We start from the raw sequence: 57,671 nt of genomic DNA, 5'->3' as shown, positions 1-57,671 counted from the left end.
TCGGCGACCGAGATCCGCTGGTGGATCGAGGCCACCAGCGGATCTGCAAGCCCCTCGCCGGTAATATGTTCAACCCCGATCCGGCCATAGGCGGCCTGGGTTGCGACAGCAAAGCCCAGCGAATACTGCGCCTGGCTGGTGGTCGACGGGATGCCCGGATAAAGGCAGGCGCTTTCGTGAAAGGTGTTGATGCGGATCCTGGCGAGCTGTTCATGGGTCAGGCCGTGCTCCAGCATTACCTGGCGCAGCGCGTCGATCGGCGCATGGGCCCAGCGGCAGATCGGGTAGGGCTTCACGTACTGATGCTCCATCTGCCAGAAGCTGCCAAGGTCCTGCCAGTATTCCGCAACCCGGTCTTCCTCGAGGGTGATCGCGGGCGCGCCGGTAAAACCCTTCTCGGCCAGGATCGCCGAAGACATGCCGACCATCGCGCCCCAGCCCGAGCCGTCATGCAGCATCGAAGGGTTGGCGATTTCGCGCATCATCTGGCTGCGCGGGCCGTGGAATTCGGCAATCCCCAGCGCCTCGCGCAGCTGGGTGCGGCTGAGGCCGCGCATCCGGGCTGCCATTGCGGCAACCCCCAGGGCGTTCCAGGCACCCGAGGTGTGATAGTCGCTGACGGTATTGTGCAGCGACAGCGCCGCGCGGCCCGCCAGTTCATAGCCCAGAGTGGTGATCGCCAGCGCCTCCGGCCCCGAAAAATCGGGCACGGTTTCCGCCAGCGCCGCAATTGCCGGGATCACCACCACACCGATATGGCCCTTAGTCGGGTAATAGCCGTCATGGCCGTCCAGGTTATCGGTGGCGGTGGCGGCGGCATAGGCGGCACCTGCGACGCTTACCCTGCGGCCGTCGAACAACATGCGCGCAGCCAATCCAGGCTCGCCGGAGCCATAAAGCGCCACGGCGGTTTCGCGGGCGATGCGGCCGGCCTCCATCGGGGTGGCGCCGATGGTGATGCCCAAGGTGTCGAGGAACATCAGTGCTGCCGCCTCGCGGGTGCTGTCCGGCAAGGCGGCGGGGGTGAGGCCGAAGGTGAAGTCGGCGGCGCGGTCGAAAGTGGCGGTCATGGCGGATCTCTCGCAGGGGCGGTTTCCGCGTCAGGCTAGGGTGTCCTGGGTCCGGTGACCCGCAAATAAACCGGGGTCATAGGGATGGGTTATTTCGTGAAATGCGTGCTAGACGTCGTTTTTTGACCATTTCGGGCCGCTAACCCTTGGGAATTGCGGCGCATTCCAAAGCATGTGAACATGGTCCCGAAACCGCCAGCGGACCGCCTGATGAAGAATCTCCCCCACCTGACTTTCCTGCGTTCGTTTGAGGCCGCCGCCCGCTACCTTAGCTTCACTTCGGCGGCGGATGAGCTGAACTGCACCCAGTCGGCGGTGTCGAACCATGTGCGCAGCCTGGAGGAATTCATCGGCCGGCCGCTGTTCGTGCGGCATCCGCGGTCCTTGTCGCTGACGGATGTGGGCGAGGCCTATTTGCCCTCGGTCCGCCACGCGCTGCAGGAGATTGATTCCGCCACCCAGCTGCTGATTTCGCAAAGCCACAAGCGGGAAGTGGTGATTTCCTGCCCGGTCAGCCTGGCAGAGAAATGGCTGATCGACGTCATCGGGGATTTCACCAAGGTGCATCCTGATATCGACCTGACCATTCACAGCACCATCTGGGTGGATGTGGAGACCAACGTTTCGGATATTTCGATCACCATCAACCATGTCGATGATGTGATGGGGCCGGCGGTCAAACTGTGGGATGAAAAACTGGCGCTTGTCTGCTCGCCGGATTTCCGGGTCGGCGGCGCAGCGCTGAGCAGGCCGGAGCAGCTGATGGAGGCCAAGCTGATCCACATTCTGGGCCGCCCGATCTATTGGGAGAAAATCGCCAAGCATTATGGGCTGTCCGGGATTGAACTGAGGGGCGGCTTGCAGACCAACTCCTCCAATATGGGGCTGGAGTTTGCGGTCAACGCGCTGGGTTGCGTGGTGCTGCCGAAATCCCTGGTGCGCTCGCATGTGGAGGCCGGGCGGCTGGTGGCGCCTTTCGCCTTTGATCTCGACTGCCCCTGGACCTATTTCGCCACCTTCAAGGACAAGGCGGCGACGCCTTCGGTCAAGCATTTCAAGACCTGGTTGCTGAAGGCCGCGGCAGGGATGGAGCTGTAGCTTTAGCGCTGTCTGCAGGTGGCATTGAAATTTGGCGGCATCCGCCGTATATACGGGTATATATACGCGAGGCCTGCCAATGATTGAGACCAAGATCAGAAAAGTCGGAAACTCTGCCGTCCTCACGCTGACGACGGAGATGCTGACGATGCTGGACGCCAAGGAAGGCGACACGCTGTTTGTGGTGCGCGGCGATGATGGCAGCCTGCGGGTGATGGCGCATGATCCCTCGGTGGCCGAGGCACTGGCCGCGGCTGAAATCGTGATGGACGAGAACCGGGATCTGCTTCAGGCCCTGGCGTGAGCAGATACAAATGGGTGCCGCTGGCGGCAGTTGTTGTTTTCCATGACCGGCAGATCGCCCGCCATGGCGGCGCTGCGGGGATGCGCGACAAGGCACTGCTGGAGATGGGCTGTGCGCGGGCGATGAACCTCGCGGCCTATTCGGACGCGGGAATGGCCGAGGTTGCCGCGGCCTATGCGTTCGGGATTGCCAAGGCGCATGCCTTTGTCGATGGCAACAAGCGCACGGCCTTTGTGACCGCCGTTACCTTTCTGCGCCTCAATGGCTACCAGTTCCGCCCGGACCCGGTTGAGGGTGTGCGGATGATGGAGGACCTCGCCACGGGGGATGTGGATGAGGCTGCATTTGCAGAGTGGCTGACGGCTGGGATGCAGCCGATTTAGCTGAACTCTAGTTAGTTTTGCGGGTTCCTTGCAACAATGTCCCGCCCGGCTGGAAGCCGGGCAGCGCCCGTCCGCCCCCATGGGCGGGCGCTTCGCTTCCGCCCGCGGACAGGCACTGCCCTTCTCGATTCATTTCGGGCCGCCATTTTAGGCGGCCCGCTCCCTTATTGGGTTGACCTTAGGCCCGCAGGCGTGCGCCGGAGGGATCGAAGGCTGCCGCTTCCAGAATGCGCGCCTTGTGCGGCTTGCCCAGGATGAAGACTTCGACCTCGTCACCGGGTTTGGCAACTGCCGGATTGGCATATCCCAGCGCCAGCGACTTGCCGACCGAATAGCCATAGGCGCCCGAGGTCACCCGGCCCACCGGTTTGCCTTCGGGCGTGAAGATGGGCTCGCCGCCGGAGGCGTCAGCATCGTTCACCGCGTCGATCTCGAACCCGACCAGCATTTCGCGCGGGGCGTTGTCCTTGATCTTCAGATAGGCGTCCTTGTGCAGGAAGTCCTTGTCCAGCTTGACGAGACCTGCCAGGCCAACCTCTTGCGGCCAGTATTCCTGGCTGTATTCGCGACCCCAGGAACCATAACCCTTTTCGATCCGCAAGCTGCCAAGCGCACGGCCGCCAACCGGTCCGCCGCCGAACTCTGCGGCGGCTGCCAGCAGAGCGGAGTACAGCTTGACCTGATCCGTCTCCGAGCAGTGTAGTTCCCAACCCAGATCGCCGGTGAAGGAGACACGGATTGCCAGGCATTCCACGCCGGCCACGTCGATGGTGCGCGAGCGCATGAAGCGGAAGTTTTCGTTCGACAGATCCGCATTGGTCATCCGCTGCAGCATGTCGCGCGATTTCGGACCGGCCACATTGAAGCCCGCGATGCGGTTGGTGGCGACCTCAAATGTGGTGCCTTCCGGCAGCTCGACCATGTTGAAGAAGCGCTGGTGATAGCGTTCCGCCATGCCGGAGCCGACCATCATGTATTCGTCGTCCGACACCTTGGTGATGGTGAAGTCGCCGGCCACGCCGCCGCGGACCGAGATCAGCGGGGTCAGGCAGGAACGGCCCACCTCGGTAGGGACCTTGTTGGCGACAAGCTTGTCCAGCCAGTCAAACGCGCCCGGGCCCTTGATCACGTAATTGGCGAAGTTCGAGATGTCGATCACGCCGACGTTTTCGCGCAGCATGTTCACTTCGCGGCCCACCGGCTCCCACCAGTTCTGGCGGTTGAAGCTGTTGGTGTCCTGGGTGCCGGGGGTGCCGGAAAACCACAGCGGATGCTCCCAGCCGCAGTTGAGGCCAAAGACGCAGCCCATTTCCTTTTGCAGCTCATATGCCGGGCGCACCCGGGCCGGGCGGCCGGCGCTGCGTTCCTCGTTCGGGAAGTGGATGGCGAACCGGTGCGCGTATTGATCCTCGACGCGGGCCTTGGTGAATTTCTTGTCGGCCCAGTCGCCAAAGCGCGCCAGATCCCAGGCGAACATGTCGTACTGCGGCTCGCCCTCGATCATCCACTGGGCGGCCAGCAGGCCGAGGCCGCCGGACTGCGAGAAGCCGGGGATGATGCCGGTGCAGCAGAAGTAGTTTTTCAGTTCCGGCACCGGGCCCCAGATGGCGTTGCTGTCCGGCGACCAGATCATCGGACCGTTGATCACGCGCTTGACCCCTGCGGTTTCGGCGCAGGGCACCCGTTCGGTGGCGCGGATGACGTTTTCCATGATCCGGTCCAGATCGTCCGGGAACAGCTCGTGGGCAAAGTCCAGAGGCGTGCCGTTTTCGGCCCAGAAGCGCATGTCCTTCTCATAGGCGCCGATCAGGAAGCCGTTGCCCTCCTGGCGGAAATAGTATTCGCCGTCGCGGTCGGCGATCGAGGGCAGGCGGCGGCCCATGTTTGCCACTTCGTCAATGGACTCGGTCACAAAATACTGGTGCTCGGTCGGCTGCAGCGGCAGGGTGAGGCCCGCCATCGCCGCCACCTCGCGGCCCCAAAGACCGCCAGCGTTCACTACCCATTGGGTATGGATGTCGCCCTTTTCGGTCTTCACGATCCAGCTGCCGTCGGGCTGCTGTTCGGTGCCGATCACCGGGCAGAACCGTTCGATCTGCGCCCCCATGGCGCGGGCGCCGGCGGCATAGGCCATGGTCACGCCCGAGGGATCCACGTTGCCGCCATCGGGTTCGAACATGATGCAGCGGATGTCGTCAAACTGCGCCAGCGGGTGCAGTTCCTTGGCCTGTTCGCGGCTGACCTCGTGGAAGTTCAGGCCATAGTATTTCGCCTTGGCTTCCTGCAGGCGCAGCTGGTGCTCGCGCTGTTCGGTCTTGGCCAGGTACAGCGAGCCGGGCTGAAACACGCCGCAGCCCTGGCCGGTTTCCTTCTCCAGTTCCTTATACAGGTTCATCGTGTAATGCTGGACCCGGGTCACGTTGTTGTTGTCGTGCAGCCCGTGGATATTGGCCGCCGCGTGCCAGGTGGAGCCGGCGGTCAGCTCGTCGCGCTCCAGCAGCACCACGTCGGTCCAGCCAAGTTTCGCCAGGTGGTAGAGGATTGAGCAGCCGACGAGCCCGCCGCCGATAACAACTGCCTGTGCATGGGTTTTCATGCGTCTGTTTCCCTTGCCTGCATGTGGGATGCGGCACGCCCTGCAGGCCCGGGAGTGCAGCCAATTCCTTAACCGCGACCCTAGCTGCGGGGGGCTGGGATGACCCGTGAAGAATTCAGACCCAATGCCCCCGGATTTCTTTGGTCATTGGTGGGTGGCTGACGCTTGAAGTTAAGCACGTCCTGTTGACTGATGTCGGACCCACGAAATAACTGCCATTGATGGGGGTTTTCTGCCATTCCGACACGAGGTTAATTGCCATCGGCCGATCTTCGGCCGGTGGTTTTGTTTTAAAACAATGACTTATGTGATCTCTGCCTTCTGCATGTTGAAGGGATCCGTTTCCCCTCCGCAGATCAGCGCCACCTGTTGACTGAAATGGCCGTATTGAGCAGGACTGAAGCTCAAACCTGGCCAGGTTCTTTCCATCATTTCCCCGAACGCACCGTGTGCAATCGGGGGCCAGACGGCGCGGCGCGCCGGGAAAGGGCCAGCTATGTCCAAGATCAAGTTCATCGAAGCAGAGTTCCACAATGCCGATAAAGACCGGCGGGCAATACGGCAGCGCCTGGAACGGTTCCTGAAAACGCGCCGCGCGCTCGAACGCGGTATCGTGCCTCCGGACCCTGAGGATCGTGATGACCGCCTTCGGTGGGAAACCGAATTGATGCAGATCGGTCTCGGGCGCGAAGGCCAGGACCGCGTCGACCGCCGGGTGGGCAGGCTGGTGGAACGGCGGGCTGCGGCCGCAGGTCTCTCCCACCTCAAACTCGACGACCGGAGAGCCTTGGAGGTTCTGCGCAACGGTGTGGAACTGATCCGGATCCGGACAGAACATCAGGCGGATGAAATCGCGGCTGGGATCCATTCCGGCATGCCCTGGATGGCACCTGCGACAGATCTCCTTTGGAAATTGATGCGGCGCTCGGTCCGCAATGGTGACGCGGGCTTCCGCCTGCCTCCGGTCCTTCTCGACGGTCCTCCGGGGATCGGAAAAAGCATATGGGCCCGTCAGCTGGGCACCGCACTCGGCGTGCCCCGCTGTGGCGTGGAGGCGACGGCGGAGCAGGCGTCGTTCGGTATCGTGGGCACTCAAGGCGGCTGGTCCAACGCGCAGCCGGGGCGCCCGTTGTTGACGATCCTGAAACACCTGATTGCGAACCCGGTGGTCGTTGTGAATGAAGCGGCAGAGGCCGGGGTCGCGACCTCGACCAAAGGGAACTGTTTCGGCCTGACCGAGGGACTATTGTCTCTCCTGGAGCCATCTTCCGCGGCTTCGTGGCAGTGCCACTACTACTAGGTGGGTTTCGACATGTCCTGGATCAGCTGGGTGCTGACCTCCAACACCTTGGTCACTTTGCCGGCCCCGTTGCTAAACCGCCTGGAGGTCATCCGCCTCCCGCCAGTTTCAGTATCCGAACTAGCCGCTTTTGCCCGCCGGGAGGGGCGTAGCCGTGGACTGACGCAGGCGTCTGTCGAGGCCGTGGCCGAGGCGTTGGAAATTGCCGGACGAGGTGCGGAGCTGAACTTGCGGCATGTCATCCGGATGCTGACCAGGGGTAAAGTGATGGAGGCAGCCGGGATTCATCATTGAGCACACAGTTTTTTTCATCCGCTCAACCCACAGGAAAGGAGCCGCATTTGCCGTGCCAAGACCATTACATCACCGATGAGGCTTTGCGCATCATGGATGCGGTTCCCTGAGGTGTACGCGCGTCCACCCTGGAGCATCAAGAAGACAAGTCTGGCGTGGGGGTTCAGGCCTTGATGAGCGTGCCATCGACCGAGAAGTGGTCGTCCGACAGGAGTGGCGCGACTTCTTGATGCGCCAGAATGGCCGCCATTACCTTGCGCGACATATCGGCTGTCAGCAGCCGGTCGCGGTTTTTGGTAAACACCGTGGGAACCCAAACAGGGTCATCGATCCCGAGGCCGCCAAGCCAGCGGAACAGCAGATTATACTGCATCTGTTCCATCAGTTGCCGCTCGGAGCGGACCGAAAACAGGATTTGCAGCAGGCTGGCCCGGCTCTCGGGACATTGCTACGCAATGCCCTGACGGTGACAGATCAGCCGTTCCGGCGGGATCGAGGGGCGGCCGAAACCAGTGTAAAGTGCCTCGAAATCGGCATCCAGGCTGGCCAGCGAGTCACTCACGACCTGCCTGATCTGGCGGAGCGGGTGCCGCGCAGGGATGCGCTCTTCCAGATCGACATAGCTGAAAAGCGATCCGCTCGCTTCATCCGTCCCGCGCATCATCACCCCCGCCAAGTTGTGCTGAGGGTGAAACATGTCTCTCAGGCCGCGTCGAGCCCCGACTTCTTCAGCAGCCTGTTAAGGATTGGCACGCCGTTTTGCGAAGAGGCGAAATTCGCCTTCTCCGCCGTGCGCAGGCCGACCTCGAGGGTGGCATCTGCTTCTTCGCTGGCGATATCGAAGGACATGTTTTGAAGCTCTGATCGAATCTGCGTCCAGGTTGATGTTACACAGAGGCGCGCCACTTCTAATTGAGCGGCGTCCAAAATTCTAGCGGCTCGGTTTCCGGGTTGCCAGCAGTGAAACCCCGGTTGCGCCCCAAACTGAACAACTTGCGAGGCCCATCTGCTGCCTGCAACCCGTGACTGATTTGAATTTTGTGAATGTGTTGAATGGGGCGATGCAAGTTCTTGTTTCCTGACGCTCGTTTTCTGTCCGTTTGGGGAGTTCAATGCACCTTAAATGTTTGTTTATGAGTGGTTCTGGGGAACCTTGCCGTGCGGTGAGCTCTGAATGACCGTAGCGCTGGCTGCTCTTGGGGAGCTTTCAGAATGTTACTTGTAAGGTTGAGTGCGTTTGGGTAGCGTGCCGGGCAATGAGCTAAACTAGCAGTAGCGCAGAATGCCGAACTCCCATGCCGCGGTCACCTACCGGGTGGCGACCAGCGAAGATGATATCCCTGCCATAATCACCCTTGCTCGCGAGGCGCATGAAGAGAGCCGGTACAGGCACATCCCCTTCAGCGAGGAGAAGGTGCGCAAGCTGGCCATGAGTGCCTTTGAGGAAGGCGCGCCGCATATCGTGCTGTTGGCCTTCAAGGCGCGCGCTCCTGTAGGGATGGCCGCCTGTTCGGTCGGAGAATACCACATCGGCACCGACGTGCGGATCGCCAGCATTCAATACATCAGCGTGCCCGGAAAACTTGGCAATCCACGGACTGCGAATGCGTGGTGCCGAAATATCAGCAATGATCCCGATGTTGCGGCAGAGTGAAACACCTGCAGTAAATTTAGCAACAAATGATCTTCAGTATTGGGAAACTACGAGAATGCGATATTGCAGGGCATATAAGGAGAAAGGTGATTGAAGATGGCGATACGATTGATACTTTTGGCTGTTGTTCTTGTTTTCTCCGGGGGAGTGGGGCTTGCAAAAGAATCAGAAAATGAGTTCAAGCCGCTTTATTGTACCCTTCTGATATCCTTGCAAAGCGAATTCCCAATATCCATCGGCTGCAGCGCGACCTCTTACTCCCGAATCGACCTCTCAGGCGGTGATGTGACCATGAATAAGCTGAACAAGCTCGGCACCCCAATCTTTGGTGAGGCTTGGATTGGCAGTTTGAAGGTGCAAAATGAACTGCCTTCCAGCTTTCAGCAGTTTTCTGCCGCGTTGATGGAGTGCGCCAATGAATCTGGTTGTGACGTGTACAACGCTTCGTTGAAGGATCTGCAGTTTGCAGCTGAACTGATTGGCAATTTTGGTGTAACGAGTGCGACTTTAAAAAGAAGAGAAAATTTTGGAATAGCGAGTGCAAGCCGCATTGATATTGTGGTAGTTTCGAGCCCGAATGGCAAGCTGATTGCCTGGACGAAAAGAGTTAATGGGATCTCCTCTCGGCGCTTGATTGATTATAATTTTTCTATTTATAGGAATTAATAAATTGCCGACCATATCATATGATTCGATCACTGGACTTCCTTCAGTTGAAATTGACTTTGAGAGTGGCGACGGCCTTTCGCAACTGGGATTTCAATTTGACCAACCCTCTATTCCGGATAATTCAACTGATGGACTCCCAAGTTTCTCAGCGCATGATGTTATTTCAAGCATAGAGAAGGGCATCGCCAATTTCTCTAAGGGGCTGAAGGCGCAAGCGGATATTGTAGGGTTTGCAGCTGGAGTTATTGAGTTTAATTCTCAAGTGGGGTATAATAATCTGCAGGCAAAGATAGATTTCATCGGCCCCCTTGAGGAACCTTACCAAAGAATAGAGAGACTTGTAATAGAAAGAATTGATCAGCTAGTAGCCAGTCGCAACGAGGCATTGATTTCAAAACTTTCGGAGTTAACACAGCAGTTTCCTGTGGAGAGTAAGGCTTATCTTGCTGCATACAGCGAAGTTTATGAAAGTTATCGGTCTGAATTACTTCAAGATACTAGCGAATACAGTACTTTTTTACGTGGCGCCTACCTTTCCAGCCTCGTTTCTTCAGAAAACAAGAGTATTAATTTTTATGATGATGGAGCAAATAAGTCTTTTGAGCAGGCGTTGGAGGAGGCGGGATTTCCGGTAAACCTAATTGATCACATTCCTTCTGATCAATTAGAGGCTATTAGTTTTATTTCCCATGCTTTGGTCGCAAGAGAAATAGGTCACATAAATCGCGAGAACGGTTCCGTTGGATTTTGGTCGAATGAGCAAGGTCAGGTTGGTATAACAAACGAGAACAGCCACTACTCTAAGGATTTTTTGGATAACTACGGCAGGGTCCAAGGCCCGGCGACTTCAGCGTCGTTTAGTGCTCATGCTAGAGCTTTTGCCGATTTAATTGGTCTGGATGGCAAGTTTGGTATTCAGGGCACTTACAGCCGCGATGGAGAAGGTAAGGACGGGTTAGGCTACGATGGCCCGGATGATCGAAATCATATTGGGAACTACCTTTCTGATCGCGACAAAGATCTCGTTCCCAACATTGTTGACTTCGACGACCGAGTTGGATGGGCAGATAGAAACAGAAGCCGCGAAAAGTCGAACTCACCTGCGAGTAGTAGCGATGGCAACAGCGGCAGTTCTGGTGGACGCGGCCATGAAGGCGCCTACGGCGGCCGTGGTGAACCAGCCGGGCAATCCAAACCAATCATCCTCGCGCTTGAAACCAAAAACATAGAAATCACCGAACTCTCCCAATCCCAGGTGTTCTTTGATGGCAATGGCGACGGGCTGAAAAACCGGACAGCCTGGGCGGCGGCTGGCAACGGGGTGCTGTTTTATGACCCCGAGAATTGGGATGAGATCCAGGAAGACTGGCAGTATATCTTCACCGAATGGGATCCGTCCGCGGCGAGCGATATCGAGGCGCTGGCTTCTTACTTTGATGCCAATGGCGATGGTGTCTTTGACGCCAATGATCCGGAGTTCGGCAAATTCAAGGTGATGGTCACCTTGGACGATGGCTCAACGGTTGTGCAGACGCTGGGTCAGGCGGGAGTTGAATCCATCAACGTGGTTGCGGACACCACGCGGATAGAGCTGCCGGACGGGTCGGTGATCACTGGGCAAACGACGTTTACCAAGACTGCCGCCGCGGGCGGCGGAACCGGTATGGTCGGCGATGTCACACTGGCCGGTGACGCAGCGAGCTACCGGGTGGAGGTTGAGCAGGACACAACGGACGCCAACGGCATCCGCACGCTGGTGCAGACGGCTTACAATGCCGACGGCTCGATTGCCTTCACGATGGCCTCGGTTGCGGCGGGCGGCGGCTCGCATACTGAAAACAGCTATGACGATGACGGCGACGGGATTGTGGACCGGGTGCAAGTCATTGCAGTGTCCGCCGGAACGGGCGGCGCCCGGGTTGAGGATGTGCGGAACTATTCCGGTGCGAGCGTCACGGACGGGGTGTTTGAGAACCGCACCAAAACTACGGTCAGCACCGATGGTAAACTGACGGTGATCGAGCGCGACAGCATGGGCGGCGGCTGGTTCGATCAGCGCGAAGAGCGGGAGATCAACGGCAGCGGCAAGCAGACTATTACGGTGTCGGACCTGGCAGAGGACGGCTCGGTTCTGCAGTCTTCCACCAGCGAGATCTCAGGCGATGGGCTGACCCGCACTGAAAAGGCCGACCTCGATGGCGATGGCGATACCGATGCGGTCGAGCAGCATAGCATTGTTGAGCATACGGATGGCAGCCGGACCGAGACCTGGCTGACCGGCAATGGCAACTACGGGCCCAGCAGCAGCACAAAGCCCGGCACCCTGGCAACTTCGGTGACGATGGATGTCAGCACGGACGGGCGGCACCGCGAGACAGAAACCGACTTTGACGGCAACGGATCCGTTGACCGCAAGGAGGTGAGCGATACCACCGTGAACGGGGATGGCTCCACGGTGACGCTGAGCGAGAGCTTCAACCGGGATGACGGCCTGATCTCACGTTACCGGCAGACCCAGTCCGATGACACAATGCATGTGGTGACCGAGACCGATGCGGATGGCGAAGGCGGCTATGAGACCAAAGTGGTGGATAGCACCTCTGTGGATAGTAGCGGCGTCCGGACACAGACAGTTTCCACCTACAACAAGGACGGCTCTTTGCGGCATGCGGAAAAGACGCTGCTGGAAGATGACAAAATCACCTCGAAGGCCTGGATGGACGGCAATCGGGATGGAAGCTTTGCATCTAATGAGCGCGTTCGCGATGTGCAGGTCGATGCGGCGACACAGAACCGGATCACGGAAACCTGGGACCGGAATGCTGATGGCTCGTTCAGTGCCTACAGCCAGACGACCACAAGTGAAGACGGGTTGCGTTCCGATGTTCTGACCGACCTGGATGGCGACGGGGACACCGATCTGAAGCTGTCGGACCACACAAAGACCCTTGCAAACGGCAATACGGAACGGGTTGTTCAGACCAAAAGCGCAAGCAATGCGACGCTGAGCGAGGTAACGACGGAAACCCGGGACACTGGCCTCCACAGCACCACCTGGAATGACCGGGACGGGGATGGTGCCACAGATTTCAAAACCATCGAATATATCTCGCCGGAAGCGGATGGCAGCACGCTGCACAATATCCGGGTGTTTTCAGAAGACGGGACGCTGCTGACCAAGACAATCACCACGGAAAGCGCCGACCGCCGGACGGTGACCACCGAGTACGATTATGATGGCGATAGCGCGGGCGGCGGCACGCAGTTTGACCGGATTGTAACGCAAACCGAAGATGCGAGCGGGGCCATCACGGTCACTGATCAACGTTTCTACAATGATGGAGCCCTTGCCTCTGAGACCGTATCAACAGTGTCGGCTGACGGGCTGGTCCGGACGGTGTCTGCGGATATCAATGGTGACGGAACAGACGAGACCGTGGAGGAGGCCACCACCACGCTGCATTCGGATGGCCGGCGTACAGTTGATGCCATAGTTTCCAATGCAGACGGCAGCTTGAGAAGCCAATCGTTTGAAACGGTCAGCGCCAATGGCCGGGAGATGCTGGTCAAAAGGGATGATGACGGCGACGGAGAGTTTGAGAGTGCTCTGCGGACCACGACGGAGTTCTTGGCGAATGGGCAAACCGTAACATCCGTTCAGTTGGAGGATGCCCAAGGCAATAAACTCAGCAAGACGCAAACCAGAGTGGACGCGGATGGCCTGAGAACAGTTGTCAAATTCAATGAGGACGGGGACAATGATTTCGACCTCATTGAGACAACGGAAACCGCTATTTGGAACGATGGCACAACGGTTTCAACTGTCACGGTGACCGACGCGGGCGGCGACCCGCGCAGCGAAACGAAAATCACCACCAGCGACGACGGCCGGGAAGTCACAACAGACTTTGACCTGGACGGTAACGGGGGCACCGACCGGCGCGAGCATGCGGTCGAGGCCGATGATGGTGTGGTCACCCGGACGGTGACCGGTTTTGGCGCCAATGAGGCCGACATTCAAAGCCGGACTGTCACCGCAACCAGCGCAAATGGGCTGGTGTCGCAAACCGAAAGCGATGCGGACGGCGACGGTGCGTTCGAGAGGGTCTACCACACCGAAACCAAGCTGGAAACTGATGGGTCCACGGAGACCACGACGGTCAGCGGCACTAGCGGCACTATTGCAGCGGATCCGAGCCAGGGATTTGCCAAGGATGTTGTCATCACTTCGGGCGACGGGCTGACGACCACAACCAAGACCGATCTCAACAACGATGGCACATTCGAGCGCCGCACCACCGTGCTCGAGGAACTGGCCGGTAATGGCGATGTTACACTGACCACCGAGGTCAAGGCGGCTAACAATTCCACTATTCTGAGCGAAGAGGTCAAGACTACGGCCGATGGCAAGACAGTCACCACCGGTTTTGACGCCGACGGCAATGGAGAACTTGATGCCAAGACCACTGCAACGCTAGGTGGTGATGGCACCCGCACCGCGACGACGGTCTATTATGCTGACAGCGGCGTGCAGATCTCCGAGGCCGAGGAGAGCGTCAGCGGCGACGGGCTGAGAAGCAGCTACAGCTTTGACAGCAACGGCGACGGCTTTGCAGATCTGCTCAGCTCCAGCGAGACCGAACTGGCGGAGGACGGCAGCCGGACTACGGTCACCGAGCACCGTGAAGGCAATTACAGCAGTATTGGCCGAGAGGAATACTGGGTCAGTGATGACGGTTACGAGCGCACTGCCGAACTGGACCTGGATGGCGATGGCATCAGCGAGTTCCGCTCGACCGTTGCCACCAGCTATGGGTCCGATGGCAGCACAAATCGCGTTGCGGAATCCATTGGCTCCACACACACACGAACATCGAGTGTTGCAAGCACGCTGACCGGCAATGGCCTGATGTTCAGCGAAAAGACGGACATGGATGGCGACGGCCATGACGACCGGCATGAGCTGCGCAGCGACAGGGCTGGCGGCGGGTCAACCTGGGAGGCCCTGGAGTTCAGCAATGGCGGCGGTCTGCAGCGCAAGGTGACGGTTGAAACCGCAGATGACGAGCGCAGCCAAGTCACGGAGATTGACAGGGACGGCGACGGCCAGATCGATCAATCCCTGGAGTGGCGGCTGGAGAGCGACAATTCCACCACGCGTGTTTCCCGGGATCTGGGGCGCTATGGCAGCGTAGAGGCCGAAGTCCGCTCCAGCACCTCCGCCAATGGAATGGTTCAGGCGACCGAGTTCGACCAGGACGGCGACGGCATCACAGATTTTGAACGGCGGGTTGAAGTCAGTTTCAGCGGTGATGGGAGCATTCCTCTTGCCGGGGCAATCGACACTTCTTTCAGTACGGAGCGGCCTGTGCATAAGGCCGGTGACCGGGTCACGGAGATTTCTGAGATCACCGGCGGCCGGGACACTTACAGGGAAGTGGTTGTTGAAGCGGCTGACGGTCTGAGCGCGCATTCCTATTTCGATATCGACGGCGATGGTGTCTTTGACGGGGAGGCTGACCGCCAGGTCATTTTGCACAACAACGGCAGCCGTACGATCGAGGAGACGACACGCTATAGCGACGGAGACCTGCGCTCAAGCTATGAGGAAAAGATCAGTGCTGACGGGCGCAGTGTCACGACGGAGCAGGACTTCGACGGCAACGGCGTTGCCGATCTGGAAACCGAGTGGACCCTACGCTCTGATGGCCAGGAAGTGCTGGTTGAACGGTCCTTCAACGAAGGTGGCACACATCTGAACACCGCGGTGACCACAACCTCGGCGGACGGGCTGACCACCACTTATGTGGTTGACGGTGTGGAGCAGGTGATCACCCGCTCCGCCGTCGGGAATGGCAGCTACACCTGGGACAATGGCGAAGAAGCGAGCCTTTCGAATTATCATTCAAACGTCAAACATGAAGTTGATGGGCTTGGATTTGAGACCTGGATCTTTACAAAAATTGAGCAAACCCAAGTCACAGTACCGACTTACAATGAAGACCCTCCTCACAATCGAAATGGAACTACCACTTCGATACGAGAGCAAGAAGCTGTGTTTTCGGCTACCCTAGATGCAGCGGCCAAAGAGCGTGTTCTGACAGAAGCGGCCAACATCTATGACACCGTTCTTGACCGGGACATGGAGTATGCCGAAGCGGAAGAACTGGTTGAATACATAAAAAACAACCAGCTGGATACCGAGGCGCTCACGGATGCTCTGATCGAGTCGGGCGAGTTCGCAGTCCGCTACGGCGATATGAGCGATGCTGAGTTCATCACCCAGATCCATGTAAACAGCTACGACCGTGCCCCCTCACTGGAGGAACTGGACGACAGCCTCACCAACTTGAGCGACGGGACGCTGACCAGAACCGGCCTGGCGGTTGATTTGGCTCAGTCCGTTGAACATCAGGCGGTGGGCAATACCCACAGGATCACCAACAATTTCGATGCCATTCTGGACCCTGCCGAATACGAACGGGTTCTGGACAAGTCCTATGTCGAAGCGCAGATCAAGCGGCTTGTGGACACGGTTTATGACCGCGATGCAACGGAGGCGGAACTTTCAGAACTTTCCCGTCGGCTGATGTCCGGTGAGGAAGACCTGAAGCTCGACGACATTGCTGCCACCCTGCTGGGGCAGAAAGGGGACATCAATGGCGTGTCCACGTCGAGCCTTTACGGGTTGCAGAATGCAGATCTGATCCGGCAGGCCTATTTGAATACTCTGGGAAGAGAACCCGACCCCGAGGAATTGGAGACCTGGTACCAGCACATCACCAGCGGCCGGATCACCAAGGCTCAGTTTGTTGCATCGCTGTCCGAAAGCTCAGAGCATCTTGGTGCCGGGAATGTTCATCTGGATACCGGCCCAAACGATAGCGTTGAAATCTACGGCTCAAGTTCAGCCGAGACCCTCACCGGGACTGCAGGCGGCGACATTTTCCACGGGCTGGCAGGCGACGATACTCTGCTAGGCGGTATTGGCAGTGATACTTACATTTGGGCGCCTCATCACGGCAATGATGAGATCGGCGATGGCGGCACATCCTTGATTGAGCAGGACCGGCTGGTGCTGACGGGGGTGATCCAGGATCAGGTCGAGCTTCGCCGTGAAGTCTCAGATGTGAGCAGCGATGGGTACGATGAGCTGCTCATCAAGGTTACGATCAATGGTTTTACGGAGACCATTACAGTCAAGGACCAATACAATAACAATCATGGGCTGGAGGCGATTGAGTTTGGCGACGGATCCGTCTGGTACCTTGAGGATATCCTGAAGAACACCATCGCCAAGGGGAACGAAAGCGCACAAACGCTGCAGGGCACTTACCGTGCGGACAATATCGAGGGGAAAGGTGGCAATGACACTATTTCCACGGGCGATGGCGACGACAGCCTTACCGGCGGCACAGGAGATGACCTGCTGCAGGGGGGGGATGGCAGCGACACGTACTACTGGTCCTTTGAGCAAGGCGGCGAGGACGAAATCAATGATTCCGGCCAGTCGCTGACAGAACTGGACAGGCTGGTTTTGGAAGATGTCAGCCAGGACCAAGTCAAGCTCCGGCGCGAGGCTTCTGATACAGTTGGTGACGGTCTGGATGAGCTGTACATCGACATCAAAAAGGACGACGACAGCGAAACCGAAACAATCAAAGTTCAGAACCACTTCCACGATGACCATGGCCTGGAGGTGATTGAGTTCTCCGATGGCAGCACCTGGACGCTCGACGATATTCTCAGGAAAACAAAGGCGCAGGGCACGTCGGGCAGTAATGACCTGGCCGGTACCTACCGTTCCGACAATATCAAAGGGTTCGGTGGCGCCGACACGATCAAAAGCGGGGATGGGGACGACACGCTAACCGGCGGCCGGGGTGATGACACACTAAAGGGTGAGCAAGGCGTAGACACCTATGTGTGGCGCAGCGGCGACGGAAATGATCTCATCCATGACGATGCCAGCTCATTGATCGAACACGACTTACTGCTTCTGGAGGGCGTGAATTCGTCCGCTGTAAAACTATCGCGGGAACAAGGGTCGCTTGACCTGAAAATCGAAATTACCAGTACCGTTGATGGTGAAACTATCATTGAAACCATTACAGTTCATAACCAGTTCTGGGCACTGACGGAAAACCCGGGAATTGAGCGGATCCAGTTTGACGATGGTGAGGTCTGGGACCTGCAAAAAATCTTCACCGAGTCGGTGCTGAGTGGCGATTCCACGAGTGAAAGCCTGACCGGAACAGAGCGGCCGGACAATCTCGAAGGAGACAGCGGGAACGATGAGCTGTCAGCCGGCAAGGGAGATGATACGCTTTCCGGCGACGGCGGAAATGATCTTTTGCAGGGCGGGGATGGCAGCGACATCTACGTTTGGAAGTACGCAGAGGGTAGCGACACTATTGATGATGCTTCCGCATCGCTTGCGGATTATGACCGCCTGAGCCTGATAAATGTTACTCAGACAGACGTGTCCCTGACCAAAGACGGCAGTGACCTCAAAATCTCATTTGCAGGGACGAATAAAGAGATCACGGTTCTGAATCAGTTTGCGAATTCGCAGAGCGGTCAGGGCCTTGAGATCATTACCTTCGAGGACGGCTCCTTTATTGAATTGGACAAGTCAGATGTCGCGACCGTTTCGTGGACGGGAGGCTCTGGTGGTGACTATCGAAACGGCTGGTCTTACCAGGACGTGATGACGGGCAAAGGCGGAGACGATGCGCTGTTTGGCGGCGCAGGAGACGACACCCTGACTGGCGGCGATGGCGTGGACACGCTGAAAGGCGGGCTTGGTTCCGATACCTATATTTGGCGCAACGGTGACAAAAGCGACTTCATCCACGACAACGCCAGCTCTCTGACCGATACTGATGTACTGCATTTGTCAGACGTGAACTCTTCGGACGTGAATCTGTTCCGCGAACAAGGCTCACTGGATCTGAAGATCAAGGTCTCCGACGACGAAACATTGACGGTTCACAACCAGTTCTGGGCAACATCGGATAACCCGGGGATCGAGAGGATTGAGTTCGCAGACGGCGAGATCTGGGACCAGCAGCAGATATTTGCTGAAACAACACTGCGGGGCAGCGGTGCCGGTGAGACGCTGAATGGAACTGAACGCGCTGACAATATCGAAGGCGCGGGTGGTGCGGATTCCATCGTCGGCAACGGCGGGAATGACACGCTGATGGGGGGCAAAGGTGCCGACACCCTAAAGGGCGGCAGTGGAGTGGACACGTATATCTGGCGCCGCGGTGACGGCGATGATTTCATTTACGACAACGTCAGCTCGCTGATCGAAGCTGATGTGCTGGTGCTATCGAATGTGAACCCGGCGGATGTGACCTTGAAACGGGAACAGGGCTCGATCGATTTGCTGATCGAGATTCCCAATGGTACCGAAACCGAGACGCTGACCATTCACAACCAGTTCTGGGCGCCAACCGACAATCCAGGTATTGAAAAAATCCAGTTTGACGACGGGACGATCTGGCATCTGGGTGACATCCTCGCCGAGACCACCCTCAAAGGTTCGGGCAGTGCTGAGGCACTGACCGGGACCGGGCGTTCGGACAACATCAAGGGACGGGGTGGAGCTGATACCATCACCTCCGGCGACGGTGATGACAATCTGACTGGCGGCGGCGGCGCCGATTTGGTCAGAGGCCAGACCGGCAGCGATACCTATTTCTGGTCCGTGAACGATGGTAACGACACGATTGATGACGCGGTCACATCGCAACTGGAATGGGATCAGTTGCGCCTGACCGGGGTGAACCCGGCGGATGTGTCATTGTCGAGGATCGGTGCAGATTTGATCATCACCGTCAGCCAGAGCGGTGAGAGGATCACACTTCTCAATGAGCTTGAAAACCTGACGAACGGCAAAGGGCTGGAGGCCATCGTCTTTGAGGATGGCACAGTTTGGGATGCGGAGCATCTTCTCTCCGAGGTGCGCATCGAAGGTGATGGCACTTCAAACACGATCAATGGGTCAGTCTGGCAAGATAAGATCTATGGGTATGGCGGCAGCGATACTCTGAATGGCGGTGCCGGCAATGATACGCTCTATGGCGGTGCAGGGAGTGATAGCATTTCCGCAGGAAGCGGCACCGATTACGCAAGCAACCTGGCTTACGGCGGGTCGGGCAATGATACGCTTATCGGAGCCAACGGCTGGGACACGCTCTATGGCGGTACCGGAGACGACCTTCTTGACGGCGGCAATGACTTGGACAGTTCCGACCGAGACTCCCTGTTTGGCGGTGACGGGAACGACACTCTGAGATCCGGGCAGACCATTGCAGTAAGTGCCGGCTTCCAATCCCAGGGCGATCATCTCTATGGCGAAAACGGAGATGACCTGCTGCAGGGCGGCCTGGCGGATGACGCCCTGTGGGGCGGCGCAGACAATGACAGCCTGGAAGGCAGCGCGGGGCATGACACGCTCGATGGCGGCAGCGGGCGGGATACCCTTCTTGGCGGCAGCGGTAATGATACGCTGCTGGGCGGAACCGGAGGCGATGAACTCAATGGGGGTTCTGGCACCGATGAGGCCGCGTACTGGGGCGCTTCGTCAGCAGTGCTAGCGGACCTGCAAACGGCTTCCAGCAATAGTGGCGACGCCGCCGGCGACAGCTATGTGTCGGTCGAAAACCTCTCTGGCTCCTCTCACAATGACACCCTTCTGGGCGACAGTAGCAGCAACAAGATCTGGGGCCGGGACGGCGCCGACTCTATACGCGGGCGCGACGGGGCTGACACCGTTTATGGCGGGGAAGGCAATGACACCTTGAATGGGGGTGACGGCAACGACCGGCTTGAAGGCGGCAGCGGGGCTGACCGGCTTTACGACGGTGCCGGTGATGACACGCTTATTGGCGGGGATGGTGACGACTACCTGCGAAGTGACACTGGCACCGACATATTTGACGGCGGTGCTGGGTCGGACACCGTTTCCTATTATGGGCATACCTCAGGTGTAACCGTGAATCTGGAAACAGGCGAAACCGACAGTGGTGATGCATACATCAATATTGAAAACCTAACGGGGTCGAACACCGCCGCGGACAATCTGACTGGCAATTCAAACGGCAACCGTCTTGAAGGTCTGGGCGGCGATGACACGCTGTCGGGCGGCCGTGGCAGCGACACGCTTTCTGGCGGCGGCGGCGATGATTTCCTCCACGCTGATAGTGGCGCCGACAACTTCTACGGCGGGACCGGCAACGATACAGTTTCGTACTTCGGCCGCGGTTCCGGTGTGTCGGTCAACTTGGACACTGGCGCAAATAGCAGCAACGATAGCTACAACAGCATCGAAAACCTGCAAGGATCTGATGCAGGCAGCGACAGTCTGACCGGTACGTCGGGCAGCAACTTGCTTGAAGGTCTTGGCGGCAGCGATGAGCTGTTTGGCCTCGATGGCGAGGACACATTGCAAGGCGGATCTGGCAGCGACAGCCTTGAGGGTGGCGGCGGCAACGACCACCTAGAGGGCGGGAAAGGCGCGGATTCGCTTGTGGGCGGGTTGGGCAATGACACATTGTTCGCGTCTGCAGCAGGTGAGAATGACTATGGCAGAGACACTTTGGATGGCGGTGCGGGAGACGACATCCTCTATGGGGCCAATCTAAATCAAAGCCTTAACGGTGGCGATGGAAATGACACTATCTACGGTGGTGATGATTTCGGAACAGCGGACCGGGACACTCTGTTTGGCGGTGACGGGAACGACAAACTCTATTCTCAGCAACTGGTGGCCCCTGACGCAGGCTTCGAACACAAAGGTGATAGCCTCGATGGAGGTGCAGGCAATGACACGCTTTATGCCGGTGCGGCCTATGATGTTCTGATTGGCAGCTCTGGTACTGACCAGGTGAGCTATGAACAAGCCACCGCTGGCGTTAAGGCAGACCTGCAGAATACGGGCAGTAACACCGGATTTGCTGCAGGCGACAGCTACAGCAGCATTGAGCATTTGTATGGCTCGCAATATTCCGATGACCTGCGTGGAAATGGCCTCGACAATAAGCTTTGGGGCGATGCGGGTGACGACAAGTTATTCGGTTACGGCGGTAATGACACGCTTTATGGAGGCAGCGGCAACGATCAACTGTGGGCAAATGGCGGCAGCAGCAACTTGTTGGATGGCGGGTCTGGAACTGACAGAGCGTACTACGCGGATGCGGCAGCTGGGATCACCGCGGATCTGCAGAATGAAGATTTCAATGCGGGTGCCGCATCGGGAGATCGATATGTCAGTGTCGAGGATTTCTACGGATCGAACCATGCTGACAAGTTGTACGGAGACGAGAAGGCAAATAACCTGCATGGCGGCAATGGAAGCGGGGATGACAAGCTTTACGGCCGCGACGGGAACGACACTTTAAGTGGCGGTGATGGGCACGATACCCTGATTGGTGGCAGCGGAGCTGACGTTCTGAATGGGGGCGCCGGTCAGGATCAGGTGAGCTATGAAGGCTCGGGGTCGTCGGTTAATATCGATCTGACTGCGGGCACTGCTTCCGGCGGCCACGCTGATGGCGATACGCTGATCTCCATTGAAGGGCTGCTGGGTTCGGACTTTGGAGATACTCTGAACGGCAATGGCGGAAACAACACCCTGTTCGGTTCAGGCGGTGATGACTCGCTTGTTGGCGGGGGAGGAAACGACAGCCTTGATGGCGGCAGCGGCAAAGACAGCCTCTATGGCGGCAGCGGCAACGACACCCTAGCCGGTGGAGAAGGCAATGATTACCTGCGCGATGAAAGCGGGGCTGATACCTTTGACGGCGGCGGCGGCTCGGACACCGTATCTTATTACGGTCATGGCAGCGGCGTGACCGTCAACCTGGAGACCGGCGCCAACAACAGCGGCGATACATATGTCAGCATTGAAAACTTGCTGGGCTCAAATGTTGCTGCGGACAACCTGACCGGAAGTGTGGGGAGCAACCGCCTGGAGGGACGGGGCGGTGATGACCGGCTTACAGGGCTGGCAGGAAACGATACTTTGCACGGGGGAGAGGGCGCCGACGATCTGGACGGGAATGAAGGCGATGACAAGCTGTATGGCGGTGCAGGCAATGACACGCTGTACGGTGGTTCTGGTGCTGACAGGCTGGAAGGCAGCGATGGCAACGACCGCCTCTATGGCAATTCCGGCAACGACACCCTCGAAGGCGGTGCTGGCAATGACTATCTGCGCGACGAAAGCGGGGCTGACACTTTCGACGGCGGCGATGGCTCCGATACCGTGTCCTACTACGGGCATGGCAATGGTGTGACCGTGAACCTGGACACCGGTTCCAACAACAGCGGCGATACTTATGTCAGCATCGAGAACATTATCGGGTCGAACGCTGCCGCCGACCATCTGACAGGCAGCTCTACTGCAAACCGGATCGAAGGCAAGGGTGGCAACGACACGCTCTTCGGTCTGGGCGGTGATGACCGCCTGGACGGCGGGAGTGCCGATGACCGGCTCTATGGCGGCGGTGGCAGCGACACACTTTTGGGCGGCGATGGAAACGATTACCTGCGCGACGAAAGCGGGGCCGATACTTACAATGGCGGCGCGGGTTCCGATACTGTCTCCTACTACGGCCATGGCAGCGGCGTGACCGTGAACCTGGAAACTGGTGCCAACAACAGCGGTGATACATATGTCGGCATCGAGCACCTGATGGGATCAAACAAGGCAGGTGATGACCTGACTGGCGATGCGGGTGGCAATGAACTGCTGGGCCTCGCAGGCAACGACACGCTTTCAGGCGGTGATGGTGCCGACACTCTGTCGGGGGGAGATGGAAATGACCTCCTTTCGGGGGGAAAAGGCACCGACTCGTTGGATGGCGGTGCGGGTAATGACACGATCTACGCCTCCGCATCGGGCAAAAACGACTATGGCAGCGACACACTGGAAGGCGGTGCGGGCGACGACGTCCTGTATGGTGCGAATTCAAGGCAGAGCCTGAACGGCGGTGACGGTAACGACACCATCTATGGCGGTGATGATTTCGGAACTGCCGACAAGGATACGCTCAAAGGCGGCGCTGGTGACGACCTGCTTGAGTCTGGTCAGACCGGGGCCACAGATGCGGCGCATCAGGTAAACGGCGATGACATGTATGGTGAAGCGGGTAATGATACGCTCCAGGGCGGCACGGCCAATGACCGTCTCTACGGCGGCGATGGCCATGACCGGCTTTATGGCAGCGACGGGGATGACACCCTGCACGGCGATGCCAACAATGACTACCTCTATGGTGGTGAAGGCAACGACGTGCTGGATGGCGGCTCAGGCTACGACCGGGTGCATTTTGTCAATTCCGCTGCGGCGGTTGCGGTCGATCTGACTGCTGGCACGGCCACTGGCAGCAGTGCTGGCACTGACACGCTGATCTCGATTGAGCATGTCAATGCCTCTGCCCACAATGACACTCTGACCGGTAGCGCGGGTAATGACCGGCTGCACGGGCTGGATGGCAACGACAAGCTCTACGGCAAGGACGGTAACGATACCTTCGAAGGCGGTAGCGGCAACGACTCTCTTTTTGGTGACAGCGGCAATGACAAGTTGCTGGCTGGCGATGGCGACGATTTCCTGCGTGGCGGCAGCGGCGCAGATACTCTGGACGGCGGAACCGGGCGTGACCGGGTAAATTATGCGAATTCCACTGCGGGCGTGACTGTTAACTTGACCACCGGCATTGGAAGCGGCGGCGATGCACAGGGCGACACCCTTAGCAGTATCGAGCGGATCTGGGGGTCCGACCATGGCGACGCTCTGACAGGTGACGGCAGCGCCAACGACCTGTGGGGATTGAAGGGTGATGACCGGCTTGTTGGCGAAGCGGGCAATGACACGCTCTATGGTGGTGAAGGTGCTGATACATTGATCGGCGGCACCGGCTCCGACTCGCTGAATGGCGGCGATGGCACCGACTTGGTCACCTATGAAAATGCGGGTGCCTCGGTGACTGTTGACCTGACCGGCAGTTCTGCAAACGCAGGACATGCTGCCGGGGACGTTCTGACCAATATCGAAAACCTCAAAGGCAGCAGCAAGGCGGATACTTTGAAGGGCGACACTGGCGCAAACGTTGTCTGGGGCGCACAGGGCAGCGACTCTCTCCGGGGTAACGGCGGTAATGACACGCTTTATGGCGGCAGCCAGAATGACACGGTTTACGGTGACAGTGGCAACGACAGTCTCCTGGGTGATGGCGGGGATGACTCGTTAATCGGCGGTGGTGGCAAGGATACCCTTAGCGGCGGCAACCACGATGACACGCTGCGCGGCGGCAATGCCAATGATATTCTGATTGGCGGCAGCGGCGCCGATACCTTTGTCTTTGAGCGCGGTTTCGACCGTGATGTCGTCAATGATTTTGCCAACAACAGCGACACGATCGAACTGCGCGGCATGGGGTTTGCGAATGTCTCGAAGGCTCTGGATAAGGCAACGGAAGTCGGCGGCGATGTGGTTTTTGACTTTGGCGATGGTGACACGCTGACCGTTCTGAACACCAACATCTCTGCGCTACAGGATGATATTATCCTGACCTGAGGCGGGGCAGTAAACGTACGCGCCCTTCAGCCTCAATCAATGTACTGGTGCAGAGTTTTGGGGAAGTTCGAACCGGCATGAAAATGATCCTCTTTGATGTGGGACCGGCTTCCATTGGGGACTTGTTCTACTACTCGGTCCAGCCTGTTCCGAAATAGATCAGGAGCAGGCATTAAGATGCTGGTGCGGAAACGGTTGCGAAGATCGCATGTTGGGTTCATCTTGTGAGTTCAAGGTGATAGCTGGAATCCCAGAGTAACCCGACATTCCCGTCCTGCAAGACCAGAAGCTGGCCGAACTACAACGAAGCGTTTTGGCTCACTGACGATCTGGTTCGGTCCAGATATGACTTGGCCTCAAAAATGTACATACCAGGGGAGAACTGATATTGTTCCCTTGAAGTGGCTTGACTGAAGAGTGAGCTGAAAGTCGTGTTCCTGAATCCGCTGCGCTTTGGAGGACACGGGGAAGAGTGTTTTTGGGATCCTGGCCGCCGATGGATCTGAGCATCGATTACCCACGTAATAGGTTGATCTGAGCCAGCTTGTGTCAAAATTTGTCAAACAGATTGCAACAGCTGATGAATTCGAACATTCACCCTTTGATAGCCTCTAAAGGAGAGCGCAATGAAAAGCCCAATGTTCGTGCCGCACAACAACACATCGGAAAAGCAGATGACAGCTCGGCAACAGCTGTAAAATTTATTTGAAAGCCGCCCGTTTGATGATGCGACCCTTCTCACGAATTTTGGCCTGTTTGCGCGATCCTCCGCGCTGACAAAGATCTTTTTTCTGTATGAGGCGTACAGTGAGATCTTGGGCATCCCAGGTGATGTTTTCGTCTTGGGAACCTGGCTGGGGCAGGATCTCGTCGTGTTCGAATCCATGATAGCTATGCTCGAACCCTATAATGCGTCTAGGGCTTATGTAGGCTTTGATACCTTTGACGGCTATGACGGCTATGACGGCTATGACGGAATAACGGAAACTGATGCGCGTTCCGAAACAGTGAAGGACGATGGCTATGCAGTTCCAGAAACTTACAAAGACTACTTGGAAGCACTGCTTGCATATCATCGCTCTGAAAACGCGATGGGGCATGCGGTCGAGCACAACCTTGTGAAGGGTAATGCTTGCAATACAGTCTCGGAGTATCTGAGCGAACATTCGGAAACGGTGATTGCACTAGCCTTCTTCGACATGGCGCTGTACGAGCCTACTAAAGCTGCACTTGTGGCGATGGAGGATCGGCTGCTTCGTGGTAGTGTCCTTGTCTTCGATGAATTGAATGACGCACGCTACCCAGGCGAAACGAAGGCGGTAAGAGAATGGCTGAAGGGAAAAGACTATTCCATAAAGCGATCTCGCTTCCTGCCGGATCGCTCACTTGTGACAATGAAGTGAATGCTGTTCTATTGTTTGTATTACGTTGGCGATATGTCAGTGAGGCTCAAACCGGAACTGACAAACACTAAGGCCGAAAGTCGGCTAGACGGCTGCTGTGGCGCAGAGTGTCTTGAACGGGGCGTCTTCGAGCATAGGTTCTGGTTAACGCGATGCAAGGACTTCTGTAAGGTGGCAACATAAGGTTGAACTGGAAACAGGCTGCATTGAACGACTTATCTTTGCAGGGGCGAGTGAACACCAATAGTCGCATGCGGTATTAACCCTAACAATTTTATTTTGTCTGCACCCGGAGGGGGAAGAAATAAAATGGGAAAAGCTTGGGCTGATCTACGGCCCGGACGGCAATTCTGAGTGGGCCAAGCACTCTGCGTTGCAGCCGACTCCGATTGTGTTGCCAGATAAGATCCGCGTCTTCTGTGGTTTTAGGGACGATGCCGGGGTAAGCCGTGCAGGATTTGTCGATCTTGATAAAGAGAGTCCGAACAAGGTTCTTGACGTCTCGCAGCATCCTGCTTTCGACGTGGGATCTTTCGGAACCTTTGATCAACACGGAGTAGTTCCTTGTGCAGTTGTTCAGAAGGGCGATGAAATTCATATGTACTACGCAGGTTACCTGCGAGGCGAAAAAGTTCGTTTCCAGGCGTTTTGCGGCCTTGCAGTCAGTAAAGATGGAGGGACTTCCTTTACAAGATATTCTCAAATTCCAATTTTGGACCGAACGCCAGATGAAACGTTGTTTCGGGCCATTCATTCGATCTTTTACGATAATGGGAAATGGCGTGTCTGGTACGGTGGAGGCAGTCAATTTGTTGGAGGGAAAAGCAAAACTCTGCCCGTCTACAATATTCGCTATATGGAATCGGACGATGGAGTGCATTTCCCGGGTCAAGGTAGCGTTGTGGTTGATAATCTGCCAGGAGAACACCGTGTCGGCAGGCCCTATGTCGTTAAACAAGGGGGCAGATATCGGATGTTCTTCGGTAAAGGCACTGAGGAGACCCCGTATCAACTCGCCTATGCGGAGTCCGAAGACAGATACTCCTGGATCCGATGTGATGACAAACTCGGTCTTGCCACTTCAGAAACAGGGTGGGACTCTCAGATGATGACTTATCCAGCTGTGGTTTCTACCGAAAATGATACATATATGTTTTACAATGGAAACGACTACGGCAAGGCTGGCTTAGGGTGTGCAAAACTGATTGTGTGGTAAGTTTATCCAAAAAAAATCCGGTGCTTGAGTTTCTTTACTGTACTGGTGCTTAGGTCTAAGTGACTTGCACTGCGCCAAATCTTTAGTTTCTTCCTGAGAGAGAGTTTTCTCCATGCTCTTTTGGGAAAGTGCAGTTGGGCGTCTTGGCGCCAGTTGTGGGCATTGTAGTCTGGACCGCGGTTGCCTAGTTGTGTCAAATAGTCCGGCAATGCCTTGGTTACCCCCGCCGCGGCCTCCAGTACTCTTTCGACCGCTGCTAAGTTCGTGAAATCCTGATGAATTCTGTTCCGAACGGCCACCAGATCGAGAGAGCACTCACCGCCTTTCAAGTAAGCCGCGACGTCAGAAATCAGCTGCGTCTCTCCTTCGCATCGCAAAGAGTCAGCTGGGCTGATGCCTAGCGCAGATTGCCTGTTTGGCCCAAACGTTGGCAGACCGTTGAGGACTGCTTCCGAAAATACAGTCCCCCCATCCATTGGAAAGCTGTCGACATAACAAGATGCGCGCTGGAATTCCGTCTGCACGACTTCGGACGGCTGGATACCCAAAAGCTGAATGCGCCCAGGATATTTCGCCAGCACATCGGCCCACCAAGGGTCTTTTTTGCTCGGGCCAATGAGGACGACATCATTTGAGACGACTGCTAGAAGCTGTTCCAGAAACCTCGGAAAATTCAAGCTGGAGGTGGGTTTGTATTTAGCAGGCCCACCAATAGATAAAATGGGGCCGGACCTGTTGTATCTGGTTGCGATCTTGTCAGCGCTAGCGGAGACCATAGGTATCCCCATAAAATGCTGTGCATTGGTCGACCGTCGTTGTTCAGATGTTGCCCATCCGGTCGCACAGATTTCAAGAACAGTATCAGCGGCCCCGGGGCCGAATGAAAATACATGATCGGCATGGTTAACAAATAGGACCTTCACCCCATCTTCCCGAAGCGCCCGGGCGGCCAGCGCGGTACCGATGTCGTCTGGGTGGTTGTACAGGAGAACAGTGCTGGCGGTTCTTGCTATCTTATAAACTGCGCAAGCCCGGTGCTCGGGAGTGCCCTTTAACACCGATTTGGCATCAAGATGATCAGGAAGTGCTCTGAGGACGTCGGCCGTTGCCTTTTGTGTCACGATCAAAGATTGCGAAATTCCATGGTCTGCCAGTCCATTGCATAATTGCTTAAATAGGCGGGAATGTCCGCCATAAGAATAGACTCTCGTCAGAACGTGACACCATCTGTCCGGTCTTCCGCCGCGCATTTCCTTGGCCGATAATCTAGGGAGCTTGTGTTTCCATTTTGCGAATAACTCCTTTTCAAAACCGTCGTCACCAAAAAAACCTGAAATGTTATCCCAGTGCAACCGGCCATAAAGGCCTGCGCAAATGAGAGCATCATTGAAGTTCAGCGAGTTAATTGCCTCGACTTTTAAAAAAGAAGATAGGACTTCGAGATCTTTCTCATGCGCTGAATTGAAGTTTCTCATTTTCGTTCCTAAGGCAGCACTTTGATGAGAGAGCAAACTACTCGCTACGTTTCCACTAGCTAGAACATGCCTGCGCCTTGCTCAACCCAATCTAATGGCGCCGCTAGCACTTTGTTTTTAAGTGTGCTCCCTTTGAGGAGTTGACGGTGGGTTGAGCTGTGCTGGGGGCCTGATCTGACCTGTCCGGTTTGATTGTTAGCGCATCACTGGCCTCGGTTCCATCAGAATGATTGTTTCAGGAGCCGGGGGCCCCTGCCGCGCGAGATGCCGTAATAGGGCTTGGCGTGAATCATCACCGTTTCGGCATATTGATGTGATTGTGGTGATGAGATGTCGTTGTCCTTGACACGTATCGCGTGTCTGCGGGGTTTTGCCGGTAGGCGTGCCCCAATTCCTTGGCAGAATGAAAGGGCAACGACATGGATTTCTATATCGGCTTTGACGTCTCACTGGCAAGCACTGCAATCTGCGTTCTGAGTGTTTGCGGGAAGGTTGTGAAGGAGGCAAACGCGGCCAGTGAACCAGAAGCCCTGACGGCGTTTCTGCAGGATCTTGCAGGCAATGTGGAGGCTGAGGGGTTGGAAGCGGGGCCGCTCTCACAGTGGCTGCACATGCATTTGACGGCGGCAGGATTTGAAGTGGTTTTGATGGAGGCCCGGCATGTAAAGAGCGCACTGAAAGCGATGCCTGTCAAAACCGACCGCCGGGATGCGTTCGGCATCTTGTCCGTCGTCATAAAAAATGGGACTTCAGAGCGGCTTGAGCATTGGAGGCTCTGGTTCGGTTGCGTGATTGATTATGCTGCCTGTTTCTGGTGTTGCAAGCGGCGCTGTCGGATCGTCAACTTCTTGATCTTCTCCCTTTCTCTCAGAATGGCTTTGTCCCTTCCGAAGTAGACGCCGGCGGGTGTGACGTTGCTCAGGCTCTCGTGGTAGCGCTGGTTGTTGCAGTAGTCGACAAAGGTCCCGATTTGGCGTTCGAGAGCACCGGGGAGATAGTAGTTTTCCAGCAGGACCCGGTTTTTCAAGGTCTGATGCCAGCGTTCAATCTTGCCCTCCCTTTTGCGGGTGGAATGGTGCTCCGCGCACATGGGTCATCTTTTGTTTTCCCAACCATTCAGCCAAGTCGCCAGAGATGTAGCACGAGCCGCCGCCCATTGGGCTCGAACCAATGGCGCTTTCAATGGGCAGCTCGCTGAGCAGGCGCGGCTTGTGGCGTACGGCCGCCTGGTCGCAGCCCGATGCTGTCAAAGCCAGTTCAATCGTGTCTGTCACATCCTCGGCCCGCATGTTTGTGCAAAGTTTCCCCCTCTCATCGTTTGCTTTGCAAACGACTGCCGGGCAGCGGGACGATGATGTAGCGGCTGTAGTCGTCCAGGATCGTGCTCAGATACTACCAGCCCCAACCGATGATTTTGAAGTAGGTGAAGTCCGTCTGCCACATCTGGTTGATGGCCGTCGTCTTGTCTTTGAACTCGCCGGCAGCCTTGATCACCACATACTCGGGCGCGGTGATCAGATCGGCGGCCTTCAGAATGCGATAAGCGGATGATTCAGAGATCGAGCCATTGGTCCGAGAGACAATGGGCGAGGATACCGCTTCTCATCGGTGTATTTGACCGCCAGCTCGCGTGTCGTCAGCGCTTCATGCTCCAACGCAAACTCGATCAGGTCATCCCGCCTGGCCTGTGGAATACGGTTCCAGACCGGCTTTGGGCGGGGCGAGTGATCTGCAAGGGCATCGAACCCGCCTTCAACGTAGCGGTCATATCCCATTGCCCGGCAGGCGATTTGCAACGCAAATCTGCCAAGAGGGGGCGGTAGAAAGTCGTGCGCGGAATGCCCAGCATGCCGAGGGTCATTCTGGTCGGCAGATGTGATCCCTCAACCGTGCGGATGATCTCCAGTTTCTCGGACGCCGGGTATCTCATTCCTCGAACTCCCCAGCCCCGGTCATGCTTTTTTTCAGCAAACGGTTTTCCAGGGTGAGGTCAGCCACGCAGTCCTTCAAAGCCAACGCCTCGGAGCGCAACTCCTTCACTTCAGGTGATGTCGCCTGACGCGCCGTATCGCCAGAAAGCCGCCGTTTCCCGGCTTCCAGGAATTCTTTCGACCAACTGTAATACAGGCTTTCAGAGATGCCCTCGCGGCGGCACAGCGCCGAAATTCTTTCCTCGCCACGCAGACCTGCCAAAACAATGCGGATCTTCTCTTCCGCAGAATAGGTCTGGCGGGTTTTGCGGCGGATGTTTTTGACAAGCTTGTCAGCGCTGTCCTTCGATGTTCCGGGCTTCTTATTCATCTGCGCTCCTTGAAAGCTACGATGAACCAGAACCACTCTGGTGTTCAAATCCTCAAATCTGTCCCAAAGGTGCTGACGGCAGACACTGTTGCGGCTTTCCGCCGGCACACGCTCCTGCCGCTGGATGATTGTCTATACGCCTTGCAACCGTCCATTCCGCACCTGACCCGGTCAGCACTGCACCGCTGCCTTCAGCGGCATGGCATCTCACGGTTGCCGGATGTCCAGGAGGGCAAGCCCGAGCGTCAGCACTTCAGGCGCTACCCCATTGGCTTCTTTCACATGGATATCGCCGAAGGGCAGACAACCGAAGGAAAGCTCTCTCTTTTCGGTGCCATTCGCTGCCCGGCAGATGCGCTTCAACATGATCTGCGAAGCGAACAGGATTGAGCACCGCCTGACCAAGCCCAACCATCCGTGGAGCTGCGAGGATTAAAAAACGGTCCGGGGGACCGTTTTCCCGAGTGGCGGTCAAGTCGAGCGGATGAACCGGACAATCAAGGACGCCACCGTCAAACGCTTCCACTGCAACAGCCACGATCAGCTTCGCACCCACCTCGCCGATTTCGGGCCGCTTGGATCTGTGTCGGTTCAGTTCACATGATCAGCCCGCCGTGCAATCATTTTCAATGAGCGGCTTCTTGCGGGCGAAGTCCAAATCGGCCTCAGGCTGTCGCTGGCCAGCCCGGTCTTCACCGAAGTGTTGCCGCTGGTGGGTTTTGACTGGCTGATGATCGGCACTGATCATTCACCGGTTGAGATTGTATCGGTTCAGCCGCTGTTGCAGACCAGCTACCAAGCTGAAATCATGAAATCATGAAATGAATCCCCCTTCCGGCTTTGCGCAACAAGGCCGGTTCAAGCGACAACTTGCGAGAAGCCGAAGGCGCCGCATCAGGTGAGGCGTGATCACCCCACTTTCCTATCAAGCGTTTTCACGGAATCTTCTCTCCGGCAGGAGGCCAGGTTTCATGCTGAGATTGGAACTGCCCCATACCGCCGCCGGAGCCGCGCCAAGAGGTACATGGCACGGGGCATTGACCGGCAGGTTGCGGAGCCAAATCCGCATCATTCGCCATTTCTGCCCGGACTGTTTCGGAGGGATTCCGCCTCCTTTTACAAAGGCGATCAAGCTACAAAGTTGACGCTCGCGTCAGCAGCAATTTTCTTGAGAGTTCGGACAGAAAGCCAGGCACTGCCCGCCCCAACGGCCGGGCGGTTGATTGCATTAAGTTAATCCGCACTTTCGCAGCAAGGCGGAAGAGTGCAGCGGATCTTAATCCGCAATCTCTTTCATAAAGCCCAGAAACTTGGAGACTTCGCCGGCACTGTTGTAGTGGCACAGGGAAACCCTTACGCAGCTGTTCATGCCCAAAGGCGCCAGGATATTGCCCGAGTAGTGATCCGCCTTGCGCAGATGGGTGCGGATGCCCTGTTCGTTCAGCCGCTTCACCACATCCGCCGACGGCACGCCGTCCACGGTCAGCGACACCAGCCCCTCGCGTGCCGGGTTGTCCGCGCCGCCCAGGATGGTGACGCCCTCCATTTTCGCCAAGCCAGGCAGATTGCCGGTGCCATGGATCATTGCGTCGGTCAGGGCTTTTTCATGCGCGTGGATCGCCTCGCCTGCTGCCAGGAATTTCGCGCGCCGGTCCGTGGCATCGCTCACCTCGCCGCCGAGCCATTCGAGGTATTCGGCCACATCCGACAGGGTGGCGTAGCTGCCGGTGTCGCGGGTGCCCATTTCCCAGTTGTCTTCCGGCCCGTCGATCAGCGCGTTATGCGGCAGACTGGTCAGCCGGCCCGAGATCCAGGCAAGGCCATAGCCGTGGCGCGAGAACATCTTGTAGGGTGAGATCACATAGCCATCGGCGCCGTATGCCGTCAGGTCAATCCGCCCGTGGGCGGCGTGCTGGATGCCGTCGACAATGATCAGACAGTCCGGCGCCACGTCGCGGATGGCGGCGGCGCAGGCGGTTACGTCAACACCCATGCCTGTGACCGGGGAGGTGTGGACGATGGTGGCGACAACCGTGTCCGGGGTTACTGCTCGGGAATAGGCGTCAGCCGAGACGGTACCGCTGGCGTCGTCATGCGGGATCAGCACATGGTTCTGCCGTGCCACCGCGGCCCAGCGGGCACAGGCAGAGCGGGTGGCCGGATGCTCCAGTGTTGAGCCGAGCACAGTGCCGCCCTCAGGCGAGCCGAGGCAGGCGTTCATGATCAAGCGGAACAACAGCTCGGTGCCGCTTTCACCGGCAAAGAACTGGCCGCCCGGCGCGTTCATGAAGACGCGCATGTCGTCCTTGGCCCTGGCAATCACCCGCACCAGTTCATGGCTGCCGGGATTGTCGCGGCCCTGGTTGTCCGGGATAGCGGCATACCGGGCAGAGGTTTCAACTACCGATTTCAGCGTCAGCGCGCCGCCGGCGTTTTCAAAGAAGATGCGGCTGCCCTGCTGCGGGCAGGTATCGACCTGGGCAAAGCGGTCGCGGATTTGCTCAAGGAGAATGTCGGTGATCTGGCTCATGATGGTCCTATCAGGCGGAATGTGTGTTTCCGCGCCAGATTAAGACCCAGGACGTCGCTCCGCATGCAAAAGATTTGGGGGCTCAGAGCCGGAAATCTCTGTGGCATGAGCTCCAATCCAGTGAGGGTTGGGTTCAATTGAATGACCCGCCCGGCTGCAGGCCGGGCAGCGCCCGACCCTCCCCACGGGAGGGCGCTTTCGCACCCACCCAGGGTCGGACGCCGCCCTCAGCGTTTCAGGTGATGAAACCCGGGAAAGGCACACGCAAAGCAGCCCTATGCACCATCTCAGACAGGGTGATGATGTCGAACACCGGCCGGTTCAGCTCTGCCTGCAGCATATGAGCATAGGGTGGCAGGTCGGTGCATTCCAGCACGATCGGGCCGATCTCCGGATTGCGGGCGATCATACCTTTGGCAGCGGCCAGCAGCTCTGCCTCGACCTTGGCCAGATCCATCGCCGTGCGCTCATTGCGCAGGATCACGGTGGAAAACTCCTCTGCGTCGTCCAGCCCCTGCACCATCACGGGTGTGTGTTCAGCGCCTACGCCGCGCATATGGGCATCGGTCAGGCTGCCGGCGGAAGCGGTGATCACCCCCACAGTGCGCCCGGTCATCTGATGCGCCAGCGGCACCTGGATCAGCGAGGAGACAAACACCGGCACATTCACTGCCGCGGCAATCTCCCGCTGGAAGATCGCCAGAAACCCGCAGGAACCGGTGATGGCGCGTACGCCTTTGGCCTCCAGCCGCTTGGCAGCCTCGATCAGCCGGTCCTTCATCTCGCCGGTCGGGTTGGCCAGCAGTTTCGGCACGGTGATCCCGTCCAGCATTTCATACAGCGTGGTGAACTGCAGGCTGGAGGGGTTCTTGATATGGCCGGGGGGTTTCGGGAAGTAGCTTTCCAGCGCCAGGACGCCGATGGAGACGCCGCAGATGTTCTGCCCGCCGGGGTGGATGGTCATGCCTTGATCCTTTCATACCGCCGCGCGCGGAACGGCGCGAGGTCTTCGTTCACCGGTGTGCCGCTGACGATATCGGCCACCAGCCGTCCGGTTTTCGGGGCCATCATCAGGCCGTAATGGCTGTGGCCGAAAGCGGCGATCAGATCGGGAAAACCCTCGACCTCGCCAATGCAGGGCAGGCTGTCGGGCAGGCTGGGGCGCTGGCCGGACCAGGTGCCCATGTCGCCGGCCTGCAGATCGGGCAGCAGTGCCTTGGCCAGCTCCGCCAGCCCGTCGAGCCGCTTCTGATTGAGCGGCTGATCCAGGCCTGCAAATTCGGCAGTGCCGGCCACCCGCAGCCCTTCCTCCATCGAGGAGGCCACGAATTTCATGTCCATATCCATGATCGAATTGTTCAGCGCGACGCCGGGGTTTTTGAAGGACACATGGTAGCCGCGTTCCGATTCCATCGGGATCTTGATCCCCAGCGGCTTGAGCAGCTCGCCCGACCAGACCCCCATCGCCAGCACCAGCTTGGGTGTCCATTCCTGGCCCGCTTCGGTGGTATAGGTCCAGCCGCCGGTTTGTGCAGGCAGGATGCCCCGCACGGTTTGCTGCAGGATCTCACCGCCCATGGATCGAAATTTCTCTGCCAGCACGGTGCCAATCCGGCCGGGAGAGACTGCCCGCGCCTGGCCCTTTATCAGGATCGCTGCCTGGAACTCAGGTGTCAGGGCCGGTTCCAGATCGCGCAGCTCGGCGGCGCCGATCCGCTCCATCTCTGCACCCTGCGCGGCCCGCAGCCGGTTGCCGGTGCTGTTCAGGTCCGCCTCATCCGGGTTGCGGGATGCATGGACGTAGTAGCTGTCCTGCACCAGATCCTCGTGACCGGTTCCGGCTAAATGAACACGGAAACCCTCCACGCAATCCCTGCACAGAAACCCCATTGCATCCGAGATTTCCTGTATCCGCCCGGCGCGCCCTTCGGACAGGAACCGCAGCCCCCAGGGCGCGACCTTGGGCAGATAGGCGGGCTTCACCGCGACCGGCCCCAGAGGAGCCAGCAGCCAGCCGGGCACTTTCTTCCACAAGCCGGGCATCGACTGCGGCACCACCGACCAGGGGGAGATGATGCCGGCGTTGCCGTAAGACGTCGCCTGACCCGGCGCATCCCGGTCGATGAGCCGGACCCGCAACCCCCGCCCGGCCAGGGACAAGGCCGAGCAGATGCCGACGATCCCGGCGCCCAGGACTGTTACATCGGGAGAACCAGGCAGATCAGGGGCGGCAGGGGTGCTCATCGGGCAGCCTCAGCCTGCAGTTTGCGCTGCTGGCCCAGCTGCTGCAGCAGCACCGGCGCCATCACCACAAGGGCGGCGATGTCAGAGCCGCCCGAAGGCGCCACCAGCAGCAGGCCGCCGATTGCCATCAGCAGCCGCCACAGCCCCGTGAGCGGCGCCAGGAAATAGGCCGACACGGCTGTGGCGATGGCAAAGACGCCTGCCGCACAGGTCAGTGTGACCTGGGTGAAACTCAGCAGGGTGAAATGCTCCGGCAGCACGATCAGCATGGTGGGCGCGTAGACAAACACCATCGGCACCATCAGCTTGCCCAGCCCCAGGGTGAAGGCATTCAATCCGGTGCGGAACGGGTTCGATCCCGCAATCCCCGCCGCCGCATAGGCCGAGGCGCAGACCGGCGGGGTGATCTCGGATATCACACCGTAGTAGAGCACGAACATATGGGTGGCGAGCGGCGGCACGCCCAGCTGGCTGAGGGCCGGCGTCGCGACCGCCACCAGCATGATATAAAGCGCTGTGGTCGGCAGGCCGGCGCCCATCAGGATACAGGCCATGGCGATCAGCACCAGCGATAGGAACTGCTGGATCGACGGCTGGCTGAACGCCTCAATCGTTGTCCAGTCCAAGAGCGGCGCAATTGCCGTGGCCATATCCGCCGCGCCGCCGGTGACCATAAAGCCTAGGCGGAAGCCAACGCCGGTGGTGTTGATCACACCCACGACGATGCCCACCGCAGCCGAGGCCGCGCCCACAGCCAGCGCATACTGCACGCCGACGTGGAAGCTGTCGAACAGATCGCGAAAGCTTTGCCGTTCATTGCGGTGCATGCACCCGATAAGGGTCAGCGCGGCCAGCATACCCGCCATAACCGGCGTATAGCCCTCGCCGGAATAGGGTGAGGCCTTCCAGAATATGAACCCGAGCAAGGCCAGCGGCACCAGCAGGGTTGCAGGCTTGTCAAAGGCACAGAAACCGACCACCACACACAGGCTTAGTCCGATAAAGGCCGCCATATTCGGCGAATAGCCCGAGAACAGCACCAGAAGCAGGGCAATCAGCGGCACGATAGTGTACCAGCCGTCCTTCCACACTGCCAGGAACTTGGGCAGCTGCTCCTTGGGGTAGGCATTAAGGCCCAGCTTCTTGGCGGTGAAATGCACAATCGAGATCACCCCGATGTAATGCATCATGGCCGGCACAATCGCTGCAATCACGATGGTGGTGTAAGGCACCTCCAGATATTCGGCCATCAGGAAGGACGCGGCCCCCATGATCGGCGGGGTGATCTGCCCGCCAGCGGACGCCGCAGCCTCAACCCCGCCTGCGAAATGGCCGGGGTATCCCATCTTTTTCATATTGGGGATGGTGAGCGAGCCGGTGGAAACCGTGTTGGCAATCGAAGACCCCGAAATGGTCCCGAAGAAGGCCGAGGAGACAACCGACACTTTGGCCGGGCCGCCGGTGTAACGGCCGGCCACGATCATCGCATTGTCGACAAAGAACTGCCCCAGCCCCATCCGCTGCGCCACCACGCCGAACAGCACAAAGTGGAACACCACGGTGGAGACCACCCACAGCGTCACGCCGAATATGCCTTCGGAGGGGAAATACATATTGTTGACGAACTGCTGCCAGTTGACGCCCGGATGCTTAAGGATCTGCGCGGGCATATAGGGGCCGAACAGCGCGTAGATCATGAACACCAGAATGATCAGCGGCAGCACAAAGCCGATTGTGCGGCGTGCGATCTCCAGCACTGTCAGGATCAGAACCGAGCCGAAGAACACATCGAGGCTGGAGGGATTGCCCTGCCGCAGCGCCTGCTCGGCGATGTCGAACCCGAACATGTCAAAGCCGCGCCAGCTGACCCACAGGAACAGCGCCGCCGCCATGCTGAGACCGGTCAGCGCCCAGTCATACAGCGGCACATTGCCGGGGCGCAGCAAGTTCGGCCCGCGCCATTCCAGGCTGCGCGCCGATTTGATCAGCGGAAAGCCGACAAAGATGAACAGGAACAGCCCAGCCAGGTGAATGCCCATATGAACATGGTCCACCGGGGTGCCGAACCCAGCCGTCCACAGATGATACAGGGCAAAGACGATGCTGGCCCAATAGATGAACCCCGTCAGCCTGGGTCCGTTGTCGCGCGTGTTCAGAGCGGAGTCATACTGCTTCTCCAGCTCCTCCAACGCTTTGTTGTCAAGGTGAGTGTCCAGGGACATCGGCAGTTCCAGTCTAGCAGGGTCAACGGCGCATGCGTCCTGCGTCTGCGCTTTGCGGGCAGCAGGCGGGCAGGGGCACCGGGAAACAAAAGGCGGCAGCAAGGCGGACCCTGCTGCCGCAGTTCAGGGGGAAGGAGTTACTTCAGCAGGCCGATTTCGCGGTAGAACCGCTCAGCACCCGGATGCAGCGGAACGCCGATGCCTTCCACGCCTTCCAGCGCGGTTTCCAGGGTGATCGCCTTGCCCTTGGGATGGCCGTTGTCCAGCAGCTTGCGGGCGGTGTCGGACCACATCGCCTTGGTGATGCCATAGATCAGCTCTTCATCCATATTGGCATTGGTGACCAGCATGCCGGAAACCGCCACGGTGTTCACGTCATAGTCCACACCCGGATAGGTGCCCGCCGGAATGGTCGAAGGGATGTAATAGGGCACGGTGGTGTTGGCCTGTTTGATCTCTTCCGCGGACCAGTTGTGCAGCTCCATGCCCTTGGTGTTATCCAGCTGGATCATCGCTGCGACGGGCGTGCCGGCCGCATAGAAATAGGCATCCAGCTGGCCGTCGGCGATGCGCTCGGCGGATTGGGCGTTGTTCAGCTCGGCCTCGTCCATGTTGTCGCGGTTGACACCGTGGTCATCCAGGATCAGCTCAACCGCGATCTGGGTGCCAGAGCCGGCCTGCGCGATGCCCACGCGCTTGCCCTTGAGGTCGGCAAGACCGTCCAGCTTGTGGCCTTCGGGCAGTACCAGATGCAGATCTTCGGGGAACAGATTGGCAATCACCCGCAGGTCGGGCTTGGCGTTGCCTTCGAACTTGCCGGTGCCGTGATAGGCAAAATGCAGGGTTGCGGCGCCGGACAGGCCTGCCTCCATCTGGCCGTTCTGAATGGCGTTCACATTATGCGCGGATGCATTGGTCGACTGCGCCATCGCCACCAGCCCCGGTACGCCGCAATTGCCGCCTTCGTCACAAGCGCGCGAGCCGGGAGGGTTGGAAATCGCATTGGCGATGATGCCGCCGATCGGGAAGTAAGTGCCGCCCGCGCCGCCGGTGCCGATGCGGAAAAAGGTCATATCCTGCGCCGCAGCAGCGCCGGTCAGCATGGTGCAGGCCAATGCGGCCCCGGTCAGTTTCTTGAAAATTCCCATAATCTCTTCCCTTGATTATTGGCCGCAGCTTGGCTGCTGCAGCTTTCTCCTCCGATCTTTGCATCATGGAAAAGGAAATGCATAAGTACAAATTTAAAATTATACGGTATGTATAGATCGAATTTATGGTGGCTTAACATGAACTCTCATCAGCTTGCGGTATTTCACGAGGTCATGAAAACAGGTTCTGTCAGCCAGGCGGCGCGTAACCTGCACCGCACCCAGCCCGCGATCAGCGCTGCCATCAAGACACTGGAGGAGGAGCTGGGCCTGACCCTGTTCCTGCGCGAGGGCCGCCGCCTGGTGCCGGTGCCCGAGGCGCAGTATCTGATGGAGGAGGCGACCGAGATCTTGTCGCGGCTGGAAACTGCGCAGCAGAACCTGGCCAATATGCGCGACCGGGTGCAGGGGTCGATCCGGATCGTGGCGATGCCGGGGCCGTCAACCTATCTGCTGCCGGAATTCATCAGCCGCTTTGTGGATGGCAAACCCGAGGTGCGGGTGACGCTGGCAACGCGGTCCTCGCCGCAGGTGCGCAGCCTGGTGGCGGCCGGCAGTTTCGACATCGGCTTTTGCGACATGAGCCGGTTCCGCGGCGACCGTAAGCTGTACACGGCAGAAGAACTGCCCAGCAATTGCCTGTGTGCGGTGCCGTCCGGCCATCCGCTGGCGGACCGCGAAGCCATCACTGCCGCCGATCTGAACGGGGTCCCAATGGGCGCGCTGCAGCCGGATCACAACACCTATCAGGCCACCTCGCAGGCCTTTCAGCAGGCGGGGGTGGAATTCAACCTGCGCTATGACGCGCAGTATTTTCTGCCGCTGTTCCACTTCATCGCCGCCGGTCAGGCCTGCGCCATTGTCGATGTCCTTAGCGCTGAAAGCTACCGCCGAAGCAACCCGGATGAGGACCGGATCCGGTTTCTGCCGTTTGAGCCGCAGATCCCTTTTGGCTATTCGATTCTGACCCCCAGCGCGCGGCCGTTGTCGCAGTTGGCGGCCAGTTTTGCCAAAGCCTGGCGGGATTACATCCAGAGCATGCTTGCGTAAGCCACTGTGCAGGATCGAAAAATCCGTCCGTTCAAAACGTCAGAATTTCAGTCTTCACATCTATCTACAGAATTGTATACAATTTAGAACACGAATCCTGGGCATCCGCTCCAGGACAGATCTCACGACGGCTTTAGGGGGCCCCATGAAGAATACGATGACCAACGCGCTGACCGGGGCCGAGGCAATGGTGCGCTCTTTGGAGGCCCACGGCGTCACCCATATCTTTGGCCTCTGCGGCGACACCACGCTGCCTTTCTATGACGCGATGAACCGGCTGGAGCATGGTATCACCCATGTCCTGACCCGGGATGAGCGCAGTGCTGCCTATATGGCCGACGGGTTTTCCCGCGTGACAGGCCGGGTGGGCGTCTGCGAAGGACCGTCCGGCGGCGGTGCCACCTACATCCTGCCGGGGCTGATCGAGGCCAACGAAAGCTCTTATGCGGTGCTGGCGATCACCACTGACATTTCCGTGGGGTCCTACGGCAAATACCCGCTGACCGAGGTCAATCAGGAGGTCCTGATGGCCCCGCTGACCAAGTTCAACACGGTGATCAAACGCGCCGACCACATCCCGCGCATGGTGCGCCAGGCGTTCCGGGCGATGACCACCGGGCGGTCCGGCTCGGCGCATTTGGGCCTGCCGTATGACATTCAGTATGATGATGTCCCAGCGGATGATATCTGGGGCGATCCCAAGCATCAAAGCTACCCCGCCTACCGCGCAGCCCCAGAACCGGGCGCGGCCGAGGCTGCGGTTGAAGCCATCCTCACCGCCAAATCACCGCTGATCGTCTGCGGCGGCGGCGTGGTGATTTCCGGCGCGATGGAGGAGCTGGGCGCGCTCGCCTCCCGCCTGGATATCGCCGTCGGCACCTCGATCTCCGGCAAGGGCTCGCTTGCCGATACCCACCCGCAATCGCTGGGCGTGGTCGGCTCCAACGGCGGCACGGATGAGACCTGGGAGATGATGGAGGGGGCCGATCTGGTGGTCTTCATGGGCTGCCGCGCAGGCTCCACCACCACCTCGCGCTGGGAGGCGCCGAAGCCTGGCCAGCGCATCGTGCATTTCGACAACGACCCGATGACCATCGGCGCCAATTACCCGACCGAGGTGGGGGTGGTTGCCGACCTGAAACTAGCATTGCAGGCAGTGAATACCTATCTGGACAGCCGCGAGGGCGAAATGCCAACGTTCAGCGGGGCCGCGAAAATCGCCGATATCAAGCAGCGCAAGTTCGCCAAGTTCGAGGCGCTGGCAAACAGCGCAACCGATCAGGTCCTGCCGGAGCAGATCATCCACGCGCTGAACCGCAACCTGCCCGATGACGCCATCGTAGTGTCTGATCCCGGCACCAGCTGCCCCTATTACAACGCCTACTCGCAGCAGAAGCATCCGGGCCGCCAGTATATCACCAACCGGGCGCATGGCGCTTTGGGCTATTCCTTGTCGGCGTCGCTGGGTGCCTGGTTCGGGCGTCCCGGCTCCAAAGTTGTGGGGATGATGGGCGACGGTTCCTTCAACTTCACCTGCGGCGAGCTGGAAACCGTGGTGCGCTGCAATGCCCCGATCACTTATGTGGTGTTCTCCAACGCCAACTTCGGCTGGATCAAGGCCAGCCAGCGTGACGACTGCGATAAGCGGTATTATAATGTGGACTTCAACCGCACCAACCACGCCGCCGTGGCCGAGGCATTTGGCGTCAAGACCTGGCGGGTGGAGCGCCCCGAGGATTTGGACCCCGCGATCAAGGAAGCCTTTGCCCATGACGGTCCGACCCTGATCGACGTGGTCTGCCAGGCGCTGGAAGAAGCCGCCGCACCTGTGCGCCGCTGGATGGGTTGACCCTGAAGCCTATCATAAGCCACTCGCCCGGCCGATAGGCCGGGCAGCGCCCGTCCGCCCCGTCAAACCAAAGGTTTGCTTTCAGCAAAACGGGCGGGCGCTGCCCTCTGTTCTGCAGTTCGAGTTCTCCAAATTGTCTTTCTGCCGATTTGCATTTTCGATTGTGCCGGTTATCACTCCTGAAACCCGCATTCACGAAAGGTGCCAGCCCATGGACACACCTACCGCTCCCAAACCCGGCGCCATGCTGCACCTGCGCGGCAACACACTTTCTGAGGGCGAGCCGGTGGCACTGCCGCTCACGCAAAGCTCAATGTATCACCTGCCCGGTGACTGGACGGGCGGCCCCAGCTATGGCCGGGCGGACAACGCCACCTGGGAGCAGCTGGAGCATATGCTGGCCTATCTGGAGGACGCACCAACGCTGGCGTTTCCGTCCGGCATGGCGGCAATCTCGGCGGCGCTGTTTGCCACCGTCAAGGCAGGGTCAAAACTGCTGATCCCCTCGGACGGCTATTACGTGACCCGCCGCCTTAGCGAGCGGTTTTTGCAAAATCTGGGCGTGCAGGTCGAACAGCGCCCCACCACTGCATTTGCCGAAGGCGGGTTTGAGGGCTTTGACGTTGTTTTTGCGGAAACGCCTTCGAATCCCGGCCTGGATCTCTGCGATCTGCGCATCATTGCTGATGCGGTCCACGCGGCGGACGGGCTGCTGATCGTTGACAACACCACCATGACCCCGCTGGGCCAGCGCCCGCTGGAGCTGGGGGCGGATGTGGTTGTGGCCTCCGACACCAAGGCGCCGGGCGGACATTCGGATGTGCTGATGGGGCATCTGGCCACCCGTAACGAAGACATCCTGAAGGCGGCGCGCGAGTGGCGCCAGTTCGGCGGCGGCATCCCCGGCCCGCAGGAGGCCTGGCTGGCGCACCGCGGGCTGGAGACACTGGAGGTGCGCTTTGACCGGATGTGCGGCACGGCGGAGGTTCTGGCCGAACGGCTGGCGGCGCACCCGCTGGTGCAGCAAATCCGTTTCCCCGGCCTCGCTTCCGACCCCTCGCATCAGCTGGCGAAACAGCAGATGGCGCGGTTCGGCTTTCTGATTTCGATCACTCTGGACAGCGCGGAACAGGCCGATGCCTTCATCAACACCTGCCCGCTGATCCGATCCGCGACGTCCTTTGGCGGGGTGCATACCTCGGCTGAGCGCCGCGCCCGCTGGGGCGATGCCGTGGCGCCGGGATTCGTGCGGCTGTCAGTCGGCACCGAACCGGCAGAGGAGTTGTGGAGTGCAATGGCCGCTTCGCTGGACGCGCTGCAGGAGTAGAGGGCAGTGTTTTCCGCCTCTGTCCCCGCGGGGACCGGCAGGGAAAACCCTCTCAGGTCAGCGCCTGATACAGCGACGTTATCCAAGCGGCGACAGCCTTAACTTCTTCCCGCTGGCCCGCGCGGTCGTTGATCACCATGTAGTGCGAGCGGCGTTTTGGCAGTTTGAATTCTGCGGGGGCGAACACCAGCCCCTGCCCGATGTATTGCCGGGCAAAGCTCTCAAGCACCATCGTCACCCCATGGCCCGCCGCGACGGTTTGCAAGGCTAGCAGAGAAGAGTCGGCCTTGAGCCAGTCCGTGGTCACTTGCAGGGTCAGCCCGTGCAGGTCTGCCAACCGGCCCCAGTCGGTTTCGGATCCAATGATCTGCACCACATCGGCGCGGGCCAGATCTTCGATTGAGGGCGTCCTGCCCAAGGTCGCAGCATAGGCGGGGCTGCACACCGGGATGGCGTTTTCGTGGCCCAGGTGCTGTATCTGCGCCTCCTGCCAGTCGCCGGAGCCATAGCGGATGTCGATGTCCAGCGCCTCCTCGTCAAAGCGGCTGGACCAGACGGTGGAGGACAGCTGCACGTGAATATCCGGGTGTTCGGCCTGGAACCGGGCCAGTTGCGGCGCGATCACCAGCGCGGCGCAGGAGATCGTCGCGCGCAGACGCACCACCCGCTTGCGTTTCTTGCTGAACAGTCCGGTGGTGGCGCGCAGCATTTCGTCAAAGGACTTGCGGATCGGCTGGGCATAGGCCTGGCCGGTATCCGTAAGCGCGACGCCGCGGGGCAGGCGTTTGAACAGCTGGGTGTCCAGGTGTTTTTCCAGCAGCCGGATCTGCTGGCTGATGGCGGCGGGAGTCAGGCCCAGCTCCTCGGCGGCGGCAGAAAAACTGCTGAGCCGTGCGGCGGCCTCAAAGGCTTTCAGCCAGGTGACATGGGGCAGATTGGTCATTCATACCTTTAAGCACAGCTTAGCCTTAGGGGCAAAACCCATTGTTTGAATTAACTGTACGCCAATGCGCAAGCTGGGGGCATCAAGGGACCCGGGTTCGCCATGGCACAAACATATGACTTTATTATCGCCGGGGCCGGTTCGGCGGGCTGTGTGCTGGCAGACAAGCTGACGGCAAATGGCCGCTACAAAGTGCTGCTGATCGAAGCAGGCGGCACTGACCGGCGGTTTTGGATCAAGGTTCCAGTGGGTTACGGGTTCACCTTTTCGGATCCGGCAGTGAACTGGCGCTATTCGGCGGCACCGGATCCGGGCCTGAACGGGCGCCAGGCCTATTGGCCGCGGGGCAAGGTCCTGGGCGGTTCCAGCTCGATCAACGCGATGGCCTATGTGCGCGGATTGCCGCATGATTTTGACGACTGGGAAGCGGCCGGCGCCAAGGGCTGGGGCTGGAACAATGTCCGCCGCAGCTATGAGGCGCTGGAATGCCATGATGAGTGGCAGGGCGGCAATCGCCGGTTGCGGGGCAAAGGCCCGGTGCGGGTCACCGATCTGAGCGAGCAGATGCATCCTTTTGCCCGGAATTTCCTGGCCGGTGCCCAGGAGATGGGCTGGCCGTTCCTGCCGGATATGAACGCGCGCGCTGAAGCCGGGGCCAATACCCTGCCGGGCGAAGGCATGGGCTATGTGCGCAGCACAGTGAAGGACGGGCGGCGCTGGTCCTCGGCGGATGCGTTTCTGCGGCCTGCATTGAGGCGCGGCAATCTGACTGTGGTCAGCGGCGCGCTGGTGGAAAAGGTGCTGACAGCGGGCGGGCGGGCAACCGGCGTGGCCTACCGGGTGAAGGGCCGGGTGATACAGGCAAAGGCCGCGCGGGAGGTGATCGTGAGCGCAGGCGCGGTGAACTCGCCGCAGCTCCTGCAATTGTCCGGCATCGGCCCGGCGGCGCTGCTGCAGCGGCACGGAATTGCGGTGGCACATGACTTGCCGCAGGTCGGGCAGGGGCTGCAGGATCATCTGGCGGTGTCGCATTTCTTCTGGGCCAATACGGCAACTTTGAACGACCGGCTGGGCAGTTTTGCCGGGCAGATAAAGGCCGGGCTGCAGTATGTGCTGACCCGTAACGGACCCTTAAGCGTGCCGGTGAACCAGTGCAGCGGTTTTGTCCGCACCAAAGGCGCAGCACTGCCGGATGTGCAGATTTACTGCAATCCGGCGTCTTACTCGACACGCGCCAACGGCAAGCCGCAGATCGACAAGGACAACGGGTTCCTGCTGTGCGTGCAGCCCAGCCGGCCGACCAGCCGGGGACAGATCAACATCGAATCTGCGGACCCGGCGCAGGCGCCGCGGATTGAGCCGAACGCGCTGTCAACGGACGAGGATAAAGCAACCGCAGTGCGTGCCAGCCATTTGCTGCAAGCTCTGGCGCAGACCCCGGCCATCAGGGCGGTGACGCGGGAGCGGCGGGCGCCGGATATTCTGGAAATGGACGATGCGGCCCTGCTGGAGAATTTCCGGGAACGCTCCGGCAGCGTGTTCCATGCGACCTGCACCTGCCGGATGGGCAAGGATGCAACTGATTCCGTTCTGGACGCGCGCCTTAGGGTGCATGGGCTGGCGGGGCTGCGGGTGATCGATGCGTCCGCGTTTCCGAATGTGACCTCGGGCAACACCAATGCACCTACCATGATGCTGGCGGCGCGGGGCGCTGAAATGGTGCTGGAAGACAATGAAAACAGGCCTTTGGCATCTGAATGACAGGGAAGTGACAGATGAAGCTCGACAAGATCGAAACCTTTGTGTTCGGCAATCCGCCGCCGCGCCACGGCGGGCGCTATTTCATCTTTGTGCGTCTGACCACCGCTTGCGGCATTACCGGTGCGGGGGAAATATACAACGCCACATTCGGCCCCGATCTGTGCTGTGCGATGGCCGAGGAGATGTTTGCGCGCCAATTCGCAGGCTGTGATCCGCATCATATCGAGAAGCTGTGGCGCAAATCTTATGGCGCGGGCTATACGCTGCGGCCTGACGTGACCGTGATGGGCGTGCTCAGCGGTCTGGAAATGGCCTGTTGGGACATCATCGGCAAGGCCGCCGGCAAACCGGTCTATGAGCTGATGGGCGGCCAGGTGCATGAGCGTCTGCGCAGCTACACCTATTTGTACCCGGCTGAGGGCGACGTCTATCCGGACCCGGACACGCCCAATGTCTACAACGATCCGGACATGGCCGCCGAGGCAGCGCTGGCGCAAGTGGACAAAGGGTTCACCGCGGTGAAATTCGACCCGGCAGGGCCTTACACGATCTATGACGGGCATCAGCCGCGGCTGGAGGATCTGGAGCGCAGCGAGATGTTCTGCAAACGCATCCGCGAGGCGGTCGGCACCCGCGCCGATCTGCTGTTCGGCACCCATGGGCAGTTCACTGTCTCGGGCGCCAAACGGATGGCGCGTCGGCTGGAACCCTATGAACCCTTGTGGTTCGAAGAGCCGACCACGCCGGAAAACCCCGCTGATATGGCCGAGGTTGCGCGGTTCACCTCGGTGCCGATATCCACCGGTGAGCGGCTGTGCACCAAACATGAATTCGCCCGCGTGCTGGAGGCCGGTGCTGCGTCAATCCTGCAGATGGACCTGGGGCGCGTCGGCGGCCTGCTGGAGGCGAAGAAAATCGCCAGCATGGCGGAAACCCGGCAGGCGCAGATCGCACCGCATCTGTATTGCGGCCCGGTGGTGGCGGCGGCAAACATCCAAATCGCCACCTGCAGTCCCAACTTTCTGATCCTGGAGTCGATCGGCACCTTTGAGGGGCCTTATATGTCCTGCCTCAAATCCTCGATCACCTGGGAAGACGGCTATGTGATCCCGTCGACTGAGCCAGGGCTGGGGGTTGAGCTGGACGAGGCCGCAATTGCTGCCAGCCCTTACACCGGCAGCGAACTGCATCTGGAACTGGCGCAGGAGCCGGTGGTTCAGTAGGGGTTCCTGCACCTTCTTACGCTGGCAGCGCGGTTGTCTAGCGCAGGATCAGCAGCGGCGGCAATCTGCCCGCCGCAAAGACCGCCCCGGCTGCTGCGATCGGGGCGGTTGACGCTTCCGCATCACCAGCCGCCTCACCGCTGGCCGGAGGGACCAGCGGCGTAGAGGCAGAGCAGATCATTGGCGATGGTGGCCGCGGCGATGGCGGTGATCTCAGAGATGTCATAGGCCGGCGCGACTTCCACCACGTCCATGCCCACGACGTCAATGCCCGTCAGCCCGCGGATGATCTCTTGCGCCTGATAGGGGCTAAGGCCGCCAATCACCGGCGTGCCGGTTCCGGGGGCCGAGGCAGGCTCCAGCGCGTCGATGTCGAAGGTAACATAAGTTTTGCGGCCGCCGGTGATGGCGCGGATTTTCTCTGCCACCGCCTCGGGGCCGGATTTCTGCACCTCGATGGCGTCGATGATATTCATGCCCATCGGATCGGGATTGTGGGTCCGGATGCCGACCTGGACCGAGCGGGCGGGATCCACAAGCCCTTCGCGGATAGCATGCCACAGCATGGTGCCGTGATCGATGCGGCCTTCCTCGTCCGCCCAGGTGTCGGAATGGGCGTCGAACTGGATCAGGCTGAGGGGCCCGTGTTTCTCTGCATGCGCCTTAAGCAGCGGGTAAGTGATGAAATGATCGCCGCCGATCGACAGCAGCGCGGTATCACTGGCCAGCACATCACGGGCAGCCTGGGTGATCTGGTCCGGTACCTTGTGCGGATAACCATAGTCGAACTCGCAATCGCCATAATCAACCACCCGCAGCGCCTCATAAGGGTCTGCCTCCCAGGGCCAGGGTTTCGACCAGGCGATATGACTGGAACCAGAGCGCACCGCGCGCGGCCCCAGCCGGGTGCCGGAACGGCTGGAGACGGAAAGGTCAAAGGGCACGCCCATCACCGCCACATCCGCGCCGCCGAGGTCGCGGGTATAGCGGCGGCGCATAAAGCTGAGCGCGCCGGCATAGCTGGCCTCGGCAATCACACCGCGGTCGCTGCCGCGGGTAAAGGCCAGGTCGCCCTGCACTGGGTTTACGCTGGAGTTTTCGGTCATCTGGGGCTCCGTTGGGTTGAAATTCCGGTCGGCCCCAGTTTGAAATCCGTGCTTATGCCGGTAAACTTAGCAAAGGACATATATCGATAGGTATAGATTTGACCACTGAGATTCCCCATCCTCCGTTGGCCGACGGCTGGGTGACCGCCCTGGCTGCTATGGCAGAAACACTTGGCACCGACCGCTTTCCCGGTGCGCTGCGGCAAATCCTGTCGCAGTGCTGCAGCTTTGATTCGATGGTCATCTCACGCTATGAGGGCGCGCTGCCGCCTGCCTCCCTGTATCAGGATCTGGATGAGCTGCAGGCGGCGATCACCGTGGAATTCTATGCCAGCGGCCCCTATCTGCTGGATCCGCTGTATCAGGCCTGCCGCAACGGCTGTACTCCGGCGGCCTACCGGCTGATGGATCTGGCGCCCGAGGCGTTCTTCCGGTCGGAATATTACCGCGCCTTTTACCGCAAGATCAGCATCAGCGACGAGATCGGCGTGCTGGTACAGGACGGGGCAGAGCGCTGGATCATCGTCTCGCTGGCCCGTTTTGCCCGCCGGCAACGGTTTGAGGCGGCGGATACCGCGCGGCTGAATACTGTGTTCCAAGTGATCTCCGCCGCGGTCCGGCGGCAATGGGGGCAGGCAGAGACGGCAGCACAAGGTTTCCAGCAGCCGGATTGGGAGGACCGGATGCAGACCTTTGGCACCGGTGTCCTCAGCCCGCGGGAACGGGAGGTGGTGCAACTGGTTTTGCAGGGGCATTCGACGCCTTCGGCCGCCGCGTACCTTGGGATTGCTGAAGGCACCGTCAAAGTCCACCGGCATCACGCCTATTCCAAACTGGGAATTGCGTCGCAGGCGGAGCTGTTTTCCATGGCCACCCGGCATCTGGCCGGGGCCGGTTAGCTTTAGCCGCAGGGGGACAGACATCAGCATGCACCATTCCCATTCAGATCCGCCCGCCTTAAAAACGGTCAATGCAACAGGTAAAATCAGGCATATATCCATGTTAACGCTAATAATTACCGCATTAACGGCCATTTCTCCAAAAATCAGTTGACTATATCCACATCCTCGCGAAAGTCTGCCATCACACCGGGAATCGAGGCGGGCGGCTGGGCGAGCGGTTTGAAATCCAGCAGAACGCAGTCACTGTCGGCACTCCGGACTCTGGAGACCGCCAGACTGAAACCGGGACTAATGATCATGGGAATGGAGCCTGAACCGATGCTGACGACACAGGATTACGCCGATCACGCCGTTCGGATTTCCGAAATCGCATCTGATGCCGCCCGTGGCTATTTCCGCGGCCGGCTCGGGGTTGAATTCAAGGCGGATGAAAGCCCGGTTACCCAGGCCGACAAGGCGATCGAGGACAAGGTGCGCGCCTATCTGACCCAGCATTTCCCCGGCCACGGTATCTTTGGCGAGGAACATGGGTTTGACGGTGCGGACCGCAACGATGTCTGGATCATCGATCCGATCGACGGCACCCGGTCGTTTTTGGCGGGCCATCCGCTGTTCGGCTTTCTGCTGGGGTATTTGCAGGGCGGCGTCCCTCAGGCCGGTGTGATCGGGATGCCTGCCCTGGGGGAGACCTTTCTGGGCGTGCGCGGGGCAGGCGCCACGCTGAACGGCGCCCCGATCCGCGTGTCGGACCAGACCCGGCTGGACCGATCGATCCTGTTCGTCAACGAGGGCGACAAGATCCACCGCGACTATCCGCAATTGTTCGAGCGGCTGATGCAGGCCGGCCAGACCCGCCGTTTTGCCTATGACTGCTATCCGCACGCGCTGCTGGCGGCAGGCCATGCGGATGCGGTGATAGATTATGATCTTCAGCCCTATGACTATCTGCCGGTGTCCGCGGTCGTCGAAGCCGCAGGCGGGGTGATCACCGATTGGGACGGCCAGCCGCTGGGGCTGGGCTCCGACGGCCGGGTGATTTCGGCGGCGACGCCGGAACTGCACGGTGAAATGCTGGCGCTGATAAAGGGGTAACCCGGTGGCGCCTGTCTGAACGGGCCTCTCCCCCTATTCCGGTCAAATGGCCGGAGCGTTGCTCAAAACAATACGCTGCCCGGTGCTTCGGGAAGATCCACCTTATCCGGGGTCTCCAGGTAGTTGCGCACGGTGGGATCGATCCGCGGGCTGCGGACCGGATAGACACCGCAGGCGGCAATCGCCTCGCGCGCCGAGACCCGCTCATCCAGGCGCTTCCAGATCGCCCGCGCCGCATAGGGGCGCGGAAACGGCCGCCAGGCCACCCCCATGGTCATGCCGCGCAGGTATTTCAGCTGCTGGCGGTGGGCCGAAAACAGGATGGTTTGCGCCACGCTGCCCTCGCGGGCGCGCTCATGCTCGGTGATGAACAGCCGGTTGCCGCGCAGGGTGACCATGCCTTCGTACCGCGAAATCTGCCGGATGCTTTGTTCGGGATCATGGGCGATTTCCAGGTTGCGGGACAGGATATACCCGTCCTGCTCAATGAACCGGGTCAGCGAGCAGAAGATCCCCTCGCCCCAGGACGGGGTGCGGAAATAGGCGTGGTAAAAGCCCAGATAACGCTTGAGATTGCGCTGCTGGCCGCGGAACGGCGACAGGAACCGGTCTGCCGGGCTGTGCTGCACCGGGCCTGCGGCCTCCTCCAGCCGGGTTTCGAATTCAGAGTTCGCGGTGAACAGCTGCGCCTCTGGGATCGAGAAATACCGGGCGATCCGGCGCAGGTTGTGGGCGGCGGGCAGGCTGCTGCCATTGAGGTAACGGTTGAATTGCTGGCGGTTGATGCCGATCTCACGGCAGATCTGCGCGATGCTGCCATGCTCGGCACAAAGCGAGCGCAGATTTTCTGAAAAACTTTCCGGCAAAGCCCAGTATCCTTCGCGAATTGACGCTGGTTCGTTTCTTGCCGCGTCAGTTCGCGCATGTTTGCACAGTTCCGTATTTGAAGAAACCGGGTTTTCTAGAAGGACTGCAACCCAGCCAGAGACCGCAATGCCCGCTGCAAGCACCCTTAACCACTGGATCCCGATGCCGGATGGGCGCCGGCTTGCGGCACGTCTGTGGATGCCGGAGGGCCCCGGTGACAGCGAGGGCGATTTTGATGGCGAATTTTCCGAACAGGAATTGTGCGACGGCAAGGTCGTACTGGCCATCACCGGCCGGGCCAGCACGTGGGAGCGCCGCTATCCGCATCTGTCCAAGCTGGCAGGTCGCCATCAACACCGAAAGCACCATGTTTTGCGACGGGCAGAATTTCTATCTGATCCGCAAATTGCGCGCCACCGAAGGCGCGGATGAAACGGAAGTCCTGACAAAGGAATGGGCTGAAACCCTTCCGCGCGGGCTTCTTTGATCTGATCTTAAGGGAGGAAACCATGAAGATCGAATGGACCAAAGCGCCGGTGGGGCGCCGCAAATTTCTGAAAGGTGCAACCGCGCTTGGGGCGGCGGCTGCGCTGCCGATGGGCCTGGGAAGCCGCGCCATGGCGGCAGAGGGCAGCACGCTGCGGGTGCGCTCCTACGGTGATTTGCAAAGCATTGACCCGGCGTTTTCCAAGGGCGTCATCGACGAAGAAATCCACGCCTCGATCTATAACAAGCTGATCCAATACAAGCCGGGCCGCGAATGGGACTGGCAAATGGACGCTGCCGCGATGATCGAACAGGGCGACGAGACCCATATCAAATTCGCGCTGCGCGATGACATCGGCTTCACAAACGGCTTTGGCGCGATGACCGCCGAAGACGTGAAATACAGCTTTGAACGCATCGTCGCGGATGAAACCGAAAGCCCGAACAAGCCCGACATGGGCCCGCTCAGCCACGTCGAAGTGACCGGCGAACGCGAAGGCACCATTGTGCTGAAAGAACCCTTTGCGCCGCTGTGGAGCATCGCGCTGCCCTATATCACCGGCAACATCGTGTCGAAAAAGGCCTGGGAGGCTGCAGGCGGCAAGGCAACCACCGATCCGCTGGCGGAATCCGGTCCTTACCTGCGTGACAGCTGGTCGCCCAAGGAAAAGACCGTGCTGAAACGCAATCCGGACTGGAAGGGCGAAGCGCCCGCTTGGGACACCATCGAAATCCTGCCGATTGACGATGAGAACACCGCCGAGATCGCCTTTGAAGCGGGTGAACTGGACTTCACCCGCGTCTCGCTGGGGTCGGTTCAGCGTTACCGCGACGGGGTGCCGAATGGCGGCACCCTGCTGGAATACCCGTCGCTGTACTACACCTGGCTGGGCATGAACCTGGATCACCCCAAGCTGCAAAACAAGAAGCTGCGGCAGGCGATCCAGCACGCGATTGATGTGCCCTCGGTGCTGGAGGCCGCCTATTTCGGGGCGGTGGACCCCTCCACCGGTATCATCGCTCCGGGCCTTGCGGGCAACCGCCCGCAGTCGCTGGTGCCGCCGCAGGCGGATTTCGCCAAGGCCGCGGAATTGCTGGCAGACTCCGGCGAGACCAACGTGACGCTGAAGCTCGACACGCTGAACAAGACCACCTTCACCACCGCGGCGCAGGTGATCCAAGCGACGCTGGCGCAGATCGGCATCACGGTTGAAGTCAACGTGCTGGAATCCGGTGCCTTCTGGGCCAGTGCCGACAACGAGGACCTGCAGCTGGTGCTGAACCGCTACTCGATGACGCCGGATCCGTATTACGCAACCTCGTGGTTCACCACCGAGCAGGTCGGCCATTGGAACTGGGAGCGCTTCAGCAATGAAGAATACGACCAGATCCACACCTCGGCCTCGCAGCTGACCGACCAGGCCAAACGGGCCGAGATGTATCAGCGCGCGCAGGACCTGATGGAGGAAAGCGGCGCCTACCGCTTCCTGACCCATGAGGCGACCCCGGTGGTGCATTCGGCAGGCGTTGTGCCGGCACTGCGGCCCGATGGGCTGGCACTCCTGCGTTACTTCGGCAAGGCCTGATCCTCCCCAAGGCCTGACCGACTGGCACGGCTGCAATTTGCGGTGCAGCCGTGCCGAATACCTTCCGCACAGCGAGAACAAGGGAGCCATGCGGCTATGTTATTTTATGCACTCCGGCGCTTCGGGCTGGCACTGCTGATCCTGATCGTGGCGGTCACCGTCATGTTCCTGATGATCCGCGCCGTGCCCGGCGATCCGGTCCAGATCATGCTCGGCCCGCGCGCCACGCCAGAACTGCAGGCGCGCCTGACGGCGGAGCTGGCGCTGGATCAGCCGGTCTGGAAACAGCTTGTCATCTTTTACGGCAATCTTTTGCAGGGCGATCTGGGGATTGATGTGTTCTCCGGGCGGTCTGTGACCGACATTGTGTTCCAGCAATTGCCGCATACCCTGTGGCTGATCCTGGGATCAATCATCTGGTCCGCCACCCTGGGCATCGGGCTGGGGGCCTATGCGGCGGCGCATCCCAACACCCTGATCGACCGGGTTACCGCGGCAATTTCCGTCAGCTTTGTCGCCGCGCCGGCCTTTGTGGTCGCGCTGCTGTCGCTCTTGATCTTTGCGGTGCATCTGCAGTGGTTCCCGGCCATCGGCGCCGGCGAGGGCTTCTGGGACCGGCTGAACCATCTGGTGCTGCCGTCCTTTGCCATTGGTCTCAGCTGGGTCGGTTATATCGCCCGGCTGGTGCGCGCCTCAATGCTGGAGGTGATGGGCGAAAGCCATATCCGCACCGCCCGCGCCTTTGGCATCAACGAACGCCGGGTGGTGATGGTCTATGCGCTGCGCATCGCCATTCTGCCGGTGGTCACGGTGATCGGCGTCGGCATGGGGTTCCTGCTCTCTTCCGCCGTCTTTGCCGAGATCGTCTTTGCCCGTCCGGGCCTGGGCAAGCTGGTGATCGACAGCATCACCACCCGCAATTACCCGATCGTGATGGGATCTGTGCTGATCTCAACCGGCCTGTTTGTGGTCTCCACCGCGCTGGCCGATCTGATCAACGCCTGGCTCGACCCCCGCGCCCGCACGGCAAACTGAGGAGGACGCAGATATGGCAAAATCCCGTTCTGAACTGGGCCAGATCATCCACGGCGTCGCCCGCGACCCGCTGGGGCTGATGGGGCTGATCATCGTCGGCACCATCGTGATCTGCGCCCTCCTTGCCGTGTGGATTGTTCCTTATGATCCCGTGGCCATGAACATCAAGGACCGCCTGCAGGGGCCGTCCGCCGCGCATTTCCTGGGCACCGACCAGCTGGGCCGCGATACGTTTTCGCGCGTTATCATGGGCGGCCAGGTGGCCTTGAAAGTGGCGCTGCCAGCCGTTTTCGGCGCCATGGCCATCGGCCTGACGCTGGGCATGATCGCAGGCTACGGGCCGAAATGGCTCGACAACCTATTGATGCTGTTCTTCGACACCATCCGATCCTTCCCAACGGTGATGTTTGCGCTGGCCGTGGTCGCCTTGGTGGGGCCAAGCCTGCAGACCGTGGTTGTGGTGGTCATGGCAACCTCGATCCCGACCTATGGCCGGGTGGCGCGGACCCAGACGCTGACCCTGCGCAATTCCGAATTCATTCTGGCCGAACGCTCGATGGGGGCCAGCATGAAGCGGATCCTGGGGGTGCATATGCTGCCCAATATCGTCGGCGTGCTGGCGGTGCTGGCGGCGATGGATATCCCCACCGTGATCGCGCTGGAGGCGGGGCTGTCGTTCCTTGGCCTTGGGGTGAAACCGCCCACCCCCAGCTGGGGCGCGCTGCTGAAAGACGGCTACTCGCTGATCCGCCAGACCCCCTGGCTGGTGGTGGGCGGCGGGTTGCCGATCATCCTGGCGACACTTGGCTTCACCTTCCTGGGCGAGAGTTTGCGCGATGTGGTTGACCCGAAACTGAGGAAACAGCGATGAGTGATACTCTACTGGAAATCGACCGCCTCAGCGTCGACTATGAAACCGCCCGCGGTGATCTGAAGGCCCTGCGCGATATCAGCTTTGATGTGCGCAAGGGCGAGATTGTCGGCATCGTCGGCGAGTCAGGCTGCGGCAAATCCACCCTGATCTCGTCCATTCTGCGGCTGACCGCACCGAACACGCGGTTCCGTCAGGGCGAGGTGCGGTTCAAGGGCGACGACCTGCTGCAACTGCCGGAACGCCGGATGCGGGATTTGCGGGGCGCCGATATCTCCATCGTGTTCCAGGACCCGATGCAGACCCACAATCCGGTACTGTCTATCGGCCAGCAGATGCTGGATATCCAGCACCGTTCCAAGGCGTCCAAGGCTGAAAAACGAGAGCGGGCTGCCAAGATGCTGGGTGCCGTCGGCATTCCGGATCCGGAGGCCCGGCTGGAACAGTTCCCGCACGAGTTCTCTGGCGGCATGCGGCAGCGGATCGCCATCGCTATGGCGCTGATGTCCGAACCGGATTTGCTGATCGCGGATGAGCCGACGACGGCGCTGGATGCCACGTTGGAGGTGCAGATCATCGAGCGCCTGCAGGAGCTGCAGAAGGAATTCGACTGCGCCATCCTGTTCATCTCGCATCATCTGGGTGTCATTGCCGAGTTGTGCGACCGCGTGGTGGTGATGTACGCGGGCGCGGTGATCGAAAGCGGCGACGTGCGCGAGATTTTCCACGATCCCAAGCACCCCTATACCCGCCGCCTGATCGACTGCGACCCCGGCCACATCAAGGAACGCGCCCGCGTTCTGCCCACCATCCCCGGCGAGGTGCCGGATCTGGCCAACTTGCCCGGTGGCTGTATCTTCCGCGACCGATGCGAGCAGGCAATGGCGCGCTGTGCCACTGATGTGCCGCCACTGGCGCAACTGAAGGAGGGCCATCACGCCGCCTGCTGGCTGAACCATAAGGAGGCCGCGACATGAGCCTGCTGGATGTCAAAGACCTCAAGACCAGCTATGGGCCGGTCAATGTGCTGGCCGGTGTCAGTTTTACTGTGGAGCCGGGCGAAACCTATGCGCTGGTGGGCGAAAGCGGCTCCGGCAAGACCACGGTGATCCGGGCAATTGCCGGGATGGCGCCGGCACAGGAGGGGTCCGTCAAATTCGACGGCCAGGAAATCCGCGGCGCTTCTGAACGCACGTTGCGCCCCCTGCGCAAGGACATCGCGATGATGTTCCAGGATCCGGTCGGCAGCCTGTCACCGCGGCTGACGATCCGCAGCCTGATCACCGAACCCTACCGGATCCAGGGCATGAAGGACCGCGATCTGGACGCCGAGGCCAAGCGCCTGCTGGAAATGGTGAACCTGCCTGCGCATTTCGCCGACCGCTATCCCTATCAGCTGTCGGGCGGGCAGGCGCGCCGGGTCGGAGTCGCCCGCGCGCTGGCGCTGGAGCCCAAACTGATCCTTGCGGACGAACCCACCGCAGGGCTGGACGTATCGGTGCAGGGAGAGCTTTTGAACCTGATGAACGACCTGCGTGAACGCCTGGGTCTGGCGATGGTGATCATCACCCATAACCTGAATGTAGTGCGTCATGTGGCCGACCGGATGGGTATCCTCTATCTGGGCCGACTGGTCGAGGAAGGCACCACCGAGGCGATCTTTAAGCACCCGCGCCACCCTTACACCCGTTGCCTGCTGAGCGCGAACCCGGAACCCGACCCCGACGCCCGGCTGGAACGCATCGCCTTGAAAGGCGAGCCGCCCAGCCTGCTCAAACGCCCCTCGGGCTGCGAATTCCGCGAGCGCTGTCCGTTTGCGCAGGAGATCTGCTCCCGGACCCCGCAATGGGAGGTCGAAAAAGGCCATGGGCTGCGGTGCCTGGCGCCTCTCGGCTGACATCCTGCAAAGAAAAGAAGACCATGACGCGCACATTGTACTTCAATGGCCCGATCCTGACGATGGATGCGGCCAACTCCACACCCGAGGCGGTTCTGACCGGCGGCGAAACCATCCGCATGGTCGGGCCTTTGTCCGAGCTGCGTGCGCAGATGCCTGCCGGCACGCAAGAGGTTG

38 protein-coding genes and 3 pseudogenes (2 of these 41 running past the window's edge) are annotated in these 57,671 nt (G+C 59.5%); 27 read left to right on the top strand and 14 right to left on the bottom strand.

Features of this window, described 5'->3' with window-relative positions:
* Nucleotides 1–1,070 carry the 5' portion of an MmgE/PrpD family protein gene (locus K3555_RS23835; RefSeq protein WP_260009124.1) on the bottom strand. The gene continues 283 nt to the left of window position 1, outside the view, so only the first 1,070 of its 1,353 coding nucleotides appear in the window; its start codon is at nucleotides 1,068–1,070; its stop codon lies beyond the left edge, outside the window.
* A 210-nt stretch (nucleotides 1,071–1,280) separates the two neighbouring features.
* Here K3555_RS23835 and K3555_RS23830 point away from each other — a divergent pair, with 210 nt between their 5' ends.
* From K3555_RS23830 to K3555_RS23820, 3 genes are all read left to right on the top strand, one after another.
* Nucleotides 1,281–2,168 (top strand): LysR substrate-binding domain-containing protein, encoded by an 888-nt coding sequence (locus tag K3555_RS23830; protein WP_260009123.1) that lies wholly within the window; start codon nucleotides 1,281–1,283, stop codon nucleotides 2,166–2,168.
* Nucleotides 2,169–2,247: 79 nt separating this feature from the next.
* On the top strand, nucleotides 2,248–2,472 hold the full coding sequence (locus tag K3555_RS23825; protein WP_260009121.1) for a transcriptional regulator/antitoxin MazE: 225 nt from the start codon (nucleotides 2,248–2,250) through the stop codon (nucleotides 2,470–2,472).
* On the top strand, nucleotides 2,469–2,855 hold the full coding sequence (locus K3555_RS23820) for a type II toxin-antitoxin system death-on-curing family toxin (protein WP_259992901.1): 387 nt from the start codon (nucleotides 2,469–2,471) through the stop codon (nucleotides 2,853–2,855). The genes K3555_RS23825 and K3555_RS23820 overlap by 4 nt, the downstream gene beginning before the upstream one ends.
* Nucleotides 2,856–3,033: 178 nt before the next feature.
* Here K3555_RS23820 and K3555_RS23815 read toward each other — a convergent pair whose 3' ends face one another.
* Nucleotides 3,034–5,451: an FAD-dependent oxidoreductase gene (locus K3555_RS23815; RefSeq protein WP_260009119.1), complete on the bottom strand. Its 2,418-nt coding sequence runs from the start codon at nucleotides 5,449–5,451 to the stop codon at nucleotides 3,034–3,036.
* Nucleotides 5,452–5,947: 496 nt separating this feature from the next.
* On the opposite strand from K3555_RS23815, the gene K3555_RS23810 reads away from it, so the two are divergent.
* Nucleotides 5,948–6,751: an AAA family ATPase gene (locus tag K3555_RS23810; RefSeq protein ID WP_260009117.1), complete on the top strand. Its 804-nt coding sequence runs from the start codon at nucleotides 5,948–5,950 to the stop codon at nucleotides 6,749–6,751.
* Between the two features lie 12 nt (nucleotides 6,752–6,763).
* Nucleotides 6,764–7,045 (top strand): hypothetical protein, encoded by a 282-nt coding sequence (locus K3555_RS23805; protein WP_260009116.1) that lies wholly within the window; start codon nucleotides 6,764–6,766, stop codon nucleotides 7,043–7,045.
* Nucleotides 7,046–7,211: 166 nt separating this feature from the next.
* Here the strand turns inward: K3555_RS23805 and K3555_RS23800 are convergent.
* Both K3555_RS23800 and K3555_RS23795 read right to left on the bottom strand, forming a co-directional pair.
* Nucleotides 7,212–7,706: pseudogene (locus tag K3555_RS23800) on the bottom strand (transposase); the annotation flags it as partial.
* A gap of 41 nt (nucleotides 7,707–7,747) precedes the next feature.
* Nucleotides 7,748–7,894, bottom strand: a complete 147-nt coding sequence (locus tag K3555_RS23795; RefSeq protein ID WP_260009113.1) for a hypothetical protein — start codon at nucleotides 7,892–7,894, stop codon at nucleotides 7,748–7,750.
* Between the two features lie 433 nt (nucleotides 7,895–8,327).
* Here K3555_RS23795 and K3555_RS23790 point away from each other — a divergent pair, with 433 nt between their 5' ends.
* The 6 genes from K3555_RS23790 (at nucleotide 8,328) to K3555_RS23755 (ending at nucleotide 27,579) form a co-directional block, all read left to right on the top strand.
* Nucleotides 8,328–8,699: a hypothetical protein gene (locus tag K3555_RS23790; RefSeq protein WP_260009110.1), complete on the top strand. Its 372-nt coding sequence runs from the start codon at nucleotides 8,328–8,330 to the stop codon at nucleotides 8,697–8,699.
* A gap of 96 nt (nucleotides 8,700–8,795) precedes the next feature.
* A complete protein-coding gene (locus tag K3555_RS23785; protein WP_260009108.1) occupies nucleotides 8,796–9,365 on the top strand; it encodes a hypothetical protein in 570 nt (189 codons plus the stop codon).
* A 968-nt stretch (nucleotides 9,366–10,333) separates the two neighbouring features.
* Nucleotides 10,334–10,597 carry a hypothetical protein gene (locus tag K3555_RS23780; RefSeq protein WP_260009106.1) on the top strand — a complete coding sequence of 88 codons (264 nt, stop codon included), beginning with the start codon at nucleotides 10,334–10,336 and terminating at the stop codon, nucleotides 10,595–10,597.
* A 26-nt stretch (nucleotides 10,598–10,623) separates the two neighbouring features.
* On the top strand, nucleotides 10,624–24,960 hold the full coding sequence (locus K3555_RS24920) for a calcium-binding protein (RefSeq protein WP_311200062.1): 14,337 nt from the start codon (nucleotides 10,624–10,626) through the stop codon (nucleotides 24,958–24,960).
* 872 nt (nucleotides 24,961–25,832) lie between these two features.
* On the top strand, nucleotides 25,833–26,363 hold the full coding sequence (locus K3555_RS23760; protein ID WP_260009104.1) for a hypothetical protein: 531 nt from the start codon (nucleotides 25,833–25,835) through the stop codon (nucleotides 26,361–26,363).
* 373 nt (nucleotides 26,364–26,736) lie between these two features.
* A complete protein-coding gene (locus tag K3555_RS23755) occupies nucleotides 26,737–27,579 on the top strand; it encodes a hypothetical protein (RefSeq protein ID WP_260009103.1) in 843 nt (280 codons plus the stop codon).
* 2 nt (nucleotides 27,580–27,581) lie between these two features.
* Here the strand turns inward: K3555_RS23755 and K3555_RS23750 are convergent, their stop codons facing one another.
* Entirely contained in the window at nucleotides 27,582–29,054 is a 1,473-nt protein-coding gene (locus K3555_RS23750) for a hypothetical protein (protein WP_260009102.1), read from the bottom strand.
* Between the two features lie 419 nt (nucleotides 29,055–29,473).
* Between K3555_RS23750 and K3555_RS24915 the strand changes: the two genes are divergently transcribed.
* The gene (locus tag K3555_RS24915) at nucleotides 29,474–29,950 is read left to right on the top strand and encodes a transposase (protein WP_311200061.1); all 477 of its coding nucleotides are present in this window, start codon (nucleotides 29,474–29,476) and stop codon (nucleotides 29,948–29,950) included.
* On the opposite strand, the pseudogene K3555_RS23740 reads toward K3555_RS24915, so the two are convergent.
* Nucleotides 29,851–31,355, bottom strand: a pseudogene (locus K3555_RS23740) (transposase). The gene K3555_RS24915 and the pseudogene K3555_RS23740 overlap by 100 nt on opposite strands.
* Nucleotides 31,356–31,442: 87 nt before the next feature.
* Between K3555_RS23740 and K3555_RS23735 the strand changes: the two are divergent.
* Nucleotides 31,443–31,923, top strand: a pseudogene (locus K3555_RS23735) (IS481 family transposase); the annotation flags it as partial.
* 708 nt (nucleotides 31,924–32,631) lie between these two features.
* On the opposite strand, the gene K3555_RS23730 reads toward K3555_RS23735, so the two are convergent.
* From K3555_RS23730 to K3555_RS23710, 5 genes are all read right to left on the bottom strand, one after another.
* Nucleotides 32,632–33,885, bottom strand: coding sequence for an aminotransferase class V-fold PLP-dependent enzyme (locus tag K3555_RS23730; protein ID WP_260009101.1), 1,254 nt, complete (start codon nucleotides 33,883–33,885; stop codon nucleotides 32,632–32,634).
* 235 nt (nucleotides 33,886–34,120) lie between these two features.
* Entirely contained in the window at nucleotides 34,121–34,849 is a 729-nt protein-coding gene (locus K3555_RS23725) for an aspartate/glutamate racemase family protein (RefSeq protein WP_260009099.1), read from the bottom strand.
* The gene (locus tag K3555_RS23720) at nucleotides 34,846–36,129 is read right to left on the bottom strand and encodes an FAD-binding oxidoreductase (RefSeq protein WP_260009098.1); all 1,284 of its coding nucleotides are present in this window, start codon (nucleotides 36,127–36,129) and stop codon (nucleotides 34,846–34,848) included. The genes K3555_RS23725 and K3555_RS23720 overlap by 4 nt, the downstream gene beginning before the upstream one ends.
* Nucleotides 36,126–38,351 (bottom strand): TRAP transporter permease, encoded by a 2,226-nt coding sequence (locus K3555_RS23715; protein ID WP_260009097.1) that lies wholly within the window; start codon nucleotides 38,349–38,351, stop codon nucleotides 36,126–36,128. Before K3555_RS23715 ends, K3555_RS23720 begins: the two co-directional genes overlap by 4 nt.
* 137 nt (nucleotides 38,352–38,488) lie before the next feature.
* Nucleotides 38,489–39,499, bottom strand: a complete 1,011-nt coding sequence (locus K3555_RS23710; protein ID WP_129373045.1) for a TAXI family TRAP transporter solute-binding subunit — start codon at nucleotides 39,497–39,499, stop codon at nucleotides 38,489–38,491.
* A gap of 138 nt (nucleotides 39,500–39,637) precedes the next feature.
* Between K3555_RS23710 and K3555_RS23705 the strand changes: the two genes are divergently transcribed.
* The 3 genes from K3555_RS23705 (at nucleotide 39,638) to K3555_RS23695 (ending at nucleotide 43,725) form a co-directional block, all read left to right on the top strand.
* Entirely contained in the window at nucleotides 39,638–40,549 is a 912-nt protein-coding gene (locus K3555_RS23705) for a LysR family transcriptional regulator (protein WP_260009096.1), read from the top strand.
* A gap of 157 nt (nucleotides 40,550–40,706) precedes the next feature.
* Nucleotides 40,707–42,398, top strand: a complete 1,692-nt coding sequence (locus K3555_RS23700) for a thiamine pyrophosphate-binding protein (RefSeq protein ID WP_260009287.1) — start codon at nucleotides 40,707–40,709, stop codon at nucleotides 42,396–42,398.
* A 211-nt stretch (nucleotides 42,399–42,609) separates the two neighbouring features.
* Entirely contained in the window at nucleotides 42,610–43,725 is a 1,116-nt protein-coding gene (locus K3555_RS23695) for a cystathionine gamma-lyase (RefSeq protein WP_260009095.1), read from the top strand.
* 52 nt (nucleotides 43,726–43,777) lie between these two features.
* Here the strand turns inward: K3555_RS23695 and K3555_RS23690 are convergent, their stop codons facing one another.
* Nucleotides 43,778–44,668: a LysR substrate-binding domain-containing protein gene (locus tag K3555_RS23690; protein ID WP_260009094.1), complete on the bottom strand. Its 891-nt coding sequence runs from the start codon at nucleotides 44,666–44,668 to the stop codon at nucleotides 43,778–43,780.
* Nucleotides 44,669–44,770: 102 nt separating this feature from the next.
* Here K3555_RS23690 and K3555_RS23685 point away from each other — a divergent pair, with 102 nt between their 5' ends.
* Both K3555_RS23685 and K3555_RS23680 read left to right on the top strand, forming a co-directional pair.
* On the top strand, nucleotides 44,771–46,429 hold the full coding sequence (locus K3555_RS23685) for a GMC family oxidoreductase (RefSeq protein ID WP_260009092.1): 1,659 nt from the start codon (nucleotides 44,771–44,773) through the stop codon (nucleotides 46,427–46,429).
* 14 nt (nucleotides 46,430–46,443) lie between these two features.
* Nucleotides 46,444–47,652 carry a mandelate racemase/muconate lactonizing enzyme family protein gene (locus K3555_RS23680; protein WP_260009090.1) on the top strand — a complete coding sequence of 403 codons (1,209 nt, stop codon included), beginning with the start codon at nucleotides 46,444–46,446 and terminating at the stop codon, nucleotides 47,650–47,652.
* Between the two features lie 134 nt (nucleotides 47,653–47,786).
* Here K3555_RS23680 and speB read toward each other — a convergent pair whose 3' ends face one another.
* Entirely contained in the window at nucleotides 47,787–48,758 is a 972-nt protein-coding gene (gene speB, locus K3555_RS23675; protein ID WP_260009089.1) for an agmatinase, read from the bottom strand.
* A gap of 98 nt (nucleotides 48,759–48,856) precedes the next feature.
* On the opposite strand from speB, the gene K3555_RS23670 reads away from it, so the two are divergent.
* Together K3555_RS23670 and K3555_RS23665 are read left to right on the top strand one after the other, a co-directional pair.
* Nucleotides 48,857–49,657 (top strand): LuxR family transcriptional regulator, encoded by an 801-nt coding sequence (locus K3555_RS23670; RefSeq protein ID WP_260009088.1) that lies wholly within the window; start codon nucleotides 48,857–48,859, stop codon nucleotides 49,655–49,657.
* Between the two features lie 300 nt (nucleotides 49,658–49,957).
* Nucleotides 49,958–50,752 (top strand): inositol monophosphatase family protein, encoded by a 795-nt coding sequence (locus K3555_RS23665; protein ID WP_409201709.1) that lies wholly within the window; start codon nucleotides 49,958–49,960, stop codon nucleotides 50,750–50,752.
* A 62-nt stretch (nucleotides 50,753–50,814) separates the two neighbouring features.
* On the opposite strand, the gene K3555_RS23660 is transcribed toward K3555_RS23665, so the two are convergent.
* A complete protein-coding gene (locus tag K3555_RS23660) occupies nucleotides 50,815–51,618 on the bottom strand; it encodes a helix-turn-helix transcriptional regulator (RefSeq protein WP_259992760.1) in 804 nt (267 codons plus the stop codon).
* 127 nt (nucleotides 51,619–51,745) lie between these two features.
* Between K3555_RS23660 and K3555_RS23655 the strand changes: the two genes are divergently transcribed.
* The 7 genes from K3555_RS23655 to K3555_RS23625 form a co-directional block, all read left to right on the top strand.
* The gene (locus K3555_RS23655; RefSeq protein WP_260009087.1) at nucleotides 51,746–52,051 is read left to right on the top strand and encodes a hypothetical protein; all 306 of its coding nucleotides are present in this window, start codon (nucleotides 51,746–51,748) and stop codon (nucleotides 52,049–52,051) included.
* A 77-nt stretch (nucleotides 52,052–52,128) separates the two neighbouring features.
* Nucleotides 52,129–53,691: an ABC transporter substrate-binding protein gene (locus tag K3555_RS23650; protein WP_260009085.1), complete on the top strand. Its 1,563-nt coding sequence runs from the start codon at nucleotides 52,129–52,131 to the stop codon at nucleotides 53,689–53,691.
* Between the two features lie 96 nt (nucleotides 53,692–53,787).
* The gene (locus tag K3555_RS23645; protein ID WP_260009082.1) at nucleotides 53,788–54,726 is read left to right on the top strand and encodes an ABC transporter permease; all 939 of its coding nucleotides are present in this window, start codon (nucleotides 53,788–53,790) and stop codon (nucleotides 54,724–54,726) included.
* Between the two features lie 13 nt (nucleotides 54,727–54,739).
* A complete protein-coding gene (locus K3555_RS23640) occupies nucleotides 54,740–55,597 on the top strand; it encodes an ABC transporter permease (protein WP_260009080.1) in 858 nt (285 codons plus the stop codon).
* Complete coding sequence (locus tag K3555_RS23635) at nucleotides 55,594–56,574, top strand: ABC transporter ATP-binding protein (protein ID WP_260009079.1); 981 nt, start codon at nucleotides 55,594–55,596, stop codon at nucleotides 56,572–56,574. The genes K3555_RS23640 and K3555_RS23635 overlap by 4 nt, the downstream gene beginning before the upstream one ends.
* A complete protein-coding gene (locus tag K3555_RS23630; protein ID WP_260009078.1) occupies nucleotides 56,571–57,494 on the top strand; it encodes an ABC transporter ATP-binding protein in 924 nt (307 codons plus the stop codon). Before K3555_RS23635 ends, K3555_RS23630 begins: the two co-directional genes overlap by 4 nt.
* A gap of 23 nt (nucleotides 57,495–57,517) precedes the next feature.
* On the top strand, nucleotides 57,518–57,671 hold the start of the coding sequence (locus K3555_RS23625; RefSeq protein ID WP_260009076.1) for an amidohydrolase. The gene runs 1,469 nt beyond the window's last position; 154 of the gene's 1,623 nt are visible here — the first part of the coding sequence; the start codon lies at nucleotides 57,518–57,520; its stop codon lies beyond the right edge, outside the window.

It is taken from the genome of Leisingera sp. M527 (assembly GCF_025141525.1).
Classification (GTDB): domain Bacteria; phylum Pseudomonadota; class Alphaproteobacteria; order Rhodobacterales; family Rhodobacteraceae; genus Leisingera.
Note: the sequence above shows the minus strand (reverse complement) of the source record. Positions and strands in the feature narration are given on the sequence as shown.

Bases quoted from the DNA above. Each gene is read 5' to 3' on its own strand.
- K3555_RS23785 (WP_260009108.1), top strand. From the start codon at position 8,796: ATGGCGATACGATTGATACTTTTGGCTGTTGTTCTTGTTTTCTCCGGG.
- K3555_RS23640 (WP_260009080.1), top strand. From the start codon at position 54,740: ATGGCAAAATCCCGTTCTGAACTGGGCCAGATCATCCACGGCGTCGCC.
- K3555_RS23815 (WP_260009119.1), bottom strand. From the start codon at position 5,451: ATGAAAACCCATGCACAGGCAGTTGTTATCGGCGGCGGGCTCGTCGGC.
- K3555_RS23665 (WP_409201709.1), top strand. From the start codon at position 49,958: ATGGGAATGGAGCCTGAACCGATGCTGACGACACAGGATTACGCCGAT.
- K3555_RS23700 (WP_260009287.1), top strand. From the start codon at position 40,707: ATGACCAACGCGCTGACCGGGGCCGAGGCAATGGTGCGCTCTTTGGAG.
- K3555_RS23715 (WP_260009097.1), bottom strand. From the start codon at position 38,351: ATGTCCCTGGACACTCACCTTGACAACAAAGCGTTGGAGGAGCTGGAG.
- K3555_RS23780 (WP_260009106.1), top strand. From the start codon at position 10,334: ATGGCCCGGATGATCGAAATCATATTGGGAACTACCTTTCTGATCGCG.
- K3555_RS23655 (WP_260009087.1), top strand. From the start codon at position 51,746: ATGCCCGCTGCAAGCACCCTTAACCACTGGATCCCGATGCCGGATGGG.
- K3555_RS23825 (WP_260009121.1), top strand. From the start codon at position 2,248: ATGATTGAGACCAAGATCAGAAAAGTCGGAAACTCTGCCGTCCTCACG.
- K3555_RS23710 (WP_129373045.1), bottom strand. From the start codon at position 39,499: ATGGGAATTTTCAAGAAACTGACCGGGGCCGCATTGGCCTGCACCATG.
- K3555_RS23685 (WP_260009092.1), top strand. From the start codon at position 44,771: ATGGCACAAACATATGACTTTATTATCGCCGGGGCCGGTTCGGCGGGC.
- K3555_RS23690 (WP_260009094.1), bottom strand. From the start codon at position 44,668: ATGACCAATCTGCCCCATGTCACCTGGCTGAAAGCCTTTGAGGCCGCC.
- K3555_RS23725 (WP_260009099.1), bottom strand. From the start codon at position 34,849: ATGACCATCCACCCCGGCGGGCAGAACATCTGCGGCGTCTCCATCGGC.
- K3555_RS23795 (WP_260009113.1), bottom strand. From the start codon at position 7,894: ATGTCCTTCGATATCGCCAGCGAAGAAGCAGATGCCACCCTCGAGGTC.
- K3555_RS23635 (WP_260009079.1), top strand. From the start codon at position 55,594: ATGAGTGATACTCTACTGGAAATCGACCGCCTCAGCGTCGACTATGAA.
- K3555_RS23630 (WP_260009078.1), top strand. From the start codon at position 56,571: ATGAGCCTGCTGGATGTCAAAGACCTCAAGACCAGCTATGGGCCGGTC.
- K3555_RS23810 (WP_260009117.1), top strand. From the start codon at position 5,948: ATGTCCAAGATCAAGTTCATCGAAGCAGAGTTCCACAATGCCGATAAA.
- K3555_RS23680 (WP_260009090.1), top strand. From the start codon at position 46,444: ATGAAGCTCGACAAGATCGAAACCTTTGTGTTCGGCAATCCGCCGCCG.
- speB (WP_260009089.1), bottom strand. From the start codon at position 48,758: ATGACCGAAAACTCCAGCGTAAACCCAGTGCAGGGCGACCTGGCCTTT.
- K3555_RS23695 (WP_260009095.1), top strand. From the start codon at position 42,610: ATGGACACACCTACCGCTCCCAAACCCGGCGCCATGCTGCACCTGCGC.
- K3555_RS23730 (WP_260009101.1), bottom strand. From the start codon at position 33,885: ATGAGCCAGATCACCGACATTCTCCTTGAGCAAATCCGCGACCGCTTT.
- K3555_RS23750 (WP_260009102.1), bottom strand. From the start codon at position 29,054: ATGAGAAACTTCAATTCAGCGCATGAGAAAGATCTCGAAGTCCTATCT.
- K3555_RS24915 (WP_311200061.1), top strand. From the start codon at position 29,474: ATGGATTTCTATATCGGCTTTGACGTCTCACTGGCAAGCACTGCAATC.
- K3555_RS23720 (WP_260009098.1), bottom strand. From the start codon at position 36,129: ATGAGCACCCCTGCCGCCCCTGATCTGCCTGGTTCTCCCGATGTAACA.
- K3555_RS23830 (WP_260009123.1), top strand. From the start codon at position 1,281: ATGAAGAATCTCCCCCACCTGACTTTCCTGCGTTCGTTTGAGGCCGCC.
- K3555_RS23645 (WP_260009082.1), top strand. From the start codon at position 53,788: ATGTTATTTTATGCACTCCGGCGCTTCGGGCTGGCACTGCTGATCCTG.
- K3555_RS23805 (WP_260009116.1), top strand. From the start codon at position 6,764: ATGTCCTGGATCAGCTGGGTGCTGACCTCCAACACCTTGGTCACTTTG.
- K3555_RS23650 (WP_260009085.1), top strand. From the start codon at position 52,129: ATGAAGATCGAATGGACCAAAGCGCCGGTGGGGCGCCGCAAATTTCTG.
- K3555_RS23790 (WP_260009110.1), top strand. From the start codon at position 8,328: ATGCCGAACTCCCATGCCGCGGTCACCTACCGGGTGGCGACCAGCGAA.
- K3555_RS23705 (WP_260009096.1), top strand. From the start codon at position 39,638: ATGAACTCTCATCAGCTTGCGGTATTTCACGAGGTCATGAAAACAGGT.